We start from the raw sequence: 57,671 nt of genomic DNA on the forward strand, positions 1-57,671 counted from the left end.
TATCATCCGGTAGTCTCTTTTTTCATTTTGAGAAAGAGTGGTTTGGTGAGATGTTTATTTTTGTTGGTCAATCTTTTCAATAACCCGTCTCATATAAGCCAGCACTTCATCCTTGATTTCGTTATGCTGCAGGGCATAATGGATGGTTGTTTCAATGAACCCCAACTTTTCTCCAACGTCATGGCGATTGCCATCAAATTCGTAGGCCAGGATCGGATTCTTTTCACCCAGTTTGGACAATGCATCCGTCAATTGAATCTCCCCGCCTACTCCAGCGGATTGCTGCCCAAGGATATCAAAAATATCGGGCGTCAAGATATAGCGTCCCATGATCGCCAAGTTGGAGGTTGCTTCTTCCTTTTTCGGCTTTTCTACCAGACGTTCTGCTTCCGAGATTTTGGTGGTAAGTGCATGACCCTCAACAATCCCGTAACGATGAACCTCGTTCCAATCCACTTGCTTTACACCTACAACAGAGCGCTGATACTCGTCGAAAACGTCGATCATCTGTTTGAGACATGGATTCTCAGACTCAACGATGTCATCACCTAAAAGTACAGCAAAAGGCTCATCCCCTATGAATTTACGTGCACACCATATTGCGTGACCTAAACCTTTGGGCTCCTTTTGACGGATGTAGTGTATGTCTGCCATTTCTGATGGCTTGCGCACTTCATTGAGCAGATTCCATTTTTCCTTGGCGGCCAGATTATGCTCCAGTTCAAATGAGTAATCAAAATGATCCTCAATCGCTCTTTTACCTTTACCTGTTACGATAATAATATCTTCAATCCCAGATGCTACAGCCTCTTCAATAATATATTGAATGGTTGGCTTATCTACAATCGGAAGCATCTCCTTAGGCATCGCTTTGGTAGCAGGTAGAAAACGGGTTCCTAATCCCGCAGCAGGAATAATCGCTTTACGGATTTTCATGGGTTAAACTCCTTTTCAACAAAACTTACTAAATTATTCAATAATTTGAGTAGCGTTGTAAATTGCTAATAGTTTATTATAGCACTTAGTCATTGCAATGTTATATAATTCAAGTAAACCATATTATAAACTAAAAAAGATAGAAATATGAGTACCAGATAAGCCAAAATTTGAGGAGAGAGTTCTTTGGATTTAATAATCAGTAACCCTGTTTTAACGTTAGTTATTCCCTGTTTTAACGAAGAAGAAGTATTGCCTGAAACCATAAGCAGGCTTACGGTAATTCTTGAGGAGTTGGTAGAGTGCCAGCTCATTTCTAAACATAGTAAGATGTTGTTTGTTGATGATGGTAGCCGTGATAAAACATGGGAAATCATAGCATCATATAATCAGAATAATCCTTTTGTCAGTGGTCTCAAATTGGCGAAAAATGCGGGTCATCAAAACGCTTTATTATCTGGGTTAATGGAAGCTAAAGAAACATCTGATTGCGTGATATCCGTTGACGCGGACCTGCAGGATGATCTCAATGCCATCAGAGAATTTATAATAAAATTCAATGAAGGTTACGACATCGTATATGGGGTTCGAGAAAGTAGATCCACTGATACATTCTTCAAGCGTTCAACTGCTCAAGGCTTCTATCGTGTTATGAGTAAAATGGGAGTCAACATCGTATACAATCATGCGGACTACCGTTTAATGAGCAAACGAGTTCTGCAGGAACTAAGCAATTTTAAAGAGGTTAATCTCTTTTTACGTGGTCTAGTCCCGTTAATAGGATATAAGTCTACTGAAGTTTATTACGATCGACATGAACGCTTTGCAGGAGAGTCCAAATATCCTTTAAAGAAAATGCTCGCTTTTGCTTTCGATGGGATAACTTCATTTAGCATAACCCCAATTCGACTTATTTCTGCTGTAGGTTTCTCAATGTTTGGAATAAGTTTATTGATAACAGTGTATACCATTATTAGCAAGCTCCTTGGAACCACTGTCTGGGGCTGGTCTTCTTTAATGTTGTCCATCTGGTTTATAGGTGGTCTGCAACTTGTAGCACTAGGGCTCATTGGCGAGTATATCGGCAAAATATACAAAGAGGTAAAACAAAGACCCAAATATATTATTGAGACAATTTTAGATTCCCAGAGTACCTTAGATACTGAAAAAACAAAAAAAGTGAAAAATAGTGAAAGGGAAGCTGTGGCTGTCCAATAAACAGATGCGAACAGGTGACTAATTTGACTTTATTTCAGAATAGCTTTTTCCGTTTTCTTGTCGTAGGTGTTTTGAATACAATATGCGGTATGTCCGTCATGTTCCTGCTCTTTAACACTTTAGGGACTAACTACTGGTTATCCACCTTTATTGGTAATTCTGTAGGTGCCACTGTAAGCTATTTCCTAAACAAAAGATTTACTTTCAAAAACAATGCAAGCCATGGACAGACCATTTGGAGATTTGTCTTTATCATATTGATATGCTATTTATTATCGTATTGTCTCAGCTATTTAATCAGCCACTTCCTTATCTCAAGTTTGAGCATCAAAAACACCGAAATTCTAGGCAATCTGTCCATACTAATCGGGAATATATTTTATACCTTAATTAATTATGTTGGACAAAAGTTCATTGTTTTTTCCAGAAAAAAGGAAGCCCAAAAAGTATAACGATACGAGGTTCATAGTAATTAAAATAAACTCGCTGAAAAAAATAGAGTATGTGCTCTCGAGGCACATACTCTATTTTTTCACTTTTTCTACGTTCAATTATCAAAGCTGATCTAAATATGCTGTCATAACCTATAACATCCTTTTACTTTACCAGTTGCCCGCGTGTAACACCCAACTGATTCGTCGCTTTAAGCGTCTTCCAAACCTGCGTACCGCTGATCTCTCCGCGCAAGGCACGGTTGTAGAGGTCAATCACCTCTTGTACCTGCTCCGGGGTCTCCTCAAGAAACTCCACGCGGTAACGGGACACACCCAGCTCCATAAAGTTGGACAGGTACTCGGCACCTGATTGCTCAATGGCGTTGTATACCGTGTTGCGGCAGCCTTCATCCACGCGAACGGGGTGAGACATACCAATCCGGTCGCGCAGGGATGCGTGATGGTCCTCACACGGACGTCCGCAGTTGGTATAGTCCGTGCCTTCGCTCATGAAGGTGCAGTATACGCAATGTTCGGTATGGAACATCGGCATATGCTGCTGAATCACGATCTCCAGCTTATCGGTACGCGTGCGTCTGAGCATATCGACCATTTGCTGGATATTCAGGTCGTACGACGGCGTAACCAGGTCACAGCCTGAATCCAGGAACAGATCAGCCGCTTTGTGGTTGGCGACATTCAGCGAGAAGTCACCGATCAATTTCGGATGGTGTGCGTCCGGATTTTCCAACCGATGACGCATGTAGAAATACAGCGCCCCCGGATTGCGCACCAGTACAGCATCTGGCTTCAGGCGCAGGATGTTGTTGTGGTAGCCGTTTTCACCCGGCATGTGAATACGCGGGGTCGCCAGCGCAATTCGACGCCCTGCGGCGTGTACAGCCTCCACGGCTGCCGGGAATTGCTTGATGAACTCGAAGTCGGCGTAAATGAACTCCACACCGGCCTCCAGCGCAGCCTCAACCTGCGGGAGGCTGCGGCACAGCGCGGTCAGTTCTGCCTGACCGCGTGCCACTGGCGATGCGGGAACCGATGCATCGCCATACACCTCTACCGCCTGCTTCGTGTACACGGGCGGTTTGGGGCGCTCGCCCGCGAGCAATTCCACCGCCTGACGGCGGATGCTGTTCAGCTCGCGCATCGGCACGATGACGTCCCCATGCAGGTGGACGTCCAGCTCCTCCAGCTGGAACACCGTTCCGCCCAGTCGGCCGAACTGTTCTTCGAGCAGTTCGCGCGTCATTGGCCGCTTCTGGGCGATTTCAAGTTCCAGCTCGGAATCCACACGGACCGTCGTGCCTTTCTGCACATCGGTCCACCAGGTCGACAGCGGCTGCCCTGGAGAGCCGCTGACACGCACTTGTACCGGGAAGACGCGGTACGGCTTGTCGGTGTCGTACGTCTGGCGCAGACGCTTGTCCAGCGCCGGGTCGTTGGTCTTCCAAATACGGTCGCCGACATGTACACGGCGCAGATCGACATCGTTGCGTCCCGCTACGATGTCGATAATCCAGCCTTCTCCGGCTTCGCCCTCGATCTTTACACCCTTGCGACGGATATCGTATACGCGTCCGCCTTCTTCTTTTTGCGTGGGATCTCCCGCATCGAATACAATACCGTCGCCACGCTTCAGCGGTGCATCAATACGGCATACTACGCCGTCACGAAGGATTTGTTCTACCCGCCCCAGATAAACACCCCGGCTTTTCGGGAACGTACCGTCAACCAGCTTCTTATTATTCGTTCCTTCCAGAAACCCGTGCGTAAAGCCGCGTGAAAAGCTTTGCTGAAGCTCGCGGATATCTTCTTTGCTGGTCTTGGAAGTGTCACCTTCAAAATACTTATCAATCGCCTTACGGTACTTGCTGACCACGTTGGCTACATATTCAGGCGTTTTCAGTCGTCCTTCGATTTTAAAAGAAATGACACCTGCGCCAATCAACTCCGGCAGCAGATCAATGGCAGCCAAGTCCTTAGGTGACAGCAGATAAGTCACATCAGCCATCGGCTTTTGCACACCATCCACCATCAGATCGTAAGGCAAACGGCATGCCTGTGCGCATTCGCCACGGTTCGCAGAGCGTCCGCCCCACATTTCAGAAGTCAAGCATTGACCCGAGTAGGATACGCATAACGCGCCATGCACGAATACTTCCATTGGAAGTCTCGCTTGCTCACCTATTTTTTGAATCTGTTTCAAGTTATTTTCACGTCCGAGCACGACCCGCTCAATGTTGTACGGTTTTGTAAACTCTACTGCCTCTGGCGAGGTAATCGTCATCTGGGTAGAGCCATGGATGGGAAAATCCGGCGAAATATCGCGGATCATTTTCACCAAGCCCATATCCTGAGCAAGCAACGCATCCACACCTGCATCCACGCAGGCATCGACCAGCTCCTTGGCGTCCTCCAGCTCGTTTTCAAACACCAATATATTGAATGTCAAAAAGCCCTTAACCCCATAGCTATGCAAAAACGCCATAATTTCAGGCAGTTCATCCATACGGAAATTGTTCGCCCGCGCCCGTGCGTTGAACTTTTCCACCCCGAAAAAGATCGCATCGGCTCCATTCGCCACCGCCGCACGCATACAATCCCAGTCACCGGCTGGTGCCAGAAGCTCGACATCTTCTCTTCGTACTGCTAATTTCATCATTGTCCTCCCTATATGCTGAAAACGAATGATCACCCATTGGCTAATCGTTGTTTTCAGGGCAGCTATGCTGCTTACTTGGTAATCTTATGAGAATTCATCGACTCATTCCAAAGCTGATCATGCTGAGTCAGGGAAATCAAAGTCTATTAAGAATCACATTTTTAAATCCTATCTGTTTCTATCATCTTGTCCGATCATCCACACTCTGAACCATCGGTTCCTCGCATGAATTACATCCAACTCAAAAAATCCGCATCACAAATCTGCGGCATAATCATTCCTATCTTGTAACTAATCTAGTGTACCAGACTGCGCCCCAAGCTTCTACACTTTCCAAGCGATTCCTTCAAAAATATCATACTAAAAAATACTAAAAAACACCTCCAATCCCGTCAAACGGTACATTGGAAGTGCTGATTATATAAAGTAAGGCAGAATTCGCATGTTAAAATAACGCAAACAGCAGCCTTTGATCTTTCTGCTTACCTCACTTCTTTAAAAAGATTAGCACTCTGATCGTGGGCACCAGCGAAGCGGGCCATTTGAATCCGGAGAAGCGTCAGCGCTCGCCTTTGACCCGGGATTTTTACCATTCAATCCCTTATACAATCAAAGAATCCCGGGTCAACAGCGATCGCAGGATCAAATGGCATGCGTAGCGCTCTCCCACCATAACTGCCTAATCTTTTCCCTACACCCTCTATTTCACAAACATAAACGAATTCAGCGTTGAATCCAGTGCATTAGACTGAACGCCCGTATTGTTCGCGTCATTCAGCGTCGTTGTCACGGTATACGTTTTTCCGTCACGCTCCAGAACGATTTGGCGGCCTGTATAGCCAATGCCTTCTTCCACGCGGTGGAATGTAAAGGAAGCTGCCGAAACCCCGGCGAACGTCACGTCCTTAACCTCTTCAACCTTGAGATTTTTGTAGCTTTTACCCTGCTTATCGTAAAAGTCCTTGAGCTGGGATACCGTTAACTCGAACGATTTGTCATTATCGACTTTGATGGAGAAGCTTCCTCCGGTAAACTGGTACTCCACATCACCCAATTCAAATTGGTCACTGATCGCTGTCCAGTATCGTGGAATATTCACCGTGTACTCATAGGCTTTGGAAGTCTTTTTGACCGTTTTCGTTTTGTCTGCCAGATAGTCGTCCTCTTCCAGTTGTCCGAAATTGCTCGCTACAGTTTGGAAATCGATTTGAAGCGAGGAAATGAGCGCATTGAACTGATCATTCCCTTTGCTCACTTTTTCCGGCACAGCGTATTCAGCCAGATAGCGGTATCCATTTTGCTGAATCAGCACATTGTATTCCTTAACCCATCCGTCGCCAAAGTTGTATCGATACTCCTGAACCAGCCCCTGAACCCCCGCAACCTCAAGTGGATACGTCTTCTGGGCCTCATAAGCTGTAGACACAAATGAATCACTCAGCCACTTTTGCAGCTGTCGGCTCCAGTTTTCCAACTTGGCATCAGCCGGAGCTGAGGTCACTTTCAAGCGGAAACTTGATCCATCGTTGCTTTCGTACTGCATCCGCTGATCGTCCATTTTCCAACCTGCCGGTATGCTAAGCGACACACCATAGTCCGGGTTTCCAGCCTCACGTGTGCCCCCCACAACGGTCGACAGGTCTTTAATGCTTTTATCCTGTGCATTGAAGGAAGTCTTGAAGGAATTTAACAGACCCGCATACTGTGCGAGATCCTTATAATTCGTTGCTTTGGCATCGGAAAAATAAATGACATACAGCCGCCCGTTGTCATAATACTGACGGTTCTCCCACAGCACGCCGTCTCCATCCTTCGTAATGACACGCGCATAAGGTACCTTCGATTTCGGGAAGGATTTTCGATCTACAACGATCTCTCCCGTCTCCTTGGCGGTTTGCACCAATTGTTGGAGAAGGTCGTCCGCATTCAACGGAACCGGCTGTGAGGCCGTATGCACTTCCATATAATACGCACTATTCTCGTCCATAAATGTAGAGATGCTCTCATCCCCGCCACCCTGACCGATGACCAGTCCTGTCGGATAGTTCATGGACCAATCGTAGTAGCTGTTCCCGATCTGCGTCTTGCCCTCATCATTATCGATGCTCGGCGTCTCTTCCGCTACCTTACCTGCCTCTTCTTGCGCCTCCATCCGAATGACAATTCCCGCACCATTCTTCTCCAGCTTGCCCCCGAGACCTTCTGCTACTTGACGCAATGGAACCATCAGAATACCTGCTGACATTTCCGGTGGAGCCGGAAGTGTCACCTTGTGACCTCTCACCCAGGCAGTACGGCTACCGATGGTCAGCGATACGACGTGAGCGCCACTACTAATTTTGACCACATTATCTTCAGCCAGCCGAATTTTGCTGTTAAATGCTTTTTTGAACACACCAGCCGGAACCATCAGTGCACCGCTTTTCGAATAGGGCTTGGCAATACTTGCATTCTGGCCGTTCACGATGGCTGTGTTGCTGCCGCCTTGCAGACGCAGCTCCAAGATCGTTTTATCACTGTCCGCCGCAACTGCTGGCAAAGCAGATAGCAGAACGGACAATGCAACGGCGCCAGCTCCCAGCTTATGCATCATTTTTCTTTGAATATGCTTCACAATAATCTCCCTCTAGCTATATTTGATATCATAACGCTCCGTTTTCAATTACTTTCCTGTAACGGCCGCCTGTTGGACTGACTCAGATGCTTCCTTGGAAGGCGCTACATTGCCATCACCAGCCGACTCATCCGAGTCCCCGGAATCCTCTCCGCCCTGAATAGATTCATAGATTTCGCCATTATCCTGTGACAGTACCAACTTGCGTTTTACAATATCGCCGTCTGTCTGCATGAGTAAGCTCACCGTCTGCCCAGGCTGATAGCTTTTAAGCAACTCGTTGACGTCGATAGCGGAAGCCACACGCTTACCGTTTATGCTATACAGCTCGTCGCCTTCCTTGATTTTGGCCTGAACAGCACTAGCCGAAGTAATTTTTGTGACTTTCAAAGGGTCCTCTGTAGGCAGCCCCACGATCGCCGACCAGCTCTCTTCCAATCCTAGACCAAGACTGGCACGCCGAACCTCACCATACTTGAAAAATTGAGCAATCACATATTTCACCGTATCCGAAGGAATCGAAAAGCCCATATTTTCAATACCAACAGCCGAAAATTTCATTGTATTGATCCCGATTACCTCACCCTTGAGGTTTACAAGCGGACCGCCACTGTTACCAGGATTGATCGCAGTATCGCTTTGGATAAGTCGATAGGCAGCGTTGACGCCACGGTTCAATCCGCTGACGACACCCGAAGTTGCCGAATTACGCAGGGAAAAAGAGATAGGCGTTCCGATAGCCACTACCTGCTCTCCCACCTGAAGATTATTCGGCGAGCCTGCTAGGGTAGCAGGTTTAAGGAAGCTTGCTTTGATTTTAACCAACGCCAGGTCACTGACCGGATCGCTGTAGCTATCTGTAATACTGTAAGATTTACCGTCCGATGTCACGACCACAGCATCATTTAATCCTTCAATGACATGCGCATTCGTGACAATCCATCCATCTGTCCGAATGATGACCCCTGTGCCGTGAGCAAGGTTGTACCGATCTCCACCTGCCACGGCTTGTCCCGTTGCTGAGCGGCCGATGATGCCCACCACAGAGGGAGATACGTTTTTAACCACCTGCGGCACACGATCGGCCGATAACGTATATGTACCATTTGCGCTGTTATACGCGCCGCTGGTTCCTAATGCTTTATTCACATCGCCTACATTGACATAGACCCCGCCGTTAATGACCTTTGCCTTCAAAGCAGTTCCACTGCCGGCTGCACCTGCTGTTCCAGATACACACAAAGCGCTGCCCAAAGCCAGTATGACCGCCCTTTTCCCCATCTTACGCATAGTTTCACCTTTTCCTCTCTAACATGACCCTGTTCTATCAGTTAGTCCAAATCTACCATAGAGGAGACACGCATACAATCGCTTTTAGCCCTATCTTTTTCTAAAAAAGCTATGTTTGCCGCTAACATGACCCCTCATGTCATTTATACTATAAAATTACCAAATCCTTATATCAAGAAAATAAGCAAAAACGATAAATAATCGTTATAGCGTTTGGGCCATTCCTTCGTTTACTGGCACTTCCAACTATGATACCATCACATTATATCTAAGTTCTATTGTCGGAAATAAAAGTATAACTTTGAATCCCTGTAAACAACGCTTATGAAGGAGGTTAAAAGGATGGCTTACGAACCAATCTGGACCGCTCATCCCGATAAACTGAACAAATTCGAATTTGCCAAGCTGGAAAAGGACGGCCTCGACGTCATACGCACCATTATCGAAAACTATGCGAGCGAAGGCTTCGATTCGATCACTGCGGACGATATGGATCGTTTCAAATGGGCCGGAGTGTATCAGCAAAAGCCCAAGGATGGCCATTTCATGATGCGTGTCCGCATCAACACAGGTATCATGACATCAGCGCAGGCACATGCATTGGCAGACATAGCCACGCTGTACGGACGCGGTCTCGTTGATGTTACCACCCGTCAGGCTATTCAGTTTCACTGGCTGACGGTTCAAGACTTACCCGATATTTTCGAGCGGCTGGAAAAAGTCGATTTGTACTCCTTTGAAGCCTGTGGCGACTGCCCGCGTACAATTGTTGGCAATCCTTTGGCAGGCATTGATCCGAATGAATTGGTCGACACCAAGGACATTGTGGATGAAGTCAACCGTTTTTTCGTATTAAATCGGGACTTCTCCAATCTGCCGCGTAAATACAAGATGTCCATCTCCGGTAATACGTACAATAACGCGCAGGCTGAAATTAACGATTTGTCCTTTACGCCAGCCACTAAAGTAATCGACGGGGAAGAAGTCATCGGCTTCCATGTGATGGTCGGTGGGGGCTTATCCGCCAAGCCGCATTTGGCGCAATCGCTGGACCTGTTTGTCCGTCCTGATGAAGTTTTGAAGGTTTCCATTGCAGTCACCACCATTTTCCGTGATTACGGCTATCGGGAAAAACGGCACCATGCTCGCCTGAAATTCCTCATCGCCGATTGGGGCCCGGAAAAGTTTTTAGCCAAGCTCACCGAGTATATCGGCGAAATGCCCGGCCGGGGCGAAGATAAAACGATCGGCTGGCAAGCAGCTTATTTTGACGGCGTGCATCCACAAGCGCAGCAGGGTCTAAACTATGTCGGCCTGAACGTGCCCGTAGGCCGTCTGGATGCTGACGAGCTGCATGAGCTGGCCAACCTGGCTGATCGCTACGGTGATGGACAGATTCGTACGACCATGTCGCAAAATATTTTGCTGAGCGGCGTCCCGGACGACCAGGTGGATGAATTACTACAGGCTCCTGTGCTGCAACGTCTGACGCCACAGCCCAAGCATTTTATGAGCCGTACCGTTTCATGCACCGGGAATGAATTCTGCAATCTGGCGATTGTGGAGACTAAAAAGCGGGCGGTTGACGTTGCCGAGTATTTGGATCAGCACGTAGAGCTGGATGAAAAAGTGCGCATTCATTTCATCGGCTGCCCGAATTCCTGCGGACACAAGCATATCGCAGACATCGGTCTGCAAGGCTCGCTTATTAAGACACCCGAAGGCATGGTCGACGCGTTCGACATTGCTGTCGGTGGAGCGCTCGGACCGGGTGCCCAGTTCAATAAAGCGCTCAAAGGCCGCGTACGTGGTGATCAGGTCGGCCCTGTGTTGGCAGAACTGATTCTGTTCTACAAAGAAAATCGAAACGCCGATGAAACTTTTTATGCGTATGTACAACGAGTAGGCATTCCGACTTTTCAGGAAAAGCTATCTGCTATTTTGCAGTCCAGCACCGTCGCTTCCTGAGGCTTGTAAGTAAAGCTCTTCTATTAATGTGTTCTCATAACCTAATAGGCATTCCAAGGCAGCCTGTTTGTATCTCGCATACAAGCAGGCTGTTTCCTTTTGGTCAAAACATGGCTGCAAAAGGTCATCTTCTGCGCTTTCAAAAAAAAGACACCGGATTATTCCGGTATCCATATTTTTGCAAAATCAAGCACTACCGGTTTATGAGCGCCACCGGATGTGGATGTCACCACTGCATAGCCTATCGGTATTTTGTATATGAGTCCTGTGTCATATCGGATGCCGAAGGAATTGTCTTCCTTGTAATGGGTAGTGGTTTCCCAAACCTTCGCACCGTTTCCTTTCAAGCCAGTGATGGTGATCCCATGCATCTTCGTGGTGCTTCCCAGCGGATCATATCGGTCACTAAACCGAACGTACACCTGCTCCTCCGGCAGATATACCCGGTCAGTCGGATAATCCTCTGTATCACCGAACAATTGCAGTCCGTTGCTCAAAATCTGTGTACGCTTGCTGCTCCCTTTAAGCCCTGTCACGGCAATATGGCCGCCAGGCAACTCGCGTACTTCTGAAATGTCTTTACCAGAGCCCAGGTCAAAATTGATGTTACGGATTTCCCGTCCGTACACATCTGCCTGTACTCCTACCGGGCCATGAGGACTGTTCATAAGTGCATAGTATCCATCGTGATTGCCAACCAACCAACCCGAAGTCACCCCGTCCTTCGTTCGATTCCACAGCTCCTCACCAGCTTCTGAGTATTTGAGTATGGTAAATGCTTGCTCATCCCGATTTAGAGAGGAAACAAGAAATCCGCCGTCCGCAAGCGGTTCCAAACCTATAAGGGAGTTTTGTCCATGGGATGCCAAGCCATCCATTTGTAACGTTTTGGACCACACGCTATTCCCGTCCTCATCTAACCGTGAAGCCTGTAACTCCCGTATCCCATCTGGCTTCGTATAGTCGATAAGCAGCAGCGAGCCACCATCCGACGTCTCCCGCTGGACTCCCCTACTGCTTGCACCAGGCTGCACGTTCAGATCCAGCTCATGTTTCCACACACCCTCCAGCGAGCTGTCCAGCTTGCCGTACGTGACATGCACCACACTTGTCTCAGTGTTGTCTTCGATGTTCAGTACCAGAAACCCACCATTCGCTGCGGGCTGAATATAATTGTGTAGATTCCCTTCATCCTCAAAGCTTCCAATCGCCGCGCTTGTTTCAATCTCAGCCTGCTTGGGTACAGCCACCTCGGACACCTCGGATGCATAAGACGGAACAGCGCTAAACCCCATGACCAATGCCGCTAAAGCAACTCCTGCTGTCCATGAATAAACACGTGTACGTAGAAACCCGTTTCGCATTCCCTTCAAACGTTCCAGCTCCCTTCATGACTTTACCTCAGAGATGTTTTTAAAAACCTTAGATGTGATAAGACTACAGACGGTTTCGCTTCAACTTGTAATGGTTGTCACGTGGGCACGGAACTTCATGCGATGCTATACAATCATGAGTTATATATTTACCTCTTCAAGCCCGAGCCCAAACATTTGAAACTCCAAAATGGAGACTGCTCCGAGACTTTCTGCCGATGAATATACGTATAGATTTATTATTCCAGCGCTTGGTAAACTATGTGTCACATGCTTTAACGCAAGATTTGGATAAAAGTTCTCTTTTTTTACAAAATAAAGCCCCACCAAGGCAAAGGAATGAATACGGTAATTCGTATTCTGCCTCCATACCTGTGTGGGGCTTACAAGACTTACATAAAATGATGTCTACAGATCGGCTGTCTGAAGCGCTTGGCTGCGCTGTGTATCCCGTTCAAGGATCGGCTTCAAATACCGTCCTGTATAGGATTCTTCGACCTTCACGAGCTGCTCAGGTGTCCCAGTAGCCAAAATCGTGCCACCGCCGCTACCGCCTTCCGGTCCCAAATCAATCAGATAATCGGCTGTTTTAATCACATCCAGATTATGCTCAATGACCAATACTGTTTCTCCCGAATCGACCAAACGATGCAGCACCGTCAGCAATCGGTCAATATCGTGAACATGCAGACCCGTTGTCGGCTCGTCCAAAATGTAAATCGTCTTACCCGTGCTGCGACGATACAGTTCGGAAGCCAGCTTCACACGCTGCGCTTCGCCCCCGGACAAGGTAGTCGCAGGCTGTCCCAGCTTGATATATCCCAAACCTACATCCAGCAGCGTCTGAATCTTGCGATGAATCTTCGGAATATTTTCAAAAAACTCTGTCGCATCCTCTACTGTCATTTCCAGCACATCGGCAATACTTTTACTTTTGTACTTCACTTCAAGAGTTTCCCGATTATAGCGTTTGCCCTTACACACTTCACACGGAACGTATACATCCGGCAGAAAGTGCATTTCAATCTTGATAATGCCGTCGCCCTTGCAAGCCTCGCAACGACCACCCTTAATGTTAAAGCTAAAGCGACCTTTTTGGTAGCCTCGGACCTTGGCCTCATTTGTTTTTGAAAATAAATCACGAATATCATCAAATACCCCGGTGTAGGTTGCAGGATTTGAACGCGGCGTGCGGCCGATCGGAGACTGATCAATCTCAACGACCTTATCGATATTTTCAAGCCCGCGAATTTCCTTATGTTGACCTGGACGCACTCTGGCCCGGTTCAGATCACGCGCCAGCGTTTTGTATAGAATTTCGTTGACCAGCGTTGACTTCCCAGATCCGGATACGCCAGTAACAGCCGTGAAAATACCTAACGGGATTTTAACATTCAAATTTTTGAGATTGTTCTCCTTAGCCCCGCGGACCTCCAGCCACTTATCCGTAGGCTTGCGCCGTTCGGTATTGACCGGAATGAACTTGCGTCCGCTCAAATATTGCCCGGTTAAGGAATTCGGGTCTTCCATGACTTCCTGCGGAGTCCCCTGTGACATGATCATGCCGCCGTGGATTCCGGCCCCCGGACCGATATCAATAATATAGTCGGCCGCCATCATCGTATCTTCGTCATGCTCCACCACAATCAGCGTATTCCCCAGATTCCGCATATGCTCCAATGCACTAATCAGGCGGTCATTATCCCGCTGATGCAACCCTATGCTTGGCTCGTCCAAAATATACAGTACACCCATCAGGCTGGAACCGATCTGTGTCGCCAACCGGATACGTTGTGCCTCACCACCGGATAACGTGCCCGCTGCACGACTTAAGGTCAGGTACTCCAATCCAACATTAACGAGAAATCCCAAACGGCTGTTAATTTCCTTAAAAATGAGATTGGCAATGGACTGTTCCTTCTCACTCAACACCAGCGTTTTGAAAAATTGAGACGCTTCGCCGATGGACAAATCAGTTACATAGGCAATGTTACGCTCCTGAATAGTCACCGCCAGAGTTTCTTTCTTCAAACGATGTCCCTTACAGGTGTTACACGGCTTTGCGCTCATAAATCCTTCAATAAACTCACGGATACCATCCGAAGCTGTGTCACGATAGCGACGCTCCAGATTCGGGATAATTCCCTCGAAGGTCACATAGGCTTCCTTGCGTTGGCCAAAATCATTTTCATAACGAAACCGGATCTTCTGGTCGCCTGTTCCATGTAATATGGTGTTCATTTGTTCCGTGGTCAGTTGGCTGACAGGAATGTTCTGTGAAATACTATAATGCTCGCATACGGACTGCAAAAACTGCGGATAATAGGTGGAGGTTCCTCCACTCCACGCCTGAAATGCTCCATCTTCTACACTTTTCTCCGGGTCAGGAATAAGCAGGTCGGGGTCGACAACCATTTTAACGCCCAATCCGTCACAATCCGGGCAAGCACCGAATGGACTGTTAAAAGAGAACATCCGCGGCGACAGCTCGTCTATACTGAAACCACAGATTGGACAGGCAAAATTAGAACTGAAACGCAACTCTTCTTGCCCCATCATGTCCACCAGCAACTGACCTCCCGAAAGGTTCAATGCTGTCTCAATAGAATCGGACAGACGTGTACGCACATCCTCCTTAACCACGATCCGGTCTACAACCACTTCAATGGAATGCTTCTTGTTTTTCTCCAGTTCGATCTTTTCGGATAACTCACGCAGTTCGCCATTGACACGCACCCGTACAAAGCCTTGCTTGGCAATATCCGCAAACAGCGTTTTATGCTCACCTTTGCGTCCTGAAACCAACGGAGCCAAAATTTGCAGTCTTGTCTTTTCAGGATATTGCAAAATGCGGTCCACCATTTGTTCAACCGTTTGTGATGTAATTTCAACGCCATGTTCAGGACAATGAGGGTGACCAATTCGAGCAAACAGCAACCGCAAATAGTCATAAATCTCCGTAACCGTACCAACGGTAGAACGCGGGTTACGGCTCGTAGTCTTTTGGTCAATGGAAATCGCAGGAGACAGTCCGTCAATGGAATCCACATCCGGTTTCTCCATCTGTCCCAGGAATTGACGCGCATACGCGGATAAAGACTCCACATAACGCCGCTGTCCTTCTGCATAAATCGTATCGAAAGCCAGTGACGATTTACCTGAGCCACTTAGCCCCGTCAGGACGACAAATTTGTCCCTAGGGATGGTCACGTCAATATTTTTGAGATTATGCGCTCGAGCGCCTTTGATGATGATGCTTTCATTCGCCAAATGTTTCATCTCCTTAGCCATAGTTCACGTCATGCTATATTGCGATGGAATACCCCATGCAAGTGATATATCGCAAAGAGAACGACCACATGGGCCGCCCTCGCTATTTTTAAAAGCAATCATCCATTTCATTTTCAATGTGTTCACACTACTAGACGTCCCTGAAAGCTTAATCAGCCCGCAGTTCCAGCAAAGCGTCACGCAACTCGGCGGCGCGCTCGAACTGAAGATTCTTGGCAGCATCCTTCATTTCCGCTTCCAAACGCTGAATCAGCGACTGACGCTCCTTCTTGGAAAGTTTACCCGTCTCACCAGGAAGGTAATCATTACGCGCCTCGGCCACCTTGGTCGCTTCAATGACATCACGAATCTTTTTACGAATCGTTTGCGGGGTAATGCCATGGTCTTCATTATACTGAATTTGAATCGCACGGCGGCGTTCGGTTTCTTTTATCGCTTTATCCATAGAATCCGTAATTTTGTCACCGTACATAATAACACGGCCATCGCTATTCCGTGCTGCCCGTCCAATGGTTTGGATGAGCGAACGTTCGGAACGCAGGAAGCCTTCCTTGTCCGCATCCAAAATCGTCACCAGTGATACTTCTGGCAAATCCAGACCTTCCCGCAACAGATTGATTCCAATCAGGACATCAAAGGTACCCAAACGAAGATCACGTAAAATCGCCATCCGCTCCAGTGTCTTAATCTCGGAGTGCATATATCGGACCTTGATACCCACTTCTTTTAAATAGTCGGTCAGATCCTCAGACATTTTCTTGGTAAGCGTGGTGACCAGTACCCGCTCCTCACGCTCCATCCGAAGCCGTATCTCGCTAATGAGATCGTCGATCTGTCCCTTGCTCGGCCGCACCTCAATGATCGGGTCAAGAAGCCCCGTAGGTCGGATGATCTGTTGCACAGTCGTTTCGCATTTCTCCAGCTCATAGGGGCCTGGTGTAGCTGATACGTAGACGATCTGACTCACCTTGTCCTCGAACTCTTCAAACTTCAGCGGGCGGTTATCCAGCGCAGATGGCAGACGGAAACCATGGTCCACCAGTACATTCTTACGTGCTTGGTCACCATTATACATCGCCCGAATCTGCGGCAACGTAACATGAGACTCATCAATCACGATCAGCATATCATCCGGAAAATAATCCATCAGCGTATACGGTGTCGCCCCCCGCTCGCGGAATGTCAGTGGACCTGAGTAATTCTCGACGCCGGAACAAAAACCGACCTCTTTCATCATCTCGATATCATAGCGGGTACGTTGCTCCAAACGTTGTGCCTCCAGCAGCTTCCCCTGTTCCTTCAGCTCCACTAACCGCTCTTCAAGCTCACGTTCAATGTTGACCAGTGCTACCTTCATCGTATCCTCATGAGTAACGAAGTGAGATGCAGGGAAAATGGCAATATGATCACGTTCACCGATCAATTCACCCGTAAGCACATTAATCTCGGTGATCCGTTCAATTTCATCCCCGAACAGTTCTACCCGTATAGCGTGTTCCCCATGGGAAGCCGGGAATATTTCAACAACATCCCCCCGTACACGGAAAGTACCCCGCACGAAGTTGATATCGTTCCGCTGATATTGAATATCGACCAAGCGGGACAAAATCTGATTGCGGGGTTTCTCCATGCCGACTCTAAGCGAGAGCAGCAGGCTTGAATATTCTTTCGGGGAACCCAGACCATAAATGCAGGAGACACTCGCTACAATAATAACGTCACGACGCTCAAACAGAGAGCTTGTGGCTGAGTGGCGAAGTTTATCAATCTCCTCATTGATGCTGGAATCCTTCTCAATATACGTATCGGAAGACGGAATGTATGCTTCCGGTTGGTAGTAATCATAGTAACTGACAAAATAATCGACTGAGTTATTCGGAAAAAACTCCTTAAACTCACTCGCCAGTTGGGCAGCCAAAGTCTTGTTATGCGCAATAACCAGAGTAGGCCGATTCAATTTGGCAATCGTCTGTGCGATGGTAAACGTCTTACCTGTTCCCGTAGCACCCAACAGCGTTTGATGTTTTTTTCCTTTAGTAATCCCCTCTACCAATTCAAGAATGGCATGAGGCTGATCGCCTTGAGGTTGGAATTCCGACTGAATTTCAAAAGTCTTATCGCTAACAACGATATCACTCATTGCCCTGCATCACCCTTATCGTCTAAAATGGAAACATCATGTTTCTACAACAGTCGAGTTGAAACGTCTTTACCTGTAAACCTATGTCGATATTTCCCGAGCAATGATACTTGGGAAATATGGTTGGATAGGAATGTTTGTTCCCGTATTATACCTCTTTCTTTCCTTGGATGCAAACGATAAGTCTTGAATAGGAGTGAATTAAATTTTGGATATCACCATCGTATTGGGCATCATCGCCGGAATCATAGCATTAATCGGTGGCTTCTTATGGGAAGGCGGACAATTTACAGGGCTGCTTCAAGGTACATCGGCTCTGATTGTGTTTGGCGGAACGCTCGCCGCAGTGGTCATCAGCTACCCCGCCTCTAAACTAAAGACCATACCAGCTGCCCTTCGGATGGCCTTTAGCCGTGAGGACAACCTCTCCGAGCAATATATTGAAGATTTGGTTTCCATGGCAGCCACCTCCCGCCGATCCGGAGTGCTTGCGCTGGAGCGTATTTCCTCAGAACATCCGAATGCATTTCTGCGCGAAGGTCTTCAACTGGTCATTGACGGAACCGAGCAGGAACAAATTAAACAAATTCTGGAACTCGAGTTAGATACCATTGAGCATAAGTACGAAGGATATGCCAAAATATTTGAATCTGCAGGCGGCTATGCCCCTACGATGGGGATTATCGGTACTGTGATGGGCCTGATCCATGTACTCGGTAGCCTGACCGAGCCGACAGCGCTTGGACCGTCTATTGCCGTCGCTTTTATCGCTACACTATACGGCGTTGCCAGCGCCAATCTGATTTTCCTGCCCATCGCATCCAAGATCAGAGCATGCAGCGAAGGTGAAATGGTCACGATGGATTTACTGCTGCAAGGCATTCTCGCCATTCAAAACGGAGAGAATCCGAAGCTTGTACGCAAAAAACTGGAGTTCTTTATCCGTTCAGAGCAAAATCTGGAGCCTAAGCCGCCTCGTCGCTCACGTTCAGAGGACGCTACTCCAAAGGAGGACTTCCATGAGAGCGCGCGCTAAGCGCCGCCAACGTCAAGGAGGCGGGGACCATCGTGACCGCTGGATGATTACTTACGCCGATCTGATCACACTGCTGCTCATTTTTTTCGTAGTAATGTACGCTATGAGCAGCCTGGATGCGAAAAAATACGATGTCGTTGTTCAATCCCTACAGGATACGTTCCATAAAGGCGATTCTATTTTGGAGCAAGGTTCAGGGATTACGGGTACTGCTGACCGTTACACAAGCAAGAATCCGCCCACAACCAAGCAACCTTCATCCGATAACAAAGCAGCCGGACCGACCAAACTGACCGAACGTGAGCAGGCATTTCGCAAGCAGGAAAAAGAACTGCAAAATCTGATGAGCGTCATTGAGCAATATATTTCGGATAATAAGTTGCAAGGTCAGATTTTCGTATCCGATCAGCCACGTGGTATTGTCATCACCCTGAACGACCGCTTTTTATTCGATCAGGGCAGGGCTGCACTCAAGCAAGGCTCTGCAAACACGTTATCCAAGCTGGCAAGTCTGTTCCGGGATTTGAAAACGCCGATCAGCATCGAGGGCCATACGGACAATATTCCGTTCACACGCTCTTCGAACGCTTCGACCTACAAGGACAACTGGGAGCTTTCCGGGGCACGGGCGCTATCCGTGCTTCGATTCTTTCTAGACAGAGAAGGATTATCTCCTACAGAATTTCAATACGCAGGTTATGCCGATACACGACCGGTTGGTGATAATACCACCGAGGCCGGACGACAAAAAAACCGCCGTGTCGAAATTACCGTACTGCGCCAGCTTCAACAGTAAATGCCAAAAACCTCCTCAGTCACACTCAACGTGAACCGGGAGGTTTTTGTATACATTTTATAGTTCTACATGGCTTCCGCTCTGATGACGCAGAACAATAAACCGTACGAACAGCGTTGTATAGAGCGACGTACGAGAGATGAGGGAGGTTATTTTGTTTAAGTCTATATTCCCACTATGTATTAGAAGCCAAGGTGAAGTTAGGTAAAGCCTGGTCATGATGCTGGAAAATCAATAAGATAAGGCAAACTCGTGTTGCTTCTCTCGCACTGGTGAAGTTTTGGAGATGCTCTGCTTGTGATAGCTATATTTCCAATCGCTGTACAAATTAAGGAGCCGATCCAACTCCATAGACTTGGTCAACACCTGTCGATCCTTCAATCCCACTTCTTTCGCCAAATCATTTAATTCCTTACGCTTTTCTTCGATGCAATCCTCCAATTCTTTCAATTTCACATCAACAAACCTCCTGTTTGGTATGGTATTTACAGTTAGTTTACAAGCTGATACCTTCCCCACAGGTTAATAATATAATAAAACCCATTTCATCCCTTTAACGGAATAAATCAAAAAAGCCAATCCGAGAGAATTGGCATAAAGAGTGTTAACTCTTTTTTTATGAATCTTATTGTCCATCTATGAAACTCAACCCATACCATGATTAAATAATATAATTCTATCTGAATGTTCTCCATTAATTGGATAATATAAAGGGAATATACTAAAGAATAGAATACCTAAGGCTAGTACCATGGAATAACCTTTTTTCATAGATATTCACCTCCTTAATTATATTTTCATATCTTTTCGTTTGCTCACTAGTCACAAACTCTCTGTAGACTTCAAACAATGCAACACATTGCTTAAAGTCGCTATCATTCCGACTAATTAATGATAAAGCAAGACAGTCCAGAACATAGTTTGTGCCTTTTTCAAAGCTGCTATTCTTATACTCATAAATTGCCCTTTGATATAAAAAACAACAATAATAGTTTCTATTCTTTACGTCGTCAAGAAATTTAAATTGATCAATCTCTGCTGAAAAACTTTCAAGCACATAATCTACTGAAAAGTTGTACATATTGGCTGACTCTAAGATAGTTAAAAGGCCAGATAATTTTTCTTCTGGGTGTTGATTGAGAAAAGTAATATATTCACCTAGTACCGCTCTCTTTCCTAAGAGCATATCCAGTGTATAAGAGTTTGCCTTTGCCCAAAGACTAAACATCTTTACATACTGCTCCCCCTCCGAATTAAGTCCCTTGAACCAACTTAAATCAGCATAGTTTTGTATATAGGATTGTGCTTCCTCAAACATTTCCATTTTCTGAAGAGCTGTAGATTTAGACAGGTAACCATATCCATAATAAAAAACAAGATTTTTCTCTGTTTTAAAGTCATCTTTAACTCTTCTTTTAGCATTATTCTCATATCGGTTTAAATAAACAGTTTTGGCAAGAGTCCACAGCTCATCCCCATATTTCTCTACGCTGTCCCATTTATGTAGGTAAAAATAAGTATTGATAATTTTTAAAATTCCATCTAATTGATAATTCTCTGGTAAGCGATTTCGATAAGGAATAAATCTCAGTACGGCTTCCAAATTTCTCTCCATATCTTGGCCTACCGAAGCAACAAACAATTTATAGTGACTAATCGCCAAGCGTTCTGAGTGCTGGTACTTTTCATTCTCAATCACGCACTCATAAAAGGGAATTGCCTCTTGTAACTTTCCTGCTTCGTAAAGTTCTTCTGCTAAAGCAAAGATCGTTGGAATATGATTAAGATCCTCCATTAACCGTGAAAGCACCTTCTCCACGCACCGCAGATTTCCTACCTCAACACAACGAATCAGAAATGGTTTAACCCTTTTCCAATGAGGTCTTCCATCATAAAAGCATTCATCCACATACAATTCATACAACCAATCTTCGGGATAATTCAGTGCCTTAGTGATTAAATCCATTTGTCTAACGGAAATAGGTTTAGGCGGATTTCCGTTAAGCATAGCACTAAATATGCCCCGATTAAGACCCGTAGCTTGTCCAAAACTATTAAAAGTGTAACCACCAAGTTTTAATTCTTTTTCAATCTCCGAGCGAATCGTGGTTGTATTTTCCATTAAAACACCCCCCGGCATATTCAGATGATTTTTTAAATCACCCTCCTCGACAAACAATTACAATATACTAGAAATTATATGAATAAATTGGATGATGGTCAACCCCTTTTTTACACCGTTTTAATATTTATTGGAATTTAATGTGTGTTTAATAGTCTTTATAAGAACTTATTATTATACCATTTAGGCAATGCAATTACCTCCACGCTTGATCTACCTTTGTCTACACTCATACTATAGGAGTGTGGATGTCTATGGAAACAACAAAACTCATAGGAGCGAAAATCCGCCAATTTCGGACGTTGCGTGGTATTACACAAGAACAACTGGCGGAAGCATCCGATTCAACAGGTTCCTATATCGGCAAGTTGGAGCGCGGTGAGGTCAATGTACAGATTAAAACTTTGGAGAAAATAGCCGAAGCGCTGGAAACAAACGTATTTGCATTTTTTGACTTCAACCCATATGAGGAACTTCGAAGTCAGCCTTGGATATGGGAATGTGTTCATTTACTGTCCAAGCAGAATGAAGCCGATCAAAATAAGGCATATCGGATATTGAAGGAACTGTTCACCTCTTCAGAAAGCGGGCTTACAGCAAGTAACCCCGATAAGTCCAGCGAATAACGAAAAAAAAATTTTCCGATTGGTCATGAACATAATATTTCAAAAGGGCTATGTTACTCTACCTTAGTAGTAGGTTACATAGCCCTTTTATGTTCTAAGAAGTCATCTGCTTGATGTTACACTCCACTGCTTTAATCACTTTTTCATATTCTGTCCGCTGTTCATGTGTCGAATGATCCTTATATTTCTCAAACAATAATGTGATGGACTTGATATAGTAAGCCTTATCATTTAACTGTGAGGATGCTTTGAGACTATTCAACATACTGTCGATCGCCTCAGAGTAGCTCCCTTTATTAAAATAGTAGCGACTAATCTCAAGAAAAAAGTGAGAATAGGTCATCAGATTATAATTTGTATGATAGTAAGAAATATTTGTACGCAAGTCCCTAAATTCATTAATATTTTCTTCAAAAAGGAGCAGAATATCGTCTATAGAGTGATTGTAATTATTGGCCGATTCCATAATGGTCAATAGCCCATGTAATATTTCCTGAGGATTTTTCCTAATAAGTTCAACATAGGCGGGTAATCTAGTCATATCTCCCATTAGAATTTCTAAATTCAAACGGTTTGCTTTAGCCCACATTTTAAATTTCCGCGCCTCTAGCATTCCAAGCTCATCTAGCCAGTCACAGTCAATTAAATCTTCATAAAAAGGGATGAATCCCATAGCTTTTTCATATAGCCCTTGTTTTTCAAGCATGTTCCCTTGCATTAAATATGCTTGACCATAATACACGATTAGATGTCTTTCCGTGTTTAGAAATTTTACTTCACGATTTTTTATTCTCGCTTGAACTTGCTGCTGATAAATATTTGTGGCTAGTACTCCGAGTTCTTTCGCGTATTGTATAGCTGTCTCACAGTCATAAACTTGAAAGTATACATTTGCCAGCTTTAAAAAAGCATCCAGTTGATGATTCTCAGGTAAATTCTTACGAAAAGGAGCAAATTTAATAGCCAGTTGGCAATTGTTCTCTAAATCCTTGCTTAAAGAGTAAGAAAATAGTCTATACTGGCTGATGGCTAGTCGTTCCGAGTGGTAATATCTTTCGTTCTCTACCACACACTCGTAAAAGGGGACAGATTCCTTTTCCTTTCCTGCTGCGTGTAGTTCTTCTGCAAGCTCGAATATGGTCGGCACATAGGACAAGTCCTCTGTTAGCCTCGACAACACCTTTTGGATGAATTCCTGTCTCCCCAACTCCACACAACGCAACAGAAACGGCTTAATCCGCTTCCAGTGCCCTTTCCCTTCATAAAAACATTCTTCTATGTACAACTCATACAGCCAGCCTTCGGGATAACCCAACGCCTGAGTAATCAGATCCATCTGTCGAACGGAGATCGGCTTGGGTGGGTTGCTGTTCAGCATGGCACTGAATGTGCCACGGTTAATACCAGAGATTTTACTAAAACTGCTAAAACTATAGCCCCTTTGCTTCAATTCTGTCTCTATCTTTGAGCGGATCGTAGGTGTATGTTCCATGTTCATCCCCCCTGTGTGGTCAGATAACAAGATAAATATTAGTTTAGGGAACCATTTGCTTCATACCATAACGCACTTCTTCAAGTACTTTTTCATATTCTGCAAGTTGTTCATGTGTAATATGGCCTGTTAATTTTTCGAATAACAAGGTTACTCCCTTAATGAATGTACTCTTCGTATTTATTTGAGAAGATACTCTGAGGCTTTTGATTATATTATCAATAGCTTCTGAATATCTGCCTGTATTGAAATAGTAACGCGCAAGTTCCAAATACAAGCGAGAATAATTCCATAAAAGTGTGCTTATTTGATAGTGTGAAGATTTTGAAACGAATTTCTTATAGTCACCAATTTCCTCAGAGAAAACATCTAGAATACTATCTAAAGAGAAATTGTACTTATTTGCCGACTCTATAATAGTGATTAATCCATGAGAAATTTCTTGGGGATTTTGCTGTAAAAGCTCGACATAAGATGCTAAGCTGCTAACCTCTCCAATTAAAACTTTTAAATTAAGAAGATTAGCCTTTGCCCACAATTGGAGTCTTTTCACCCCTTGCAGCCCATTTTCATCCAGACCTTCAAACCACGTTAAATCTTCATAATAGGGGATGAATTTTAAAGCCTCTTCATACAATCCTTGATTCTCCAACGCATTTCCGTGCAATAAATGCCCTAAACCATAGTATACGACTAGAGGCTTTTCAGTATCGAAGCTATCCAGTTGCCTGTTTTTTGAACGGTTATAAACCTGTTGATGATAGACACTTATAGCCAGTGTACGGAGTTCTGTCGCATACTTTATTGCAGCCTCCCAATTACTTGCGTTGAAATAAACATTAGTTAACTTTAATAATCCATCCAACTGATAATTCTCTGGCAAACTTTTGCGGAACGAATTAAAGATAATAGCAGCCTGTAAGCTGCTTTCTAAATCTTCGGTAAGCGAGTAACAAAACAATCTGTATTGACTGAGCGCTAGTCGTTCCGAGTGGTAATACCTTTCGTTCTCTACCACACACTCGTAAAAAGGAACTGATTCCTTTTCCTTTCCTTCTGCGTGTAATTCTTCTGCAAGTTCAAATATGGTCGGTACATAGGACAAGTCCTCTGTTAGCCTCGACAATACCTTTTGGATGAAGTCCCGTCTTCCTAGCTCCACACAACGCAACAGAAACGGCTTAATCCGTTTCCAGTGTCCTTTTCCTTCGTAAAAGCATTCATCTATGTACAACTCATACAGCCAGCCTTCGGGATACCCCAACGCCTTGGTAATCAGGTCCATCTGCCGAACGGAGATCGGCTTGGGTGGGTTGCTGTTCAGCATGGCGCTGAATGTGCCACGGTTAATACCAGATATTTTACTAAAGCTGCTAAAGCTATAGCCCCTTTGCTTCAATTCTGTCTCTATCTTTGAGCGGATCGTAGGTGTATGTTCCATGTCAATCCCCCTCAATAAGTTTTGGACATATCATAAGTGATACTTTATATGTAAAATCCATCCTATAGGAAACTCATTTTAATACAAAATCACGAAAATAGTGAAATATATGGTCTATATAGTCACTTTAATTGATGATGCCTTAGAAAGAAGTCTTTTTTAAACGAATCCCGTGATAATTGAAAAGTTGAATGAAGTACATAAAGAGAAGCATTAAAAGCAAACTTTAAGTTTTTTTATTTGAATGTCACAAATGCATCCCTTTTTCAGTTATATAGGCAGAAAGGAGGGAAGTTAATGGAAAAACTATATGTAAATAAGCAAGATGCAGATATCAAGCTTGTAATAGAACAGGTACAAACGGGCGACAAACAAGCATACACACATATCATACGGCGTTATCAACAACAGATTTTTTTATATTGCTACTATTTACTTAAAAATCAGGAAGAAGCGGAGGATGCTGCTCAAGAAATATTCATCAAAGGGCTTGAGTACATCCATCAGTTCGTACCTACAGTTTCTTTTTCAGCTTGGCTTTACAAAATTGCTCAAAATCATTGTAATGACTTATTAAAAAGAAACACTAGAACGTTTAAATCCTTCATCCAGTATAAATTGAACCTGAAGCAACAACCAATACACGAATATACAGATTTAATTCACGAGTTAATGGATCAGCTAACGTTAGAAGAGCGACAAATCTTATTGTTACGCTCACTGGAGGAATACAGCTATGAAGAGATTGCTACAATTATGGAACTAAAACCATCGGCCATCCGAAAAAAATATGAGCGACTCCGTAAAAAACTAATTCACCAAAAGGAAAAGGGAGGAAAAAAGTATGAACATTCCTTTAAAACCGGAAGATAAAGAAATCGAGCATTTACAAAAGCTTATTCGGGATACTCCATTACAAGTGGATTTAATTGATAGAACTATGGAACGCTTTGAGAAAGTAGGCACAAGACGATATAAGCGATCTAACATTCGACCAAAAAGGACACGTAATACAATTATTGTGACTTCTATTATGCTTGCAATGACATTTATGCTGGTGGTTGGTACTGGCTTCATTTCCCCGACAATGGCTGCATCTTTAAAACAAATTCCAGGTATGAATTCTATATTCCAGCTAGCTGGTGATCTTGGTTTACAAACAGCGGACGAAAAAGGACTGCTATCAAAACCAAATCTTAGTGACACCCATGATGGTCTGACTCTCAGCGTACCAGAGGTCATATTCGACGGAACACGAGTATCTATAGCATTAGAGCGAAAAACTTCCGATAAAAGATTTTTAAACACCGAATTACCCTTATTACTTGATGATTTAATACTTTCCATTAATGGCGAAGAAATTAATTCTTCTTATGTACCTACAAACACCAGCAGCTCCATTGACTCATATACGATACCTGGAAAAAATTCGAATTCAACCATTATACAATTTTCAGATTTACGTAATCAAGGAGGAAAACCTTTTCCAGATAAGTTTGATTTAACAATTTCCATGCCTGTCTCCGGCATTAAGCAGCCATTTAAAATAGAAATTCCTGTGGAAAAGAATACTAAGAAGAACTTAGTTTTTACACCATCCCTTAAGCGAGAGTATAAAAACATTGATTATACTCTAGAAAAAGTTGAGCTCACGCCGATTACAACCAGCATCACAACTCGCATAAAGCTACCTGCTAATTCAAAAATTTCTTCGTCACTTCCTTTGTTTTTGAGTTATGAAATTTACGATGATAAAGGAAAGCAACTAAATTTTATTAGCAACAATGGTTGGAGTGCAACTGATGGCAACGTTCTGATAAATGATTCACGATTTGAACCTTTCCTCTCTCTTCCCAAAGAAATTACTATAAAGGTTTACAAATCTATCTTAAAAAAGGGTGATAGGAGTAAATTCGAACTAGGGAAAGATGGAAATCCAAAAAAGGAGTATTTCCCTGATTTAGAAATTACTTACCCAATTAATCCATAAAAATTAAGTAAGTGAAGGAAGTGAAGCGTACTTCACCTCCTTCACTGCATACAAATACTATCTTTCAACCTTAAAAGTATAAACCCCAAGTTTGTCTCCATTAGATTTATATGCCGCCACTTGAGCTGTTCCGTAACCTATCATTTTAGCCTTATTGCCATGAAGTTCGACAACATCACTTCCGTACAAAATCATCCAATTTGAACCTTCCATTTTATATGTGCTACCTATGCCTAAACGAAGTACGGGACTATCCTGCTTTGTAATGGGTGCTTTTTCTCCTGTTGCAAGTTCAAAAGTTACTGTCACTGTTGCTGGTTTTACATCTGATGCCGTTGAACTTACTGGTGAAGCGGCAGCTACTCCTCCTAATGATAACGCTAGCGCAGAAATTGATAATGCTAAGATGGCTTTTTTCATTTGTCATTTCTCCTCTTTAATAGTCTTCTTTCTAAGCTACTAAATGCCTTGCTTTATGTCTGTGACTACGTTTCTGTTGTTCTCAAGCTATTAGTACTTTACTAATCAAACATTGAACTTCCAAGCTATTATAGACATCAAGATATCAACCTTTTCATTTCCCCACCTCCTTTCTTCTAATTAATTCCATTGTAATTCTTGATGTGTTACAAGAACGATAAAAATAAACAAATAATTTCTTTTTTTACAAAATAATCAATAAAAAAGACCAATCCTGTAAGATTGGCCTAGTCTAATTGCATATGATCTTGAAGAGTCTTCATAGAAACTGGTGGCTTAAACCAAGAAAAGAACGTAATGCCCCCCTCTCTTGGCAAATAATCGGTTGATTCACATGTTGCCGTATAACGGACGCTTGTCTTAATTAGCTGTCGGTTCGGTTCCCCAAACAAGTACGCCATTATGATACAACGTAGCTTTTGTATGATCAGCATATGAAGTTTGCGTGCCTTTATACGAGTAATCGTCACTTTCGTTATAGTTCGACCAGTCTGTTTTATTCATACGGGTTTGAATTTCGCCCGTGCTTCCTCCAGGTGCTAACACGCCTGCATTCGAGTTGAAGCTGATTTCCAAATAATAATCAGCGCCGGTTACGGCTTTATCCATTTTAACCAGCTTACCATTCAGCTTCGAGCAGCTCAGCATCGCATAGTCGCAGTTGAATGTCTGCGCGCGGTCGCCGTCAATCGTGTAGTAGTAGCGAATTTTCAACTCGTTGATCGGTACGGAGTTTGTACCTTTGTTTAAAATTTGGAAATACGGCTTCAAGTTATTGTCGTTCACATTTGTATCCGCTGCGCGATACTGGAGCAACAGTCCCTTGGTCGGCTCCTGAGCATCCGCTTTCGGCGCTGCGCTAGCCGTGTTCGAAACCGATTGTCCTGCATTGTTCTTCGCTACGACTTGGTAGTAGTACGTCGTGTCTGCCGTTACGGCTGTGTCGGTGTAGCTTCTTCCGTATACATCGCTCGCTACTGTGGCGAACGCGCCGTTTTCAGCCGTCGAACGCTTCACTTCATAGCTTACCGCATTCGCCGATGCTGTCCAGCTCAGCTTTACTTTCGCCGTTTCGCCCGCTGCGTTCAGCGTGAAGCTACCCGGTACTGACGGCTGTTCGGTAATGCCATACGTTTTTAAGTTAGTCGGGAGCTTTTCAAGCGTAATGACGTTCGGATGATTATACACTTTTTTCAGATGCTCAAGGCTGTTTTGTTTGCCGTCTCTCAGAAAATCCCCATACCATGTAGCAAACCAGCTCCAATGGGCTTGATACGCCTTCATCAAATCAGGATCCGGGATAGGTCCGTTTTCGCTCATGGCAACTAACTTTTTGTCCTTGCCCAATGCAACAAGGTCTTCATATTTTGCAATTTGCGGGCTGTAGTCGCCTGCTTGCGGATAAGAGTCAAAGCTCAAAATATCCACATACTCGTCTCCCGGATACCAATCCGGAGCAACAGAATTCCAAACCCAGATCAGATTGTTCAATTTGTGCACATGAGTCAAACGGTCGTGCATCAAAATATACAATTTCTTAACAGGCTCAGGACCTTTAGCGCCCCACCAGAACCATTTGCCTTCCGCTTCGTGTAAAGGACGGAACAGGACAGGAACTTTCGCATCCTGCAACTTCTTCAATTGCCCTGCAATCACATCGATGTCGCGAATAAGCAATTTATAATCTTCGGACTCTGGATTATTCATCGCATATTCTATATCGAATGTAGTCGAATCGGCATAGAAGCCTCTCCACCATTCTTTTCCCGGCGTATCGATAAGATCTTTCGGCGCGTTCCAGTGCCATGCAAAGGTAACAATGCCCCCTTGCTTATCCCATGCAATCGCCTTTTCCGTCTCTGTGGAACTAAGACCGTGTTCCGCTCTGCTTGGCGAATAGTCAATCAGGTCAAGCGCCGCAATAGCCGGCTTTTTACCTACATTTGCTTGAAGCCAATCAATTTCGGGCATATCCTCTTGACCGGAAAGCATATTCTTCCCGTATTGATCAACCAGGTAGTTCATCAATGCTTTTGCTTCTACCGTCGCATTCGGATTGATGAGCGTTTTGGTTACCGCATGCGGTGGACGGTCAGCAGCAGGCTCCAGCTTGACGTAGTCGATATCGTACCAGCCCCAGCCTGTTTCAAAACCGATCGTATTCGCCCCTGCATTCAACAGAACCTTACCACCGGAAGTTTCTTTAAAATCAGCCGATTTCCAAAGTACCAGCTCGCCAGACGCTTTGCCGTTTAAAGAGAAATTCGTGCGTTTGTCATCATGAGGAGAACGGTAGCCGATTGTAAGATTGTACAAGCCTGCCGTTGGAGCCTGAATCGTCATCGTCAGGGAATCCCCTGCATTGTGGAAATTAGTTACATAACCAGTACCTGAGAAGCCGGTCCCGCTGGATTCCACAATGGTTCCCTTCAGCGTGCCATCTTCGGCTTCATAGCGAACAGGACCGTCTACAGGCGTCCTCGGAACCGCTTTCAAGACATTGGATTCGCTCGTTCCCGCATTTGTTTTTGCGGTTACTTTATAATAGTAAGAAGTGCCGTTCGTTACGTTAGTATCCGTATAAGACGTTTCGATCAAGTTGGATGCTACAGCAGTAAAAGGACCGTTTTCATACGTTGCCCGCTGTACACTGTAACCTACAACTCCGCTGGAAGCGTCCCAGGACAAATCGACTTTCCCATCGCCAGCCTCAGCTCTCAGCGCAAAGCTTTCAGGACCTTCCCCAGGTGGCACAGACGTATCATTGCCGGCAGTCAACACGATGTGATAAGCCGTCAAAGGCGGTACTGTATAGGTGAAGCGGTTGCCTGAAATTTGCGTGATTGGCGCTGCTTCCTTAATTTGCGAGCTATTTTTGTCGAAGCCCCATACTTTACCGGAACCGTAAGTCGTCTCGCCGGAAAGATCGAATTGGGCGTCGAATGCACTGTCCATGCTTTTATTCATGACAACGAGGTGCAGTTCTTTGTAGGATGCATCCGTTACGGAAGCATGCACCGAGCTATTGACAATATCCGACGTTTGCGCATTAACGCTGATACCACCGAAAGTAGAGCTTTTTCCGTCATAATTGCGGTAAAGCTTGTAAGCGGCACTAACGTAGTTGTTGGCACCATCCTTTAACTTCCAGTAGTTTGCCATATAAACATCGTTTTTGCCCAAGATGCCCAGCACATCGGTCATAGCGATACCGCCGGAAATATCATTTTCGCCGCCATAGCTATACTCGGTCAAAGCCAGCTTGGTTCCTGGGTAATACTTATCCACCGACTGCTTCAATCGAGGTAGTAAAGGCAAGAATTCGCTGTTCCATTGAGCGATCCAGCTATCTTCCTTGTAGGTCGGATCCCACAAAGTACGAGGCGCCTGCATTCTGGCTTTCTTCGTTTCGTCGTTGCCTACCTCATTTGTAATTCGTATGCCTCCGCCCATCGCTTCGGGATACCAGTGCACATCGAAAACATCCAGCAATCTCTTGCCTTCGGCTTGCGAGCTGAGGCGCATTTGATCCAGGTAATAGTCCACGAACCAACTGTAGCTGCCTTTTACAGAGTTCCAATCAGGTGCAGTTTGAAGATCTTTATAGGCGCCAAAACCGTAAAGAACCGGCCCAAAAATTTCCGCACCCGCGTCAACCGCTTTAACAGCTCTGGATAAACTTACCGACCGATCTACCAACTCTTTCGCTCCGACATTTTCACCATGAATGCGCGGATGCGTATGCGACCAGAGAGCGGGTTCATTGTCGAGCGCATATCCTTTCACACCCGTCTTTGTTGAAGCAGCACCGTACTTTTTCACTAAAAAGTTGACGAATTCATCCGCATAAACCTGATTGTCATTCAGATCAGGCTGCAGTTGAAACGGCGCATTTTTAGCGTTTACGACCTGATTCCAACGAGCGGAAGGAGCCTTTTCGCTTTCCTGCACACTTCCATTTCCATCCTTGGCCACATAACCGGCCATCGGCAGCGTAACTAAAGAATAAGTGCCTAGCTTCAGCGATTGATCATGAAACGAAGTCGTCACCGCCCCCGGCTTTTCACATTCAGCTTTTGTCAGACCGCCATTGTTGCATAAATAGTTATCGCTGGATTGCTCCCAATCGCTTCCCGCATTGGACATATTGTTTTCCCAGTTATATCCGGTCATTCGATTGCCACCAAGTCGTCTGGCAGTCAGATTCTCATCGCCTGCCAACTCCTGATTCGTACCGTAAATATAAGGGCTAATAGGCTTACGATCCTTGGATGTATCAACTTTAATGGTAACGGTCTTTGCCGTTTGACCGTGAACTACAGTTGGACCCGGTAGTGCCCCCCCTACTATAATCGTGCATGCCATGACGACAGGCAGCCATTTGGAACGTTTGAACCAAATACTACTACTATTTTCCACCTTCATGCCGCTTTCCTCCTTTAAGTTTGAAAAGAGCGGCACCCATACGAGTGCCGCTCCGTCAGGCTTTAAGGCTACTGACCCCAAACGAGTTTATCGTTCTGGTACAGCGTCACCTTACTCTAATCTGCAAATTAATTTTTTTTGTAGGATCGTAGGAGTATTCATCTGCCACATTGTAGCTCGTCCACTCGTTTTTGTTGATAAGCGCTTGAATTTCGCCAGTCGAAGCTCCAAGTATCCGGTTGACTACACTCTCTCCTCTCCGTCCGAAATCCAGAATTGGCCCGGATCTTCAAGTATTGCAACAGCCGTATTCACACCGCACATGATGGGTTTGCCGTTTGCATCAAGGTAGTACCGTTACCGGCTTCTTGTTGACAAATGTGTAATAGTACAGCTCTGCTATACGTTCTACCGACCAAGCCTGCATATCGAACCATTTGTTGGACAGAAGGTCCATATACATAGATTATTCCATATAGCCATATAGTAGAACATGAATTCGCTGCAAAGTTGTTCTAGCTATGTCACAGCCTTTCTTTGAAACTGTACAAACTTCGATAGGTTATCTATTTATATTTAAATCATAGTGGTGTAAGAATGCTGCATTGCCTTCCAATGCTTTTACGAATACTTAAAAGTCATATTGCTTTATGTAGCTTTTATCATCTCAAAATAAAAAAAGAATGGTTGAGTAAACACGGAGCCTGATAAACCATTCCTCATGGAAAATTTTTGATTCACACCCATCTCCCCTACCGTACCTTGTCCTTTTGAATAAGCTCATAATAGATGCGTGCAGGCTCTGATTCTCCAGTGGATAAAATATATTCTGCCAAGGGGGCGCACAGCTTTTGAAGATAGAAGGAGTATAGCAGCTCCGCCGTGTCAAAATGAATTTTCAACACCCGTTTCATCAATCCTTCAAATTTGGGGTAATCCAGTTCTTCCGGGGTGATGTCAAACGGGTATTCGGGAAAGGTTTTTTTCTGGATTTCGATGAATTGCTCCCTAAGCTTTGGTTGGTTGCCTGATCGCGCGGCTGAGAAATTCATCATAAAAAACGATATAAAATCTGTCTCACGATCACTTAATTCATAATACTCACACCAACGCATGAACATCAGCGGTTTTACCATATATTAATCCCCTTTTAACGAAAGTTCAGATTAATCGTTGAATCACACAAAATCTAACAGGTTCCAGCATATGTAATATATAGGTTAAGTCCCATTTTAAAATATGATTCCTTAAACAAATTTTGCTTTTTAACATATCCCCCCCTATCTTACATCTCCGTAAATAGCCTACCAAGAACGCTCAACAAAAAAGACCTTTTCAACATCTTAATGACGCTGACCAGGTCTTCTCATGAAAATCCGTATCTTTACATTCGTGTTTATTCTAATCCTCTACATAGCTGACAAATTACAGACTGCACGTGAAAACATAGGCGGGCGGGACGTTGTAATGTACCTTTTTGATCTGGATGTCACCAAAGAAGGTACGAAAAAAATTGTGTTTTACCTTACTATACTGGAACGTAATAAATTTGCCCTCCTGACCCAATACTTCAGCCGTTTGTCCCAAAATCAGGCTGGATAAGGCGGCAGGCAAGCTGGTAAAAGGGAGTCCTGATACGATGTAATCCACTTTCGAGACATGATACTGTGTCATATACCGGGCTACATGCTCGGCCGATCCATGAATGACGTGTACTTGCTCCAAGTGTCCGTACTTGCTTTGCAATGTTTTGTAAAACGATTCATTGGCCTCAATCACTAGCAATAGCGTATCCGGGCGCTTGTTCTTAATCAGTTCTTGTGTAAACACACCGGTACCTGCACCATACTCAATGATGCACGATGCTTGGTCAAAGTAGATCGGTGTGGCAATTTGCTTGGCCAACTGTCTTGAGCTTGGTATGATAGCGCCTACGCTGCGTGGATGCCTGATGTACTCTCGAATAAAGTGAATCGCATTCATCTTTCCCTCTCCCTGCTTGACACACATAATAGGCATTCGGTTCATCAATATATCGAATTACATATTCATTGTATCTTGATCATAATAGTCATTTCAAGCAGGCTACTGTCTGAATATAAAAAGAGGACAGCCTTATTCAAATCTAGTCAAATAAAACTGCCCTCTCGCTGTACCATCTATTTTTCTATCGTGTCCAAACTTGGACTCTCCGTCTTGGATGCCTGTCCACCTTTGCGCCGCCGTGCGCCCAAGTGCATGGCAACAATCCGGTAGATTGAGGCAGGGCGTATGGATACGGCCCAGTTCGCGTCCGCATCCGGTGCAAGCACGACTCCCAATTGGTGGTGATCACCATCGTACATGCCGCGCTGCACAAACTTGCTCTCACCTTGAAGATTGCGTACCTCCAGCTTGCAAAAAGCGGAGTTGATCCGCAAGGCTTGGTGCAGCTCGTTACGACTGTTCACGACGACGCTGTTCACGCGGTAAATGGCCTCGCCGGGCAGAATGCCCATCGCCGTCGCCGGACTATCCGGCAGCACAGCCAGTACACGCAACCCTTGCTCCGGATGAACAAACATAGGGCTGAGGCGGCTCTCTTCCATGTTGCCGTACCAGATCAGCACCTCATGGGCCAGGAAAGAGAACAATGCTGCCACCAGCGTCAGCGGACTCCACCACGCCGCCAGCAGGCTCAGCAGGAGCAAGGCTACACTGTAGAGAAGCAGGCGGTTGGACGTTAGCACCGCCTTCTGGCGTGGCAACTGGCCTAACGTCACGCTGCTGAAGCCCATAAGAACAGGCAAGGCTGCCAGCATATATCCGGTTCCATCACCAAACAGCGGCGTCCACGGAAGCGCAAAGCCTCCCTGAACAGGAACCAGAAGCAACAACGGAATGGGCCAGAGGTCTTCCATCCGGTAGCCACCAACCAGCCTTCCCCGCTTGCCCTCCACGAACAGTGGAGTTGCGGCCTTTCCTCCCTGCCAGCGAACCAGTAGCGCCTCAGCCACATGCAGCACAGCAACCAGTACCAGCAACGCAGGAATATCCAATCCACGGATGGCTGCCACCGATGTTCCAAGCGTTCCCACAGGCTGCCAGCCCTCTGCCACGTTCAAAGCAAACTGGGCTACACCCAGCAGGCCCACCGAATAGGCCAGGCACAGGTAACGCACGCGCACCAGCATAAGCAGCAATGTAGTCACCCACAGGCATACGATGGAAGCCGAGGTCAGATGCACACTTACGAACATTCCCAGAGCGGACAGGGCCAGCCCCGCGATTAGACCACTCCAGACTACGCGCCATGTCTCTCCCGCCCAATTGTGCAGCCTGGTATGAAAGAGCTTGCGCTCCAGCAGCATTTGCCGACGGTAGCTAAGCGCGACAATGAGTATCGAGATATAGTAAAACGGCTGCAAAAGCAGGTACAAACAAGCATTTAGAACGCTCCATCCCCATTGTAAAGCCCATTCCAAGTTCATTCACACTCCTTATGCCCCTGGCCCGCTGTTTAGCGGATCACGTACATTTCATATCCATTTATTCTATATGAAATTGCCAACGTAGGGAAGACAATCCGGCAGACTGCAAATAAATCCCAAAATAAAAGGAGGCTGTTTCCAGCCCCCTTTGTTGTAGCCTTATTATTATTTCGCTGCGCTGGTCTTCATTTCCTTCCGAATCTCTTCAATCCCCTGCTTGAGTTGATTGTCGTTTTTCGGATCACGGATTTTTTCGATCAGCTTGGCTTCCATCGCCGCCGCTGTCTTCGCATCAATCACACCGTTAGCCGTCAGCTTCGCCTGTTTTTGAAAAGCAAGAACGGAGCTTTCCGTCACTTTATCAAAATAGCCGTCTTCGCGACCCGGCTTGTAGCCCAAGCCTTGCAGAATGATTTGCGCATTTTTCACATCGCCGCTATTCATGTTGTATTTCAACGGCTTTTCCTTGTTCAATGGTGCTGCTGTGAAGAATTCAGGCTGTTCCACCGCGATATCCGGCTTAATGCCTTTTTTATGAATCCACGTTCCATTTGGCGTCAGCCATTTGGCAATCGTGATTTTAAGCAGGCTACCGTCGCCCATTTGCTTGTCATAGCTGGTTTGTACGGTACCTTTACCAAAGGAATTTTCCCCGATCAATACTGCGCCAGCCGATTGCTGGAGAGCGCCTGCCAGGATTTCGGACGCGCTTGCGCTACCTTTATTCATGAGCAGCGTCACCGGATATTTCTTGCTTGATCCTTTGGATTTCTCTTCTTCACGCTTCTGATTCTTGTCTTCCACTTGCACGATCGTTTTACCAGAAGGTACAAATTGCTGTGCGATATCAATCACGACGGAAAGTACGCCGCCCGGGTTATTACGCACGTCGATGACGAGCCCTTTAAGTCCTTGTTTTTCCAGCTTCGCGAGTTCTTCTTTAAAACGATCTGCTGTATTCAAGGAGAACTGGGTAATCGTGATTACACCTACACCGCCGCTTTCCATATGAGCCGTCACGGTTTCCATATCAATGCTGTCACGGGTAATGGTATATTCCATCGGATCAGGAGAGCCGCTGCGCTGGATTTTGACCTTGGCCTGACTACCTTTAGGTCCACGTATTTTGGAAACGGCCTTGTTCAGATCCAATCCGTCCAGCGTTTCACCGTTAACGGACAAAATAATGTCCTTGGAGCGCAGTCCCGCCTTCTCGGCCGGTGAGCCTTTAATTGGCGTTACCACGACCACTTTTCCGTTTTCTGCCGCTACCTCGGCCCCGATTCCGGTAAAGGAGCCTTCAATGGACTGTTCAAACTGCTGTGCTGTTTCTTTGCCCATATAAGAGGAATATGGGTCGCCGAGCGATTCCATCATACCGTTGATGGCTCCGTCCACCAGCTTGGTACGGTCAACGTCCTGATAATATTGCCCCTGGATCAGATCCATCGCTGTCTCGATTTTGCGGATATCACTTCTGGAGGTGGAACTGCTACCTGTCACGCTCGCCAGCAGTCCTTCGCCCAGAGCGCTGCTTCCCACTGTCGTCGTTCCAGTATAAGCAAAAGTGAGCAGGCTACCGCCAAGAAGCCCAATCACCATCAAGAGTACCGCTGTACTTTTTTTCAACATCTAATCGTCCACCGCCTTCTATTGATCTTGTATACTATTGCCTTACAACGCATATCCATCCACGCAGTATACGTCTAGCTTGTACGGAATATGTTAATTGTATCCTACTCTGTGTTTCAATGCACATGTTCTGCGCCGGGTATCAAGCTATGAAGGCAAAGCCCTATCTACAACCGTATTGGCTACAAATAGGGCTTCCCTTTTCAACTATAGATAGTTCATCGGATTTACTGGTTTGTTATTCTCGCGCACCTCAAAATGACAGTGGGGTCCTGTTGAATTGCCCGTCGAACCAACTTCTGCAATTTTTTGACCGCGTTTCACAGTCTGTCCTGTACGTACCACCGTACCGCCATTGCGAATATGTCCGTACAGAGTCCATAGCCCGTCTCCGTGGTCAATCACAACCGTGTTTCCATACCCACTCCACCATTCCGCAACAATGACAACACCGTCTTCTGCTGCATGAATGTCGGTTCCCTGTGGAGCTGCCATATCAATGCCTGTATGGCCTTTAAGCTTGCCGGTAATCGGATGTACCCGCATACCAAACGTAGATGAGAGTCGGTAATTGGATACAGGCAAAGCCAATGTGCCCGATCCACCCGTATACGTACTGGCTGCCGCATGACTGGAATTCGAGCCTGCGCCTGAGGATGAAGAAGCATATCGCTTGGCTTCAGCAGCACGTGCAGCCGCTCTAGCACGTGCCGCTTTAGCCGCCTGCTCCGCTCTGAGCTTGTTTTTCTCCTGCACCAGACCCACACGTTTGTTAGCGAGGGCTACCAGCATATCATTTTGCTCTTCACTGATTTCATCCGACTCAGCAATATCATGATCATAATTGGCTATCAATCTTTGCTTCTCTTGCTCCTTCGAATTCAGTTCTGCTTTGGCACCCTGTTTAAGGGCATACAGCTTCTTGGCATTTTTATATTCCGTGTCGAGCTGCTTCTTCTTGCTTACGACCAGAGCCTTGTCCTTTTTATGCTCGTCCAACAGGATTTGATCCTGCTCCACGATCGTTTTCAGGGAATCCACCCGGCTGAGGAAATCGCTAAAGCTGGCCGAAGACATAAGCACGTCCATATACGAGACCGTTCCGTCCGTATACATCAAGCGCACACGGGTTTCCAGCATCTTTTCACGTGCCTGAATGCGGTCAATGGCTTCAGATAAATCTTTTTTGGTTGCACGCAGATTATCTTCGGTTTGATCAATCTGGACCGCTACACGAGTCAACTGGTCGCTGACGCTGTTAATCTGGTCGAGTACAATTTTCAGGTTTTGTACGGTTTTATTTTTGTAATGTTGGGCATACTGTTTATCTTGAGCTGCCTTTTCCTGCTGTTGCTTGGCAGATTGGGCCTGCTTTTCCAAATGATTCAGTTGCGAATTGATTTCATGCATGCTTTTGGCATATCCGTCAGAGGGCTGGATTAGCAATGCGGCTACCAGGGTAGCGGCCAACACAGATCCTGTTTTTTTCAACTTGCACTCCCCATCCTTTATCGCAAAATAACACCGGCTTCCCCGTTCTAAAGAATACCGACTGTGACGTCCACCAATGAATTTTTATACTTTCAAGAACTTGCGCATGGATAGGGTACTGCCTACAATCCCGACGAGCATCCCCAAAATGATTAGCAAGGCACTCAATTGAATCCAAACGCCCTGAAGCGGCATAAGCTTCAACATGTTCAGTGCAATATCGCCTTGAACGGCTGTAAGCAAACGCTGATAACCAGCAAACAAAATACCTACCGTAATCACGGAACCCATCAGGCCAATAAGCGCACCTTCAATAAAAAACGGCCATCGTATAAAAAAGTTGGTCGCACCAACCAGTTTCATAATGCCAATCTCTTTGCGTCGTGCCAGAATGGTCACGCGGATCGTATTCGAAATCAGGAACATGGACATAAGCCCCAATCCAGCTACGAATACAAAGCCCACATTACGGATGAGCTTGGTAATGGTGAAGAGCGTCTCCACGGTACCTTTTCCATAACGGACCTTTAAAATCGGTTTCTCCGGATGTATCGTGTTCAGCTTCTCAATCTTCTCAGCCACAAATGGGACCGTCGTCGGTTCAATGACCTCTACAACGATTTTGTCTGGAAGCGGATTGCTGTCCTTATCAAAACCTTCCAGCAGCTCCTTGCCGCTGTCTCCCAAATCTTTTCGCAGCTCCTCCAAGCCTTGAGCTTTGGTGATAAAGGTGGTTTTGCTAATTTCCGGCATCGCCGCGATTTCCTTTTGCAGCGTTTCACGCATGTTTTGTTCTACATTCAGCTCCAAAAATACGTTAACCTCCACCTGGCTATCCGCTTGGTCAGCCAGGGAGTTGACGTTGAGCACCAGCATAATAAACACGCCCAGTATAAGCAGTGACACAACAATCGAGGTGACGGATGCCACGGACATCCAGCCATTGCGGAATATGTTTTTGAAGCCTTCCCGCAGATGACGCAAGAAGGTATTAAAAGTCATATCCGTACTCCCCTCTCACCTGATCTCTTACGATGTTGCCATTTTCAATGGCAATGACGCGTTTACGCATAGAGTTTACGATGTCCTTATTGTGTGTCGCCATAACAATGGTCGTGCCGCGAAAATTAATTTCGTCCAGCAACTGCATGATCTCCCACGATGTTTCGGGGTCCAGATTACCTGTGGGTTCATCGGCAATGATCACGGACGGATTGTTGACGATAGCCCGTGCGATAGCTACGCGCTGCTGCTCCCCACCGGAAAGCTGGGCAGGCTCGCGATTCATTTTCGTTTTCAAGCCAACCAGTTCGAGCACTTCCGGCACCCGCTTGCGAATCAGCTTCTTGGGAGCCTCAATGACTTCCATCGCAAAAGCGACATTCTCATAGGCCGTCAAACGCGGCAAAAGCCGGAAATCCTGAAAAATGACTCCGATGTTGCGACGAACGTAGGGAATTTTACGCTGCTTGAGCTTCCCGATATTAAATCCATTAACTGAAATTTGCCCCTTGGTCGGTACTTCTTCTCTATAAATAAGCTTCATAAAAGTCGATTTACCCGCCCCGGACGGGCCGACTACGTATACGAATTCATTACGGTCAATTTTGACCGACACTCCCTGAAGTGCATGGGTTCCATTAGTATAGGTCTTCCACACATCCTGCATTTCAATCACTCGATCACTTCCCGCTGCTTAATCAGATTACGTATAACTGAGCATTTTGCAACAATCCCAAGAGCGATTTCAAATCAGCAATATAGAGATCGAAACGGTTTAGTTCGTCTATATATTGTCTTTCGAGCGTTGGGAATCGAATGATGCAAAATGCTGATAACTTAATATCCATTCGACATATTCCATGCATTTCCTTTAAAAAGTCCTGTATTTCATCATACCGTTTATCATTGTAACAAATTTGTTACCTGAATAGTACCGAAAGTTTTCTGCTTTTGGCACATATATATGAATATTATGGCACATGAATACGCTGCCAAGCTTACGAGACAGGAGACAGCCGTATTATGAAAAAAATTCATTTATCCTTCATCTGGATATGGACTGTAATTCTGGCGCTGGCCATGTTGTGGGGAGGACTACATTTGTACGCCGACAGGCAAACGCTGCCGAAGGGCGTAACAGTCGGAGGAGTCAATATGGGAAATATGGATAAAACAGCTGCGCTCCGACTGCTGGACACAAAGCTGAATGCATTGAAGCAACGCCCCCTGATCCTGACGGACAGCGACAGTAGCGCGCAGGATATCAAGCTTACGCTCAGGGAAGCGGGTATCCACTATGAAGCGAAGGCATTCCGTGATGCCGTGAATGCGCTCGTCTCGGAGCATCTTTGGACTCGTGCGCAGACGCGGTTTTCCTTTGGAAAAGAATGGACCATCACACCTTCCCGGCAGGGGTCAGCCTTGCAGGCCAGGTTCGGAGCTAATTGGGAGGAACAGCGTTACGGCAAGCCTGTCAATGCCGTGCGCCAGATCGACGGGGACGATCAGATTCGCTATATTCCCGGCCGCTCTGCCAGGCGCCTGGATTGGCCCAAACTGGGCGTAGCGCTGGATAAGGCGCTGCCCAAGGATTTTACTGCTTCCGGGGAGCCGGTGCGGGTGGAGTTGCCGTTTCGTCAACTAGAGCCGGACATTACGGTGGACGGTCTGCGGAGCGAAGGGATTGAGCGCAAAATTGTCCAGTTTTCCACCAGCCTCAGCAGCAGCTCGGAAGGACGTGTGTACAACGTCAATTCGGCGGCAAGCACCGTTGACGGTTTGATTCTCAAGCCGGGCGAGATATTCGATTATGGTCAAATCATTGCCAAGGCTGAGCGCACACACGGCTTTCGTGAAGCCCCGGTGATCGTAAACGGGCAGCTGGAACCGGGCATTGGCGGCGGGATTTGTCAGGTATCCAGCACCGTCTATAATGCGGCGCTGCGAGTCGGTCTGGACATTGTTGAGCGCCGCAACCATTCCTTGCCGGTCAGCTACCTGCCCAAAGGTCAGGATGCAACTTTTGCTACAGGATCTATCAATTTCCGCTTCAAAAACAATACAGGCAAACATTTGCTCCTTCGTGCCGCTGTCCAAAACCGGACGCTTACCGTCAAATTTTTCGGCACATTCCCGCCCAATGTGTCCTATGAGCTGGAATCGCGTACGGTTCGTGTATTACCCATCCCAGAGAAAACAATCCGTAATGACTCACTTTCCCCCGGCTTCTATCAGGTGCTTCGGCAGGGCAAGGCAGGATACGTGGTGGAAACGTACCGAATGAAGATCGTAGATGGCAAGACCGTGGAACGCACCCGAATCAGCCGTGATACCTACCGTGCGCAGCAGCGTATTGTGGCTGTTCACAGCGGAAGCACATCGCCTGAGCCGCAAACACGCGAACAGCAGGAGCCTATTATAGAAGACGGCATAAGTGAATAAAGCATGCATACAAGCATAACAAAAAATCCCCCTTCGACTACCGCCTGAATTGGTACCAGCGGAGTTAAAGGGGGATTTCAAGTGACGGGATGATTTTACTCGCTGCGTTTGCCTGAAACAGAAATTTCTACAGGCGCACTTTCGCTTCCGTCTGCATCCACTGCTTTGACAACCAGCCTAACAGTGGCTTTTTGAGTAAGCACGCTAATGCTAAACGTACCATCGTCCTTGGCTACTGCACTACCGATTGGCAGATCGTTGGAATAGACGGTTACTGTGGAACCTGCTTTAGCTGTCCCCGTAATCGTACCTTCGCCGTCATGCACTTCGTTTACTTTAAGTGTATCACTGGAAGCTACCGCATCAGTGCTTGTATCTGTCGTTGTGGAGCTGTCCGTAGTCGTATCCGTGCTGTTGTTCGTTGTGCTGTCCGTAGTCGTTTTCGTGCTGTCTGTGCTGGTGCTGCTATCTTCTGTTTCGCTTCCAGGAGCAGTAGACGTGTTACCATACGTCGAATCCGTAACGTTACCGTATGTGGAATCTGTTACCGTTCCGCCAGGAGTCGATGTGAGATTATCAATCGCGCTCATATTGTAACCGGAAGCTGCGTCCAGAATAGCAACCGCTTCTGCACGTGTCAGCGACTTCAATGGCTGGAATTTACCATCAGGATAACCGTTGATGATTTTTTGCTCCGCAGCAGCGGCTACACTTTTCTTCGCCCATGATCCGATTTTGTCGGAGTCTATGAACTTGGTAACATCTGCCGCGTTACCTGCTGTCAGTCCAATGGCCTTGCCCACAATAGCGGCAGCTTCCTGACGCGTTACTTTTCCATTCGGTTTGAGCTTGTTATCTGCATAGCCGCTTATGTAACCTGCATTCACGGCATTTGTCAGTTCATTGAATGCCCAGTGCGAAGCTGGTACATCTGTGAACGTTCTGTTTCCATTACCGTTTACCTGAACACTGTCCGCATACGTTACGTCCGTCACGGGTGGAGTATCCTGCGTGAACGTACCGAGACTACGGTTCAAGAGAACGATAAATTCTGCACGTGTGATGGCCGCATCCGTTTTCACCGCACCGTTTAATTTTCCTGTAGCCGACCAACGTTGTACCTGGTCTCCTGCCCAATGACCGCTTGTATTCTGAGGAGCGGCTGCTGCTGCGCTGAATGCGCTAAGAATAAGACCTGTACTCAATACACCAGTAACTGTGTTTCTGAACTTATTTCCCATACTCTGAATTCCTCCTTATGATTGGCTTCACCATTCTTTTTTAAACACTTTACCAGAAATCAAACCCAAAAAACCCCCAAATTAAAAAAATCGTCCCATATAACCATAACCCGTCCTTATGTAGCATAAATGGGACTCAGGACTTAATACCTAGTTATTCACTAGGATATGTATATTTGGACAGACTACGTTATACTGAAATCACAAAATCCCTAGTAAAAGAGGTTTTCCTATGGCTCTTATTCAATGTCAGTTTTATTCAGAAGTCCTTGGCTTGAGCACATCCATGCATGTTATTCTCCCTCAGGAAACCCGTTCGCAGATAGGACTGGAGGGCAAGCAAGGAACCGGACCACACCCAACACTGTATTTACTGCACGGCCTGTCGGACGATGATTCGATCTGGTTACGCAGAACCTCCATTGAACGCTACGTTGCTTCACTGGGGATTGCTGTTGTAATGCCGCAGATTCACCGGAGTTTTTATACCAATATGGAGCAGGGAGGGGCTTACGGGACCTTTATCAGTGAAGAATTGCCGGCTTTGGCACGCTCCTTCTTCCCTCTGTCCGCCAAGCGGGAAGACAATTTTGTGGCGGGTCTTTCCATGGGCGGGTATGGTGCCTTCAAACTGGCACTCCAACATCCAGAGCGCTTTGCGGCCGCTGCCAGTCTCTCGGGGGTAATAGATTTACACGCGGCACGCATCGACCCTATACATAAAGCGATGAGTTCGGCGGAATGGAGTCACATTTTTGGTCCAGATGAAATACGCGGAACAGATCACGACTTGCTGGAGTTGCTACAACGTCATGCTACCTTGGGAACTTCACTCCCCCTGCTCTACCAATGCTGTGGTACGGAGGATTTTCTGTATGAGGGAAACCAGACCTTTCGTAAAGCGTGCGATACTGCCGGGATTCCACTGACCTACGAAGAGGGTCCAGGGACTCATGAATGGGGATACTGGGACGCGAAAATACAGGATGTACTCGCCTGGTTGCCGCTCAAGGGGCGATAAATAAGTGTAAAAAATACCCGCAGCTTCCCTCGCCGTATCATGGCGAAGTGGTTAAGCTACGGGTATTCATTATGAAGCTATATGCCAATCAAGATTCAGGGTCTTGCCACACATCAAGGAGCTGTCGTCGTAGCCGTAGATGGAGAATCAGATTGTGACTTGGGTAGCACTTTGTACAAGCGCCATTCCCCATTAAACTCGCGTTCGAGCTGAACCCAGGGTGCTCCTTTTTCATACAAATTCGGATACACCATGTTGATTTTACTCAGTGGCATGCCCGACTTGATCTGAGGTACAAGGATATAATCCACATGACTTTCCTGTGGATAGCTTAATGCCCTATTAAACGTATAATCACTTGTGATCAGGAAGCGCTTCGGATACTGGCTATATACAATCATGGTGTAGGCTGAGGCCGAATCGGTCATAATGGTTGACTTTGGCAAATGCTCATCCAGCCAGACTGCAATTTTCCGGTCCGATTCCTGTCTCACATAGTTCACATTCCCTGTTCGTGTGAGGAAGCTGTTCTCATCCGGCGCGATATCCGGGCGAGTCAGTGCATAGGAGAGTAATCCGGCCGTAAGCACCAGACTGACGGACACCAGACCAAAGGCCGCCCGCCGCGCTCTACCCTGGAGCTGACTCAGCTCATACGGCAGCCAGGCGACGGTAATCGGAAACACGTACATAAAATAGCGGAACCATCCATATGAGGATTGCTTCATCATGAGTAAAAATTGTAAACCCGGCACAGACAGGAACAACAGTAAAATAACCAGCGTTCCCCACCGCAACAACCGCCCGCTTAACAGTCGAATGAACAGAATAGCGAACAACGGCACGGAATACCAGAGGGTTTTAGAAGCGATAAATTTCAAGGCAACCAACGGATGATTAAAGATTTCCACGAATTTATCATCATTTAGCAATTCTGCCGATTGCGCCGTGTTGGAATACTCCGAATTAAGGAAATAGAAGGCATTTCCCATAATGAGATAGTTAAAGAAAATCCACAACAGACCGGAAAAAACAACAGGCAGCAGGAGAAGCAGCCAGGTCGCCTCGACCTTATGTAGCTTTTCCCGAAAAGGCAGCTCACGTCTGCCCATGTTCCGGTGAAGAAACAGAATGGCCACGACCACGCCGCCCGCCATCGCCACCCCGAGGGGGACTGCCTCATATCGAGTCCAGAACGCCATGGCAAGCGCTAATCCGGATACGATCAGACTCGCCGTCATGCGGTCCTTGAGCCACAGCGCAAATTCAATCACCGTCATCATAATAAAATATATGTATAGCGAATCGCTCAGCCCGTTGGCACCGAACAATAAAATAAACGGATTCAGCGCATAGAACAGCGCCAGCATCAAGCTCATTCCCGAGCTAAGCCCTGTTCTGACACCCGCCCGATACAGCAGCACAGCTGTCAAAGCGGCAAAGGTAGCACTCAGGATGACAGCCGCCAATCCGTAGGATGCTAATGCCGGAAATAATGGGTACAGCAGTAATATCACCATTTCCAAAAGACTGGGCAACGGATTCCAGATGAATCCGATGGCACCCAAATGCGGATCACGGCTATATAGCACATAAAATGCATTGGCTACGCGACTGAGCGCGTCCGTATGCATGTATCCCAGAACATAACTGAAATAAATGCCTGCGAACAGCTCCAGCGCAAGTATAAACACAAACAGACCTATAACCATCCATCTGTTTGCTGACCATTTGCGAAAGGACATTCCTCTCGTTCCCCCTCAAACTTGTTACGGTGTTTTTTTCTCAAAATTATGAAGTCTCTTTCTGACGCTGTTGTGGAACGGAGAAAATCCAATAGCGATTCCAGATATAATTGTGAACGGGCACGATGATGGTGGTCAGTACCTCACCGATCAGATACGACCAGCCGATCCAGTGAATGGTTGCGTACATCAGACCTGCATTCAAGAGCAGGCCACAGGAGCAGACCAACAAATATTTAAGAAACTGGGTGCGACTCCCCTCCCCGGTAGGCTCGAATGTCCAGTTCCGGTTCAGCACATACGATACAAGCAGCGTGACTACGAATCCGATCGTAGTAGCCGTTACCGCAGGCACCCTGAACAGTTCCACCAGCAGTACAAGTACACCGACATGGATACCTGTACCCAGCAGCCCCACAATGCCATATTTAATGATTGGATACTTTAGATATGAACGTCTGATCATGTTGATTAAACTCCCTGTCCACCCACAATCGGTCAGCGTTCGCTCGTTTGTCTGCAATCAGATAACGAGGTCTGGCTTTGACTTCGTGATATATGGCGGCGATATATTCTCCTACCACTCCGATGGACAGCATCAATACACTGCCGATAATCAAGAGCAGCAAAATAACAGTTGTAAAACCGGTCACAGCGGTACCCGTTAATTTGTGCGCCAAGGTTTGAATTCCCAATATAACTGAAATCAGCATAAAAATGAGTCCCATTAAACTTACTACCCGCAACGGCACGGTTGAAAACGAAACTATTGCTTCCGCTGCCAGCCGAACCAGTCCCAACGGACTCCAGCGACTGGGGCCCTCCTCCCGAGGAGCCACCCGGAACGAAATCTGGGTTTTGCGGAAACCAAGCCAGGCCGTCATCCCGCGAAAAAATGGAATCCGTTCAGGCATCGCCATCCAGGCATCCACCACCCGGCGATCCAGCAGCTTATAATCCGAGGCATCTTTGAGGTTAAAGCCCGTCAAACGGTTCAAGGTCGCGTAGAACAATGAAGCCCCAAACTTTTTGCCTACCGACTCTTCTCCACGGAATTCCTTCACACATTCGACCAGATCGTAACCCTCATCCTGCCATAAACGCACCATTTCCCCAATCATCTCAGGAGGATGCTGCAAATCTCCGTCCATGACGATGATGGCATCGCCGGAGGCGTTTTCCAGACCTGCGCACAGCGCTAGCTCCTTGCCGAAGTTCCGGCTGAGCCGAAGTGCGAGCAGAGAAGGCATACGACGGGACAATTCGGACAGCTTGAGCCACGTATCGTCTCTGGAACCGTCATCTATGACAATCAGCTCATAGCGTGAAGTGACCACAGACAGCACCCCATCAATCACCTTGAGTGAACGCTCCAGATGTGAGCTTTCATTATACATGGGAATGACAACAGATAAAAAAGGTGTTTTTGTCTCCATTCTTGCTCCTTCTTTCTTCATATTCAGGAGGACTGTGCCGGGGCTTCATCCAGGTCATGCATATCGGTCAGACCATGCGTCGTCTTCTCCCAATAGAACGGCTTGGTAATGAGCTGCCAGGCTGCCTTCACCGCAGCAATACTCATAAGTACCCAATACAGCGGAGAGAGAAGCCCATATTTGACCATGGAATATGAAAATGTACGTTCACCGCGCTCTTCCAGTTCCCCGATGACCCAATACATTCCGGCCACGTTACTGAATACGAACAAAAAGTTACCGATATAAAATTCCGCGCTGGCCAGGTAATACACATATCCCGGGAACAGCTTGGGAATAAAGGCCATTTCCCAACCAAACCATAAAATCAGCAATCCCCAAAAAATTGGATTCAACAAAGGCAGCATCGGTGTCGCCAAAATCATTACCTGAAAGCCGAAAAAGCCTTTCCAGCCCACCTCACGCACCAACTTCACCGGATTGCGCATATGAACCAGCCATGTCTGCATATATCCCTTGATCCAGCGTGACCGCTGACGAATCCAGTTCCCTACGCGACTGTTCGCTTCCTCCCATGTACGGGAATCGACAATGGCGGTTTTGTAACCGCCTTTATACAGACGTATACCCAGATCGGCATCCTCGGTTACATTGTAGGGGTCCCACGCATTGATATCTTTGAGCACGGATACCCGAAAATGATTGGATGTTCCGCCCAAAGGAATAGGCGTATCTAACTGCATAATACCCGGCAGCAGCAGTTCGAACCACATACTGTATTCCTGCGTGAACCAGCGGGTCAGCAAATTTTGCGTACTGTTAAAATAGTTGAGCTTCGCTTGAATACACGCATAATGCTCAGGGAGCGAGTCGAACGCCGCAATGACCTTTTTTAGCTGGTCGGAGTCGGGACGATCCTCGGCATCATAAATAACCACAAATTCGCCGCGCGCCCGAATAAGTCCGTAGTTACACGCCTTCGGCTTGGTTTTGGGCAAGCCGTCAGGGACGACCAGTGTCGTATAATAGGCGGGCAGCTTCATTTCACGAAGCAGCTCAATGGTCTCAATATCGTCCTCTTCAATCAGCAGCCGCACATCCAGCTTGGATTTTGGATAATCAAGCTGCTCCAAATTCCGCAGCAGCATCGGAAGCACGCCCGCCTCCTTGTACATCGGTACGAGAATCGTATAGATCGGCAGCTTTTTCTCATCCATGGCGTCGACCTCTTCCTTCGTGAAGCGAAGCTGCGCCCCACGCCGGGAACCGAGATAAATAATACCAAATTTAAATAGCGTCATGGCAAAATAAAACAGCTGAATCAGCATATTGATGATCAGCACCGTATTCCAGCTGTTCCAGAAAAGACCGAGCAGCGTAATCACGCCCATCGCCGCGAACACCCACAGTTGTCCCTTCGTAAAGGTCGTGCGCGCCGAATTATGCGGCTCTTTTTCCAACAATCCGGTCGTGCTCTCCTGCATCATTTCTTCACCGTAGATTTTACCCCAGAGCTGCTCCATCTCTTCCTTGGTCGCCAGCACCTGCTCCACCGGCATGCCGAGAATGTCCTCCAGCTTCAAGCGCCGCTCTTCCGGCAACGGATCACTGACCGCCACAATATAGCGGTTCATATATTCATGAATGACGACCACGCCGTAAGCCATGGCCACCTGCTCGGGTAACTTATAGGCTGCATCCAGTGCCAGCTCTTCACCAATACGGCCGATCCGGTTCTGTGTAGCAATCGCGCGGTACAAATCCGCAGGCTCCAGCATTTGCAATGACAGCAAAATATCGCCGAGCAGCCCGCCGCTCTTCGCTTGGAACTCCAGTGCGCGCTCTAGCTGCTCTGGTGAAATATAGCCGGAACGTACCAGCATGTCGCCCAGTCGCTCTTTGGATTTATCACTATCCACCTGCTCCTGCAACTGCTCTGCGGTAATGAAGCCCATTTCTACCAAAATGTCGCCCAGCCTGCCACCGTAACGTTTTTGGTTTCGGATGGCGTCGGTAAGCTGGTCGCGGGTAATTATGCCGTTGTCCACCAATTGGTCTCCAAGGCGGGCCTTGCCGTTCCGTCCGTTCTGCATTCCCGTGGCGGCCTCTCCGCCTGCGGAACCAGGAGCGCTGGAGACTACTCCCAAGGCGGCTCCTGCCGCAGCCTGTTCCTGTTGGCCGCTAAGATATTGGACTTGCGCCTCCTGCGCTTGTCCATCCTGCACACTTTCATCCAGCAATTGCTCCACCGCTGCTGCCGTATCCGCCGCGCTCTGTAATGCAAGGATTCGCAGTTCCGTATCCTGAAGCCGCCGTTCCAGCTCCTCAATATGAAAATCCAGCTTGTATAACACCGGGGCCTGCTCCGTCCGCTGGGCCTCCAGTTGCTGCTCCAGTCGAGCGATCTGCTGACGCTCTTCTTTTATTCTTCTCTTGGTTTGGGGAATTGAAACTCCCCCAATCTGCCACCTCAGCCTGTCACCCATGGATTCCCGCCCTTTCAATCCAACGCCGCTCTTCTGCGAGCGCATCCGCAAGTAACTGCTTCAACTCTGCATCCCGTTGCTTCTTCCGTTCCAGCGCCGCGTGGAAAAGCTCCCGTTCCTCGCGCAGCAACTCCTCGTCCTTCATCCGCTCTTCGTGCAACGAAGACACCAGCTGATCGGCGTCAGAAGCGCGATAACCGATCCATGCGCTCTTTAACTGCCGCGCCGTTCTTTTGCTTCTCATAATACCTCCCTGAACCGTCCGGACTCTGCCTCTTGATCTGTCCCTGCATCCATGGTCTTACGTCTTCCTGAAAGCAGGACATTTTCTTATTCTCATTTAAACCCTTCGTTTACACATTGATGCAAGTCTTCCAGTCAAGAGAGACCCGTAAAAACCTGACATTTATTCATTTGATACCAGTTCTGTCCTGATGAATTGGTAATACAATTAAAAACTTAGTGCTATTCTACCATACTCGTAGTAGGAGTAGGTATACAATAATGTAAATTCTAGAAACTTTCACACTAATGCATACATAGGTATATAGAACTATTTTATGATTCCTGTGATTGCACCTGTCTAAGAAACCTTACGCAATCTATCATTGTTCAGATCACCATTAAAGCCAAATAACCTTAAAAAGCACAAAAGGCACCCCGGACGGTGCCCTTGCTGTCTTGATATCCTGCTATATGTGCTAAACTATTAAATTCTACACAACGTTCCGCTGCTGCGCAAGAATTCTTTTAGCTGATTAGTTACTCCGTTTGTGCCCTTCAAACCATGTTGACGTGCTGCTCAGAAGCTGTTCACTGCGGCCGATGGCTGCCTGTACCTGTCCGGTTGCAGTTCCACCGTATACATTCCGGGCGTTAACCACCGTTTCCGGTTGAAGCACCTCATAGATACGGTCGTCGAACAAGTCGGAAAACTGCTGGAATTCCTCCAGTGTCAGATCAAGCAAATACTTGCCATGCTGGATGCAATACAGCACGGTTTTGCCGATAACCTCATGCGCCTGACGGAACGGAAGTCCTTTGCCGACGAGGAAATCCGCAATATCTGTCGCATTGGAGAAGTCCTGATTGACCGCTTGACGCATGCGATCCTTGTTCACCTTCATCGTCGCGATCATCGGCGCGAACAATTGCAAAGCCCCTTCCAGCGTAGCGACAGTATCGAACATGCCTTCCTTGTCCTCCTGCATATCCTTGTTGTACGCCAACGGCAAGGATTTCAATACGGTCAGCAGTCCAACGAGATTGCCATAGACGCGTCCGGTTTTACCGCGTACCAGCTCAGGTACGTCCGGGTTTTTCTTCTGCGGCATAATGCTGCTGCCTGTGCAAAAAGCATCATCCAGCTCCACGAAGCCAAACTCCGTGCTGCTCCACAGCACCAGCTCTTCGCTTAGACGCGACAAATGTGTCATGATCAGCGAAGCTCCAGCCAGAAACTCTACGATAAAGTCCCGGTCGCTAACGGCGTCCAGACTATTTTCATACACGCCATCAAAACCCAGTTGCTCGGCTACAAAATGACGGTCTATTGGAAAGGTCGTTCCAGCCAAAGCACCCGCACCGAGCGGTAATACATTAATGCGCTTGTAGCTGTCTTTGAGTCGGTCAATATCGCGCTCCAGCATTGATACATATGCGAGCAAATGATGCGCGAACAAAATAGGCTGCGCCCGCTGCAAATGCGTATATCCGGGTACAATCGTATCCAGATTATCCTTCGCCTGCCCGATTAGTGCGGCTTGTACATCATGCAGCATACCGACCAGCGCCACCACACGTCCGCGCAAATACAAGTGCATATCCGTTGCCACCTGATCATTACGGCTGCGCCCGGTGTGCAGTTTCCCGCCAACCGGACCAATCGCTTCGATCAGATTTTTTTCGATATTCATATGAATATCCTCGTCCGAAACCGAAAATTCAATCTCCCCACGGCGGATACGCTCCAATACCGTGTGTAGTCCTTCCCTGATAGTATCCGCATCGGCCTGCGGAATAATCCCACATTTGCCCAGCATGGCTACATGAGCCAAACTGCCCTGAATATCTTCTTCCGCCAACGCTTGATCAAACCCAATGGAAGCCGTGTATTCCTCTACCAGCTTGTTGGTCTGCTTCGTAAAACGTCCGCCCCATAGCTTACTCATTTTTGCAAGATCCCCTCTCTGCAATACAAGCCGCCCTCGTCGCTTGGACAAGGACGGCCCGCATCCCGTACATTTTTAGGTTAACTCATTTATTTATTATTTTTGGCTACTCCCGCATTGACCTTCAAGCGCAGGGCATTCAAGCGGATAAAGCCAGTTGCATCCCCTTGGTCGTAGGCTTGTGTCGGATCGGCTTCCATTGTCGCAATATCCGGGTTGTACAAGCTGACCGGACTTTTGACACCTGCGCCAATAATATTGCCTTTGTACAGCTTCACGCGCACTGTACCACTGACATTCTTTTGGCTCTCATGAACCAGTGCCTGCAAAGCCACACGCTCCGGCGCGAACCAAAAACCGTTGTAGACCAGCGTAGCATATCGGGTAATCAGACTGTCGCGAAGATTCATAACCTCGCGATCCATCGTGATGGACTCCATTTTGCGATGAGCTGTGAACAGGATCGTACCGCCCGGCGTCTCATACACTCCGCGGCTTTTCATACCGACAAAACGGTTTTCCACCATGTCCACACGTCCAATGCCATGCTTGCCGCCCAGCTCATTCAGCTTTTCCATAACCTGCAACGGGTTTAGCTGCTCTCCGTTCAAAGCGACACAGTTTCCTGCTTCAAACTCCAGCTCCAAATATTCTGCTTCATCAGGAGCATCCTCAGGTGCATTGCTGAGCAAGAACATTTCTTTATTTTCAGGAGCGCTCGGATCAAACCAAGGGTCCTCCAGCACGCCGCTTTCATAACTAATATGCAGCAGATTACGGTCCATGGAGTACGGCTTGGCCGCAGAAGCGGTTACCGGAATATCGTGTTTCTCCGCATAGGCAATCATTTCTGCCCGGCCCGGGAACTGATTGCGGAACTCTTCCAGCCGCCAAGGTGCGATCACCTTGATATCGGGCGTCAACGCCGCCGCATTCAGCTCGAAGCGCACCTGATCGTTGCCTTTGCCTGTCGCGCCGTGAGCGATAGCTGTTGCACCCTCTGCAATCGCAATATCCACCATCCGTTTAGCGATCAATGGACGTGCAATACTCGTTCCGAGCAAATATTGTCCTTCATACAAAGCACCCGCCTGAAACATCGGATAAATAAAATCCTTGGCGAATTCATCACGCAGATCATCAATATACACTTTGGAGGCTCCAGTAGCGAGCGCTTTTTCCTCCAAACCATCCAGTTCTTCCTTCTGTCCGATATCTGCGGTAAACGCTATAATTTCAGCGTCGTAGGTTTCTTTAAGCCATTTCAAAATAACCGACGTATCCAGACCGCCGGAATATGCGAGTACGATTTTTTCTTTTGCCATGATTGAAAGTCCTCCCCGAATGCTTCTAGCCACTATCTTTCATTCACATCTGCATCTAAATCTACAGATCATCTTCCACAAATGCAATCTTTCTAACCATAAAACATAACTTCTTTATCCCATTAAAGCAACCATCAATGCTTTTTGTGCATGCAGACGGTTCTCAGCCTCATCAAAAATCACTGAATTCGGTCCGTCGATTACATCTGCGCTCACTTCTTCGCCACGATGCGCAGGTAGACAGTGCAGGAACAGATAATCCGGCTTCGCCAGCTTAACCAGATCCTCATTCACCTGAAAGTCGGCAAAAGCAAGCTCACGTTCCTTCTGCTCTTCCTCAAAGCCCATGCTCGCCCATACATCCGTGTAGATTGCATCTGCATCCTTTACTGCTTCTTGCGGACTTTGGGTAATCACAATCTCACTGCCGGTTTGCTTGGCAATCTCACGGGAAGCTGCCACAACACTCGGATCAGGCTCATATCCAGCAGGACTTGCAATCGATACATGCACGCCAAGCTTCGCTCCACCAATCAACAGGGAATGCGCCATATTGTTGCCGTCCCCGATGTAGGCCAATTTAAGTCCTTTAAGCTTGCCCTTTTGCTCATACAAGGTCTGATAGTCAGCCAGCACCTGACACGGATGCGCCAAATCACTCAAGCCGTTGATCACAGGAACAGATGCATAACGCGCCAACTCTACAACATTATCGTGTCCGAAGGTGCGGATCATAATGCCATCCAAATAACGAGACATCACCTGTGCCATATCGCTAATAGGCTCACCACGTCCTAGTTGAATGTCGTTTTTACTGAGAAAAAGGGCATGCCCGCCCAATTGAAACATGCCGACTTCAAAAGATACCCGCGTACGTGTAGAGGATTTTTCGAAAATCAGTCCGATCGTTTTCCCCTTCAGCGGCTGATAGGTTTCTCCATTTTTGTGCTTGCGCTTGATTTCGATAGCGAGATCAATTAAATATTGAATTTCTTCGGTCGAGTAGTCATCCAACTCCAGAAAATCCCGCCCTTTTAGATTGATTTGCTGCAATGCCCCGCCCTGGCTCATGCTATCGTCTCCTTTTACACTCTAATCTAGGTAGTTTAACCACCTAAGCAATATGCTCCTGAATCAACTCAGTAATAAGTTCTACAGCCTGATCTATCTCGTCCTTCGTTACATACAGGTTAGGCAACAGGCGAACCACGTTCGGTCCTGCGGTAATGAACAGAATGCCCTTCTTTTGTCCTGCCAAAACAAGTTCTGCCACAGGCTCAGCACACTCGATGCCGACCATCAGGCCTTTTCCACGGATATCCTTCACAAAAGGAATCTCTCCAAGCTGCTTTTGCAGACTTTGGAACAAATACTCGCCCAGCTCAGCCGCACGCTCTGGAAGTTTTTCGTCAATAATCGTTTCAATGGTGGCCTGAACCGCTGCCATAGCAAGCGGAGTACCCCCAAAGGTGGAGCCGTGACTGCCCGCCGTGAACGCTTCGCGCAAATATCCTTTGCCCAGCATCGCACCAACGGAAAAACCACTGCCCAGCCCCTTCGCCAACGTAAAGATATCTGGCTCTATGCCGTAGTGCTCAAAGGAAAACAGCTTGCCTGTACGTCCCATGCCCGTCTGTACCTCATCAATGATCAAAAGCAATCCATGCTCGTTGCAAAGCTTTGTAATCACGTCTACAAAAGCAGGTTCTACCGGATACATTCCGCCTTCTGCCTGCACCATTTCCAGCATGATTGCAGCCGTATTCTCGCTAATCGCCTCTTCGAGCGCAGCCTGATCGTGAAGCGGAACACTTTTGAACCCGGCTGGAAGCGGTAAAAAACCTTCTTTTACTTTATCCTGACCCGTAGCGGTCAAGGTTGCCAGCGTCCGTCCGTGGAAGGATTGCGTGAACGTAATGATCTCGTAGCGTCCGGTCTGCTTCACCTTCTGGTGATAACGACGCGCCAGCTTGATCGCAGCTTCATTCGCTTCTGCGCCGCTGTTGCAGAAGAACACAGCATCTGCGCTGCTATTGGCAGTCAGCAGAGCGGCGGCCCGTTCCTGCCCCGGAATATGAAACAGATTGGATACATGCCATAGTTCATCAATCTGCTTTTTCAAGCGTTCAGCTACAGCCTGTGGCGCATGTCCAAGATTGGTAACAGCAATGCCTGACATGAAATCCAGATAACGCTTGCCCTGATCATCCCACAGCCAGCTACCTTGGCCTTTGACTAGTGAAAGCGGGTATCTTGCGTAGGTTGGAAAAAGAGAGCTTTCTGTCTGCACAGCTGCGGATGCCTTTTCCGTTTGTGCTCCGGCAACGGCTCCGTTCGTACCTGGCGTTTCAACGCTCACCAGCGTATTCGGTTCCTTACTCATTATGTTCACGCTCCTTTTTCGTTTGGTTGTATAGGATGATTACTGCATGCGCACGATGCGCGTTCCAATGGCTTCCCCGCCCAGCACACGGCTTAATACCTGCGGTTCACTGCCGTTCACAATGACAACTTCCCTCACCTTGCCGTGGATGCAGGCAATAGCGGCTCTCACCTTAGGAATCATGCCGCCGTATATTTCACCTGTGCTGATCATATCCTCAATCTCCTGTACGGTGATGGAGTCCAGCACCTTCTTTTCTCCGCCAATCTTTTTCAATATGCCCGGCACATCCGTAACGACGATCATCCGGCTGACTCCAAGATGAGAGGCTACTGCACCCGCCGCTGTATCTGCATTAATGTTGTAGCGCTGACCAGAACGATCAATCCCGATGGGCGCAATAACGGGCATATAGTTCATATCCAGCACACCTGTAATAATCGAAGCCTGAACAGACGTTACTTCTCCGACCCAGCCGACCTCTGCGGCATTCGACACAGGCTTTGCCTCGATTAAATAGCCATCACTGCCCGACAAACCCAGTGCTCGACCTCCGTGCATTCCGATTCTGCGTACAATCTGCTTGTTAATGCTGCCCGCCAGCACCATTTCCACGACATCCAGCACGGGTTCGGTTGTTTTGCGCAACCCGTTGATGAATTCCGTTTCGATGCCCAGCTTCGCCAAATTGTCAGAGATCGCAGGGCCGCCGCCATGTACAATAACAGGTTGCAGGCCTTCCGACTGCAAGCGGGCCAGATCGTCAAAGAAGGAATCAGGCAACGCAGCCAGCGTACTTCCTCCGCATTTCATCACAAAATTACGACGTGCCAATCCCGCATGATTTGCTTGATCCGCGTTTTCCACTGCCGATTGCATATAATCTCCCCTTTTCTCCTCTGCACAGTCTGTGCCATTTTACAATAATGCCAGCATTCCATCCGTGTTTATTCCGTTGTCTATGTCCGATATGCAGCGTTAATCCGCACGTAATCGTAAGTTAAGTCACAGCCCCATGCTGTGGCGGTTCCGTTTCCGTTATGCAAATCCACAATAATCCGCACCGTATCTCCCCGAAGGTAGGAGAGCGCCTCATTTTCATCAAAAGCGACTGGGCTGGACGCGCTCAGCACAACAATATCACCCAAGCGGATGTCTACCGTATCTGGATTGACCGGCTCTCCGGCCCGCCCGACAGCTGCAATAATCCGGCCCCAGTTCGCATCAGCACCAAAAACGGCCGACTTCACCAGACTGGACCCGATCACTGTCTTCGCTATCGCTTGAGCAGATACATCGCTTACCGCGCCGCTCACGGACACCTCTACCAGCTTCGTAGCGCCTTCCCCATCGCGGGCAATTGCCTTCGCCAGTTCACGGCAGATATAGGTGAACGCCTCGGCAAAAGCAGCCCAATCGGGATGTCCTGCGTGCAGCTCACGGTTACCCGCCAGCCCGCTTGCCATCGCGATCAGCA

At 46.9% G+C, this 57,671-nt stretch carries 43 protein-coding genes (1 of these 43 running past the window's edge); 10 read left to right on the plus strand and 33 right to left on the minus strand.

All coding sequences use genetic code 11. The annotated features are described in order from the left end of the window. Positions 1-54 precede the first annotated feature (54 nt). Positions 55-936, minus strand: coding sequence for a UTP--glucose-1-phosphate uridylyltransferase GalU (gene galU / locus QD47_RS14960; RefSeq protein ID WP_044646890.1), 882 nt, complete (start codon positions 934-936; stop codon positions 55-57). Between the two features lie 186 nt (positions 937-1,122). Here galU and QD47_RS14965 point away from each other — a divergent pair, with 186 nt between their 5' ends. Together QD47_RS14965 and QD47_RS14970 are read left to right on the plus strand one after the other, a co-directional pair. Continuing rightward, on the plus strand, positions 1,123-2,154 hold the full coding sequence (locus QD47_RS14965) for a glycosyltransferase family 2 protein (RefSeq protein ID WP_052646778.1): 1,032 nt from the start codon (positions 1,123-1,125) through the stop codon (positions 2,152-2,154). Positions 2,155-2,168: 14 nt separating this feature from the next. Continuing rightward, entirely contained in the window at positions 2,169-2,606 is a 438-nt protein-coding gene (locus QD47_RS14970; RefSeq protein ID WP_268794251.1) for a GtrA family protein, read from the plus strand. A gap of 145 nt (positions 2,607-2,751) precedes the next feature. Here the strand turns inward: QD47_RS14970 and QD47_RS14975 are convergent, their stop codons facing one another. From QD47_RS14975 to QD47_RS14985, 3 genes are all read right to left on the minus strand, one after another. Then, positions 2,752-5,262 carry a U32 family peptidase gene (locus tag QD47_RS14975; protein ID WP_200893445.1) on the minus strand — a complete coding sequence of 837 codons (2,511 nt, stop codon included), beginning with the start codon at positions 5,260-5,262 and terminating at the stop codon, positions 2,752-2,754. A gap of 703 nt (positions 5,263-5,965) precedes the next feature. Further along, complete coding sequence (locus QD47_RS14980) at positions 5,966-7,879, minus strand: stalk domain-containing protein (RefSeq protein ID WP_044646893.1); 1,914 nt, start codon at positions 7,877-7,879, stop codon at positions 5,966-5,968. A 48-nt stretch (positions 7,880-7,927) separates the two neighbouring features. Further along, the gene (locus tag QD47_RS14985; RefSeq protein WP_044646894.1) at positions 7,928-9,169 is read right to left on the minus strand and encodes a S1C family serine protease; all 1,242 of its coding nucleotides are present in this window, start codon (positions 9,167-9,169) and stop codon (positions 7,928-7,930) included. A gap of 342 nt (positions 9,170-9,511) precedes the next feature. On the opposite strand from QD47_RS14985, the gene QD47_RS14990 reads away from it, so the two are divergent. Next, a complete protein-coding gene (locus tag QD47_RS14990) occupies positions 9,512-11,137 on the plus strand; it encodes a nitrite/sulfite reductase (protein WP_044646895.1) in 1,626 nt (541 codons plus the stop codon). A 158-nt stretch (positions 11,138-11,295) separates the two neighbouring features. On the opposite strand, the gene QD47_RS14995 is transcribed toward QD47_RS14990, so the two are convergent. From QD47_RS14995 to uvrB, 3 genes are all read right to left on the minus strand, one after another. After that, a complete protein-coding gene (locus QD47_RS14995) occupies positions 11,296-12,501 on the minus strand; it encodes a hypothetical protein (RefSeq protein ID WP_235332272.1) in 1,206 nt (401 codons plus the stop codon). A gap of 417 nt (positions 12,502-12,918) precedes the next feature. Continuing rightward, positions 12,919-15,780 (minus strand): excinuclease ABC subunit UvrA, encoded by a 2,862-nt coding sequence (uvrA, locus tag QD47_RS15005; RefSeq protein WP_044646898.1) that lies wholly within the window; start codon positions 15,778-15,780, stop codon positions 12,919-12,921. Between the two features lie 169 nt (positions 15,781-15,949). Beyond that, positions 15,950-17,941: an excinuclease ABC subunit UvrB gene (uvrB, locus tag QD47_RS15010; protein ID WP_044646899.1), complete on the minus strand. Its 1,992-nt coding sequence runs from the start codon at positions 17,939-17,941 to the stop codon at positions 15,950-15,952. Positions 17,942-18,149: 208 nt separating this feature from the next. Between uvrB and QD47_RS15015 the strand changes: the two genes are divergently transcribed. Together QD47_RS15015 and QD47_RS15020 are read left to right on the plus strand one after the other, a co-directional pair. Continuing rightward, the gene (locus tag QD47_RS15015) at positions 18,150-18,977 is read left to right on the plus strand and encodes a flagellar motor protein (RefSeq protein ID WP_044646900.1); all 828 of its coding nucleotides are present in this window, start codon (positions 18,150-18,152) and stop codon (positions 18,975-18,977) included. Then, on the plus strand, positions 18,961-19,773 hold the full coding sequence (locus tag QD47_RS15020; protein ID WP_044646901.1) for an OmpA/MotB family protein: 813 nt from the start codon (positions 18,961-18,963) through the stop codon (positions 19,771-19,773). Before QD47_RS15015 ends, QD47_RS15020 begins: the two co-directional genes overlap by 17 nt. Before the next feature lie 231 nt (positions 19,774-20,004). Here the strand turns inward: QD47_RS15020 and QD47_RS15025 are convergent, their stop codons facing one another. Both QD47_RS15025 and QD47_RS15030 read right to left on the minus strand, forming a co-directional pair. Then, entirely contained in the window at positions 20,005-20,229 is a 225-nt protein-coding gene (locus tag QD47_RS15025) for an aspartyl-phosphate phosphatase Spo0E family protein (RefSeq protein ID WP_044646902.1), read from the minus strand. A gap of 265 nt (positions 20,230-20,494) precedes the next feature. Further along, complete coding sequence (locus QD47_RS15030) at positions 20,495-21,895, minus strand: hypothetical protein (protein WP_044646939.1); 1,401 nt, start codon at positions 21,893-21,895, stop codon at positions 20,495-20,497. A gap of 254 nt (positions 21,896-22,149) precedes the next feature. Between QD47_RS15030 and QD47_RS15035 the strand changes: the two genes are divergently transcribed. Continuing rightward, positions 22,150-22,521 carry a helix-turn-helix domain-containing protein gene (locus tag QD47_RS15035; RefSeq protein WP_044646903.1) on the plus strand — a complete coding sequence of 124 codons (372 nt, stop codon included), beginning with the start codon at positions 22,150-22,152 and terminating at the stop codon, positions 22,519-22,521. Between the two features lie 94 nt (positions 22,522-22,615). On the opposite strand, the gene QD47_RS15040 is transcribed toward QD47_RS15035, so the two are convergent. Together QD47_RS15040 and QD47_RS15045 are read right to left on the minus strand one after the other, a co-directional pair. Then, entirely contained in the window at positions 22,616-24,013 is a 1,398-nt protein-coding gene (locus QD47_RS15040) for a helix-turn-helix domain-containing protein (RefSeq protein ID WP_044646904.1), read from the minus strand. 43 nt (positions 24,014-24,056) lie between these two features. Further along, positions 24,057-25,454 carry a helix-turn-helix domain-containing protein gene (locus QD47_RS15045; protein ID WP_044646905.1) on the minus strand — a complete coding sequence of 466 codons (1,398 nt, stop codon included), beginning with the start codon at positions 25,452-25,454 and terminating at the stop codon, positions 24,057-24,059. A gap of 297 nt (positions 25,455-25,751) precedes the next feature. Here QD47_RS15045 and QD47_RS15050 point away from each other — a divergent pair, with 297 nt between their 5' ends. Together QD47_RS15050 and QD47_RS15055 are read left to right on the plus strand one after the other, a co-directional pair. Continuing rightward, positions 25,752-26,327 (plus strand): RNA polymerase sigma factor, encoded by a 576-nt coding sequence (locus QD47_RS15050; RefSeq protein ID WP_044646906.1) that lies wholly within the window; start codon positions 25,752-25,754, stop codon positions 26,325-26,327. Beyond that, positions 26,299-27,444: a DUF4179 domain-containing protein gene (locus QD47_RS15055; RefSeq protein WP_044646907.1), complete on the plus strand. Its 1,146-nt coding sequence runs from the start codon at positions 26,299-26,301 to the stop codon at positions 27,442-27,444. The genes QD47_RS15050 and QD47_RS15055 overlap by 29 nt, the downstream gene beginning before the upstream one ends. A 57-nt stretch (positions 27,445-27,501) precedes the next feature. On the opposite strand, the gene QD47_RS15060 is transcribed toward QD47_RS15055, so the two are convergent. The 10 genes from QD47_RS15060 to ftsE form a co-directional block, all read right to left on the minus strand. Further along, positions 27,502-27,864 (minus strand): hypothetical protein, encoded by a 363-nt coding sequence (locus QD47_RS15060; protein ID WP_044646908.1) that lies wholly within the window; start codon positions 27,862-27,864, stop codon positions 27,502-27,504. 420 nt (positions 27,865-28,284) lie between these two features. Further along, positions 28,285-32,349: a glycosyl hydrolase gene (locus QD47_RS15065; protein WP_044646909.1), complete on the minus strand. Its 4,065-nt coding sequence runs from the start codon at positions 32,347-32,349 to the stop codon at positions 28,285-28,287. A 343-nt stretch (positions 32,350-32,692) separates the two neighbouring features. Next, complete coding sequence (locus QD47_RS31650) at positions 32,693-32,812, minus strand: glycoside hydrolase family 48 protein (RefSeq protein WP_152643814.1); 120 nt, start codon at positions 32,810-32,812, stop codon at positions 32,693-32,695. A gap of 289 nt (positions 32,813-33,101) precedes the next feature. Further along, positions 33,102-33,485: a hypothetical protein gene (locus tag QD47_RS15070; protein WP_044646910.1), complete on the minus strand. Its 384-nt coding sequence runs from the start codon at positions 33,483-33,485 to the stop codon at positions 33,102-33,104. Between the two features lie 289 nt (positions 33,486-33,774). After that, positions 33,775-34,332: a class I SAM-dependent methyltransferase gene (locus tag QD47_RS15075; RefSeq protein WP_044646911.1), complete on the minus strand. Its 558-nt coding sequence runs from the start codon at positions 34,330-34,332 to the stop codon at positions 33,775-33,777. Positions 34,333-34,508: 176 nt separating this feature from the next. Then, on the minus strand, positions 34,509-35,819 hold the full coding sequence (locus QD47_RS15080; RefSeq protein WP_044646912.1) for a serine protease: 1,311 nt from the start codon (positions 35,817-35,819) through the stop codon (positions 34,509-34,511). A 165-nt stretch (positions 35,820-35,984) separates the two neighbouring features. Beyond that, positions 35,985-37,451, minus strand: a complete 1,467-nt coding sequence (locus tag QD47_RS15085) for a S41 family peptidase (RefSeq protein ID WP_044646913.1) — start codon at positions 37,449-37,451, stop codon at positions 35,985-35,987. 207 nt (positions 37,452-37,658) lie between these two features. After that, positions 37,659-38,942 carry a murein hydrolase activator EnvC family protein gene (locus QD47_RS15090; RefSeq protein ID WP_044646914.1) on the minus strand — a complete coding sequence of 428 codons (1,284 nt, stop codon included), beginning with the start codon at positions 38,940-38,942 and terminating at the stop codon, positions 37,659-37,661. A gap of 84 nt (positions 38,943-39,026) precedes the next feature. Beyond that, entirely contained in the window at positions 39,027-39,944 is a 918-nt protein-coding gene (gene ftsX / locus QD47_RS15095) for a permease-like cell division protein FtsX (protein ID WP_044646915.1), read from the minus strand. Beyond that, positions 39,934-40,620 (minus strand): cell division ATP-binding protein FtsE, encoded by a 687-nt coding sequence (gene ftsE, locus QD47_RS15100; protein WP_014278394.1) that lies wholly within the window; start codon positions 40,618-40,620, stop codon positions 39,934-39,936. The genes ftsX and ftsE overlap by 11 nt, the downstream gene beginning before the upstream one ends. A 347-nt stretch (positions 40,621-40,967) precedes the next feature. Here ftsE and QD47_RS15105 point away from each other — a divergent pair, with 347 nt between their 5' ends. Then, positions 40,968-42,386, plus strand: coding sequence for a VanW family protein (locus tag QD47_RS15105; RefSeq protein ID WP_044646916.1), 1,419 nt, complete (start codon positions 40,968-40,970; stop codon positions 42,384-42,386). Positions 42,387-42,481: 95 nt separating this feature from the next. Here the strand turns inward: QD47_RS15105 and QD47_RS15110 are convergent, their stop codons facing one another. Then, on the minus strand, positions 42,482-43,627 hold the full coding sequence (locus tag QD47_RS15110) for an S-layer homology domain-containing protein (RefSeq protein WP_044646917.1): 1,146 nt from the start codon (positions 43,625-43,627) through the stop codon (positions 42,482-42,484). A gap of 232 nt (positions 43,628-43,859) precedes the next feature. On the opposite strand from QD47_RS15110, the gene QD47_RS15115 reads away from it, so the two are divergent. Beyond that, entirely contained in the window at positions 43,860-44,648 is a 789-nt protein-coding gene (locus QD47_RS15115) for an alpha/beta hydrolase (RefSeq protein WP_044646918.1), read from the plus strand. 113 nt (positions 44,649-44,761) lie between these two features. Here QD47_RS15115 and QD47_RS15120 read toward each other — a convergent pair whose 3' ends face one another. The 11 genes from QD47_RS15120 to argJ all read right to left on the minus strand — a co-directional run. Continuing rightward, the gene (locus QD47_RS15120; protein WP_044646919.1) at positions 44,762-46,393 is read right to left on the minus strand and encodes an ArnT family glycosyltransferase; all 1,632 of its coding nucleotides are present in this window, start codon (positions 46,391-46,393) and stop codon (positions 44,762-44,764) included. 46 nt (positions 46,394-46,439) lie between these two features. Next, entirely contained in the window at positions 46,440-46,859 is a 420-nt protein-coding gene (locus tag QD47_RS15125; protein ID WP_044646920.1) for a GtrA family protein, read from the minus strand. Next, positions 46,822-47,829 carry a glycosyltransferase family 2 protein gene (locus QD47_RS15130; RefSeq protein WP_044646921.1) on the minus strand — a complete coding sequence of 336 codons (1,008 nt, stop codon included), beginning with the start codon at positions 47,827-47,829 and terminating at the stop codon, positions 46,822-46,824. The genes QD47_RS15125 and QD47_RS15130 overlap by 38 nt, the downstream gene beginning before the upstream one ends. Before the next feature lie 23 nt (positions 47,830-47,852). Continuing rightward, a complete protein-coding gene (locus QD47_RS15135) occupies positions 47,853-50,315 on the minus strand; it encodes a glycosyltransferase family 2 protein (RefSeq protein WP_044646922.1) in 2,463 nt (820 codons plus the stop codon). Beyond that, positions 50,308-50,559, minus strand: coding sequence for a hypothetical protein (locus tag QD47_RS15140; protein WP_044646923.1), 252 nt, complete (start codon positions 50,557-50,559; stop codon positions 50,308-50,310). Before QD47_RS15140 ends, QD47_RS15135 begins: the two co-directional genes overlap by 8 nt. Positions 50,560-51,073: 514 nt before the next feature. Beyond that, positions 51,074-52,486, minus strand: coding sequence for an argininosuccinate lyase (gene argH, locus QD47_RS15145; RefSeq protein ID WP_044646924.1), 1,413 nt, complete (start codon positions 52,484-52,486; stop codon positions 51,074-51,076). 89 nt (positions 52,487-52,575) lie between these two features. Beyond that, positions 52,576-53,811 (minus strand): argininosuccinate synthase, encoded by a 1,236-nt coding sequence (locus QD47_RS15150; protein ID WP_044646925.1) that lies wholly within the window; start codon positions 53,809-53,811, stop codon positions 52,576-52,578. Between the two features lie 114 nt (positions 53,812-53,925). Next, the gene (gene argF, locus QD47_RS15155; RefSeq protein ID WP_044646926.1) at positions 53,926-54,882 is read right to left on the minus strand and encodes an ornithine carbamoyltransferase; all 957 of its coding nucleotides are present in this window, start codon (positions 54,880-54,882) and stop codon (positions 53,926-53,928) included. Between the two features lie 43 nt (positions 54,883-54,925). Beyond that, a complete protein-coding gene (locus QD47_RS15160; protein WP_044646927.1) occupies positions 54,926-56,194 on the minus strand; it encodes an acetylornithine transaminase in 1,269 nt (422 codons plus the stop codon). Between the two features lie 39 nt (positions 56,195-56,233). Beyond that, on the minus strand, positions 56,234-57,073 hold the full coding sequence (gene argB / locus QD47_RS15165; RefSeq protein ID WP_044646928.1) for an acetylglutamate kinase: 840 nt from the start codon (positions 57,071-57,073) through the stop codon (positions 56,234-56,236). Between the two features lie 80 nt (positions 57,074-57,153). Beyond that, positions 57,154-57,671, minus strand: partial view of a bifunctional glutamate N-acetyltransferase/amino-acid acetyltransferase ArgJ gene (gene argJ, locus QD47_RS15170; protein ID WP_044646929.1) — the final stretch only. It continues 709 nt past the right edge of the window; only the last 518 of its 1,227 coding nucleotides appear in the window; its start codon lies beyond the right edge, outside the window — the gene reads right to left on this strand; its stop codon occupies positions 57,154-57,156.

Origin of the sequence: Paenibacillus terrae (genome assembly GCF_000943545.1) — a bacterium.
Lineage (GTDB): Bacteria > Bacillota > Bacilli > Paenibacillales > Paenibacillaceae > Paenibacillus > Paenibacillus terrae_A.

Bases quoted from the DNA above. Each gene is read 5' to 3' on its own strand.
- QD47_RS15060 (WP_044646908.1), bottom strand. From the start codon at position 27,864: ATGAAAAAAGCCATCTTAGCATTATCAATTTCTGCGCTAGCGTTATCA.
- ftsX (WP_044646915.1), bottom strand. From the start codon at position 39,944: ATGACTTTTAATACCTTCTTGCGTCATCTGCGGGAAGGCTTCAAAAAC.
- QD47_RS15140 (WP_044646923.1), bottom strand. From the start codon at position 50,559: ATGAGAAGCAAAAGAACGGCGCGGCAGTTAAAGAGCGCATGGATCGGT.
- QD47_RS15030 (WP_044646939.1), bottom strand. From the start codon at position 21,895: ATGGAAAATACAACCACGATTCGCTCGGAGATTGAAAAAGAATTAAAA.
- QD47_RS15110 (WP_044646917.1), bottom strand. From the start codon at position 43,627: ATGGGAAATAAGTTCAGAAACACAGTTACTGGTGTATTGAGTACAGGT.
- QD47_RS15115 (WP_044646918.1), top strand. From the start codon at position 43,860: ATGGCTCTTATTCAATGTCAGTTTTATTCAGAAGTCCTTGGCTTGAGC.
- QD47_RS15065 (WP_044646909.1), bottom strand. From the start codon at position 32,349: ATGAAGGTGGAAAATAGTAGTAGTATTTGGTTCAAACGTTCCAAATGG.
- QD47_RS15105 (WP_044646916.1), top strand. From the start codon at position 40,968: ATGAAAAAAATTCATTTATCCTTCATCTGGATATGGACTGTAATTCTG.
- QD47_RS15075 (WP_044646911.1), bottom strand. From the start codon at position 34,332: ATGAATGCGATTCACTTTATTCGAGAGTACATCAGGCATCCACGCAGC.
- QD47_RS15055 (WP_044646907.1), top strand. From the start codon at position 26,299: ATGAACATTCCTTTAAAACCGGAAGATAAAGAAATCGAGCATTTACAA.
- QD47_RS15035 (WP_044646903.1), top strand. From the start codon at position 22,150: ATGGAAACAACAAAACTCATAGGAGCGAAAATCCGCCAATTTCGGACG.
- argF (WP_044646926.1), bottom strand. From the start codon at position 54,882: ATGAGCCAGGGCGGGGCATTGCAGCAAATCAATCTAAAAGGGCGGGAT.
- uvrB (WP_044646899.1), bottom strand. From the start codon at position 17,941: ATGAGTGATATCGTTGTTAGCGATAAGACTTTTGAAATTCAGTCGGAA.
- QD47_RS15135 (WP_044646922.1), bottom strand. From the start codon at position 50,315: ATGGGTGACAGGCTGAGGTGGCAGATTGGGGGAGTTTCAATTCCCCAA.
- QD47_RS15040 (WP_044646904.1), bottom strand. From the start codon at position 24,013: ATGGAACATACACCTACGATCCGCTCAAAGATAGAGACAGAATTGAAG.
- QD47_RS31650 (WP_152643814.1), bottom strand. From the start codon at position 32,812: ATGTATATGGACCTTCTGTCCAACAAATGGTTCGATATGCAGGCTTGG.
- QD47_RS14990 (WP_044646895.1), top strand. From the start codon at position 9,512: ATGGCTTACGAACCAATCTGGACCGCTCATCCCGATAAACTGAACAAA.
- QD47_RS15150 (WP_044646925.1), bottom strand. From the start codon at position 53,811: ATGGCAAAAGAAAAAATCGTACTCGCATATTCCGGCGGTCTGGATACG.
- QD47_RS14985 (WP_044646894.1), bottom strand. From the start codon at position 9,169: ATGCGTAAGATGGGGAAAAGGGCGGTCATACTGGCTTTGGGCAGCGCT.
- QD47_RS15020 (WP_044646901.1), top strand. From the start codon at position 18,961: ATGAGAGCGCGCGCTAAGCGCCGCCAACGTCAAGGAGGCGGGGACCAT.
- QD47_RS15125 (WP_044646920.1), bottom strand. From the start codon at position 46,859: ATGATCAGACGTTCATATCTAAAGTATCCAATCATTAAATATGGCATT.
- QD47_RS15120 (WP_044646919.1), bottom strand. From the start codon at position 46,393: ATGTCCTTTCGCAAATGGTCAGCAAACAGATGGATGGTTATAGGTCTG.
- QD47_RS15050 (WP_044646906.1), top strand. From the start codon at position 25,752: ATGGAAAAACTATATGTAAATAAGCAAGATGCAGATATCAAGCTTGTA.
- QD47_RS14995 (WP_235332272.1), bottom strand. From the start codon at position 12,501: ATGCGAAACGGGTTTCTACGTACACGTGTTTATTCATGGACAGCAGGA.
- argH (WP_044646924.1), bottom strand. From the start codon at position 52,486: ATGAGTAAGCTATGGGGCGGACGTTTTACGAAGCAGACCAACAAGCTG.
- QD47_RS15080 (WP_044646912.1), bottom strand. From the start codon at position 35,819: ATGAACTTGGAATGGGCTTTACAATGGGGATGGAGCGTTCTAAATGCT.
- QD47_RS15070 (WP_044646910.1), bottom strand. From the start codon at position 33,485: ATGGTAAAACCGCTGATGTTCATGCGTTGGTGTGAGTATTATGAATTA.
- QD47_RS15085 (WP_044646913.1), bottom strand. From the start codon at position 37,451: ATGTTGAAAAAAAGTACAGCGGTACTCTTGATGGTGATTGGGCTTCTT.
- QD47_RS14975 (WP_200893445.1), bottom strand. From the start codon at position 5,262: ATGAAATTAGCAGTACGAAGAGAAGATGTCGAGCTTCTGGCACCAGCC.
- QD47_RS15045 (WP_044646905.1), bottom strand. From the start codon at position 25,454: ATGGAACATACACCTACGATCCGCTCAAAGATAGAGACAGAATTGAAG.
- galU (WP_044646890.1), bottom strand. From the start codon at position 936: ATGAAAATCCGTAAAGCGATTATTCCTGCTGCGGGATTAGGAACCCGT.
- QD47_RS15130 (WP_044646921.1), bottom strand. From the start codon at position 47,829: ATGGAGACAAAAACACCTTTTTTATCTGTTGTCATTCCCATGTATAAT.
- QD47_RS15160 (WP_044646927.1), bottom strand. From the start codon at position 56,194: ATGAGTAAGGAACCGAATACGCTGGTGAGCGTTGAAACGCCAGGTACG.
- argB (WP_044646928.1), bottom strand. From the start codon at position 57,073: ATGCAATCGGCAGTGGAAAACGCGGATCAAGCAAATCATGCGGGATTG.